The sequence below is a fragment of the [Clostridium] aminophilum genome, assembly GCF_900101295.1.
GTDB classification, from domain to species: domain Bacteria; phylum Bacillota; class Clostridia; order Lachnospirales; family Lachnospiraceae; genus Clostridium_R; species Clostridium_R aminophilum_A.
The window spans coordinates 1-57,671 of record NZ_FOIL01000012.1 but is presented as its reverse complement, the minus strand read 5'-3'; the positions used below and the strand labels follow the sequence as shown (position 1 = coordinate 57,671).

Annotated in this window: 45 protein-coding genes (1 of these 45 running past the window's edge); 4 read left to right on the top strand and 41 right to left on the bottom strand. The window is 52.5% G+C overall.

Features of this window, described 5'->3' with window-relative positions:
• From BMW41_RS04985 to BMW41_RS04950, 8 genes are all read right to left on the bottom strand, one after another.
• Positions 1-968, bottom strand: the 5' portion of a protein-coding gene (locus tag BMW41_RS04985) for a translation factor GTPase family protein (protein WP_074649121.1). It extends 1,843 nt beyond the left edge of the window; only the first 968 of its 2,811 coding nucleotides appear in the window; its start codon is at positions 966-968; the stop codon falls past the left edge of the window.
• The gene (locus BMW41_RS04980) at positions 965-1,603 is read right to left on the bottom strand and encodes a cytidylate kinase-like family protein (protein WP_031471169.1); all 639 of its coding nucleotides are present in this window, start codon (positions 1,601-1,603) and stop codon (positions 965-967) included. Before BMW41_RS04980 ends, BMW41_RS04985 begins: the two co-directional genes overlap by 4 nt.
• Positions 1,604-1,669: 66 nt before the next feature.
• Complete coding sequence (locus tag BMW41_RS04975) at positions 1,670-2,965, bottom strand: CapA family protein (RefSeq protein ID WP_074649120.1); 1,296 nt, start codon at positions 2,963-2,965, stop codon at positions 1,670-1,672.
• A gap of 90 nt (positions 2,966-3,055) precedes the next feature.
• Positions 3,056-3,478 (bottom strand): hypothetical protein, encoded by a 423-nt coding sequence (locus BMW41_RS04970; protein ID WP_074649119.1) that lies wholly within the window; start codon positions 3,476-3,478, stop codon positions 3,056-3,058.
• Between the two features lie 28 nt (positions 3,479-3,506).
• Positions 3,507-3,923 carry an ATP-binding protein gene (locus BMW41_RS04965; RefSeq protein ID WP_242870298.1) on the bottom strand — a complete coding sequence of 139 codons (417 nt, stop codon included), beginning with the start codon at positions 3,921-3,923 and terminating at the stop codon, positions 3,507-3,509.
• A 108-nt stretch (positions 3,924-4,031) separates the two neighbouring features.
• Entirely contained in the window at positions 4,032-4,331 is a 300-nt protein-coding gene (locus BMW41_RS04960; protein WP_074649117.1) for an STAS domain-containing protein, read from the bottom strand.
• 369 nt (positions 4,332-4,700) lie between these two features.
• Positions 4,701-5,540: a DegV family protein gene (locus BMW41_RS04955; RefSeq protein ID WP_074649116.1), complete on the bottom strand. Its 840-nt coding sequence runs from the start codon at positions 5,538-5,540 to the stop codon at positions 4,701-4,703.
• A gap of 102 nt (positions 5,541-5,642) precedes the next feature.
• Complete coding sequence (locus tag BMW41_RS04950; RefSeq protein ID WP_074649130.1) at positions 5,643-6,374, bottom strand: helix-turn-helix domain-containing protein; 732 nt, start codon at positions 6,372-6,374, stop codon at positions 5,643-5,645.
• 270 nt (positions 6,375-6,644) lie between these two features.
• On the opposite strand from BMW41_RS04950, the gene brnQ reads away from it, so the two are divergent.
• Positions 6,645-8,048, top strand: coding sequence for a branched-chain amino acid transport system II carrier protein (gene brnQ, locus BMW41_RS04945; RefSeq protein WP_074649115.1), 1,404 nt, complete (start codon positions 6,645-6,647; stop codon positions 8,046-8,048).
• Positions 8,049-8,088: 40 nt separating this feature from the next.
• On the opposite strand, the gene BMW41_RS04940 is transcribed toward brnQ, so the two are convergent.
• From BMW41_RS04940 to aroB, 4 genes are all read right to left on the bottom strand, one after another.
• Positions 8,089-8,877 (bottom strand): alpha/beta hydrolase family protein, encoded by a 789-nt coding sequence (locus BMW41_RS04940; protein WP_074649114.1) that lies wholly within the window; start codon positions 8,875-8,877, stop codon positions 8,089-8,091.
• A gap of 218 nt (positions 8,878-9,095) precedes the next feature.
• Positions 9,096-11,216 (bottom strand): glutamine synthetase III family protein, encoded by a 2,121-nt coding sequence (locus BMW41_RS04935; RefSeq protein WP_074649113.1) that lies wholly within the window; start codon positions 11,214-11,216, stop codon positions 9,096-9,098.
• Positions 11,217-11,540: 324 nt separating this feature from the next.
• A complete protein-coding gene (fba, locus tag BMW41_RS04930; RefSeq protein WP_074649112.1) occupies positions 11,541-12,398 on the bottom strand; it encodes a class II fructose-1,6-bisphosphate aldolase in 858 nt (285 codons plus the stop codon).
• A gap of 106 nt (positions 12,399-12,504) precedes the next feature.
• Positions 12,505-13,578 (bottom strand): 3-dehydroquinate synthase, encoded by a 1,074-nt coding sequence (gene aroB, locus BMW41_RS04925; RefSeq protein WP_074649111.1) that lies wholly within the window; start codon positions 13,576-13,578, stop codon positions 12,505-12,507.
• Between the two features lie 236 nt (positions 13,579-13,814).
• Between aroB and htpG the strand changes: the two genes are divergently transcribed.
• Positions 13,815-15,821 (top strand): molecular chaperone HtpG, encoded by a 2,007-nt coding sequence (gene htpG / locus BMW41_RS04920; RefSeq protein WP_074649110.1) that lies wholly within the window; start codon positions 13,815-13,817, stop codon positions 15,819-15,821.
• Positions 15,822-15,939: 118 nt separating this feature from the next.
• Here htpG and BMW41_RS04915 read toward each other — a convergent pair whose 3' ends face one another.
• The 14 genes from BMW41_RS04915 to BMW41_RS04850 form a co-directional block, all read right to left on the bottom strand.
• Positions 15,940-18,072 carry a GGDEF domain-containing protein gene (locus BMW41_RS04915; protein WP_074649109.1) on the bottom strand — a complete coding sequence of 711 codons (2,133 nt, stop codon included), beginning with the start codon at positions 18,070-18,072 and terminating at the stop codon, positions 15,940-15,942.
• A gap of 319 nt (positions 18,073-18,391) precedes the next feature.
• Positions 18,392-19,546: a hypothetical protein gene (locus BMW41_RS04910; protein WP_074649108.1), complete on the bottom strand. Its 1,155-nt coding sequence runs from the start codon at positions 19,544-19,546 to the stop codon at positions 18,392-18,394.
• Positions 19,547-19,901: 355 nt separating this feature from the next.
• A complete protein-coding gene (gene thrC / locus BMW41_RS04905) occupies positions 19,902-21,392 on the bottom strand; it encodes a threonine synthase (RefSeq protein WP_074649107.1) in 1,491 nt (496 codons plus the stop codon).
• A 212-nt stretch (positions 21,393-21,604) separates the two neighbouring features.
• Positions 21,605-23,542 carry an SEL1-like repeat protein gene (locus tag BMW41_RS04900; RefSeq protein ID WP_074649106.1) on the bottom strand — a complete coding sequence of 646 codons (1,938 nt, stop codon included), beginning with the start codon at positions 23,540-23,542 and terminating at the stop codon, positions 21,605-21,607.
• Positions 23,543-23,689: 147 nt separating this feature from the next.
• Entirely contained in the window at positions 23,690-24,568 is an 879-nt protein-coding gene (locus tag BMW41_RS04895) for an ABC transporter permease (RefSeq protein WP_074649105.1), read from the bottom strand.
• Positions 24,528-25,529 carry an ABC transporter ATP-binding protein gene (locus BMW41_RS04890; RefSeq protein ID WP_074649129.1) on the bottom strand — a complete coding sequence of 334 codons (1,002 nt, stop codon included), beginning with the start codon at positions 25,527-25,529 and terminating at the stop codon, positions 24,528-24,530. Before BMW41_RS04890 ends, BMW41_RS04895 begins: the two co-directional genes overlap by 41 nt.
• Positions 25,530-25,551: 22 nt before the next feature.
• Positions 25,552-28,293: a hypothetical protein gene (locus BMW41_RS04885; RefSeq protein WP_143050812.1), complete on the bottom strand. Its 2,742-nt coding sequence runs from the start codon at positions 28,291-28,293 to the stop codon at positions 25,552-25,554.
• 120 nt (positions 28,294-28,413) lie between these two features.
• On the bottom strand, positions 28,414-29,583 hold the full coding sequence (locus BMW41_RS04880) for a sensor histidine kinase (protein ID WP_074649103.1): 1,170 nt from the start codon (positions 29,581-29,583) through the stop codon (positions 28,414-28,416).
• 16 nt (positions 29,584-29,599) lie between these two features.
• Positions 29,600-30,301, bottom strand: a complete 702-nt coding sequence (locus tag BMW41_RS04875) for a response regulator transcription factor (protein WP_074649102.1) — start codon at positions 30,299-30,301, stop codon at positions 29,600-29,602.
• Positions 30,302-30,442: 141 nt separating this feature from the next.
• A complete protein-coding gene (gene ppk1, locus BMW41_RS04870; RefSeq protein ID WP_074649101.1) occupies positions 30,443-32,593 on the bottom strand; it encodes a polyphosphate kinase 1 in 2,151 nt (716 codons plus the stop codon).
• A 5-nt stretch (positions 32,594-32,598) separates the two neighbouring features.
• Entirely contained in the window at positions 32,599-34,155 is a 1,557-nt protein-coding gene (locus BMW41_RS04865; RefSeq protein WP_074649100.1) for a Ppx/GppA phosphatase family protein, read from the bottom strand.
• Positions 34,156-34,218: 63 nt separating this feature from the next.
• Positions 34,219-35,370 (bottom strand): bifunctional chorismate mutase/prephenate dehydratase, encoded by a 1,152-nt coding sequence (locus tag BMW41_RS04860; RefSeq protein ID WP_074649128.1) that lies wholly within the window; start codon positions 35,368-35,370, stop codon positions 34,219-34,221.
• Between the two features lie 215 nt (positions 35,371-35,585).
• Entirely contained in the window at positions 35,586-36,365 is a 780-nt protein-coding gene (locus BMW41_RS04855; RefSeq protein ID WP_074649099.1) for a lysophospholipid acyltransferase family protein, read from the bottom strand.
• 81 nt (positions 36,366-36,446) lie between these two features.
• Positions 36,447-36,680, bottom strand: a complete 234-nt coding sequence (locus tag BMW41_RS04850) for a hypothetical protein (RefSeq protein WP_031471195.1) — start codon at positions 36,678-36,680, stop codon at positions 36,447-36,449.
• A gap of 422 nt (positions 36,681-37,102) precedes the next feature.
• Here BMW41_RS04850 and BMW41_RS04845 point away from each other — a divergent pair, with 422 nt between their 5' ends.
• Complete coding sequence (locus tag BMW41_RS04845; RefSeq protein ID WP_074649098.1) at positions 37,103-38,044, top strand: D-2-hydroxyacid dehydrogenase; 942 nt, start codon at positions 37,103-37,105, stop codon at positions 38,042-38,044.
• Positions 38,045-38,295: 251 nt separating this feature from the next.
• On the opposite strand, the gene BMW41_RS04840 is transcribed toward BMW41_RS04845, so the two are convergent.
• The 15 genes from BMW41_RS04840 to BMW41_RS14125 all read right to left on the bottom strand — a co-directional run bounded on the left by BMW41_RS04840 (position 38,296) and on the right by BMW41_RS14125 (position 56,186).
• Positions 38,296-38,931, bottom strand: a complete 636-nt coding sequence (locus tag BMW41_RS04840; RefSeq protein ID WP_074649097.1) for an orotate phosphoribosyltransferase — start codon at positions 38,929-38,931, stop codon at positions 38,296-38,298.
• 67 nt (positions 38,932-38,998) lie between these two features.
• On the bottom strand, positions 38,999-40,192 hold the full coding sequence (tig, locus tag BMW41_RS04835; RefSeq protein ID WP_074649096.1) for a trigger factor: 1,194 nt from the start codon (positions 40,190-40,192) through the stop codon (positions 38,999-39,001).
• 66 nt (positions 40,193-40,258) lie between these two features.
• Positions 40,259-41,650 carry an aminopeptidase gene (locus tag BMW41_RS04830; protein ID WP_074649095.1) on the bottom strand — a complete coding sequence of 464 codons (1,392 nt, stop codon included), beginning with the start codon at positions 41,648-41,650 and terminating at the stop codon, positions 40,259-40,261.
• 50 nt (positions 41,651-41,700) lie between these two features.
• A complete protein-coding gene (gene dtd, locus BMW41_RS04825; protein ID WP_074649094.1) occupies positions 41,701-42,153 on the bottom strand; it encodes a D-aminoacyl-tRNA deacylase in 453 nt (150 codons plus the stop codon).
• Positions 42,150-43,082, bottom strand: a complete 933-nt coding sequence (locus tag BMW41_RS04820; RefSeq protein ID WP_074649093.1) for a S1 RNA-binding domain-containing protein — start codon at positions 43,080-43,082, stop codon at positions 42,150-42,152. Before BMW41_RS04820 ends, dtd begins: the two co-directional genes overlap by 4 nt.
• Before the next feature lie 514 nt (positions 43,083-43,596).
• Positions 43,597-44,115 (bottom strand): S-ribosylhomocysteine lyase, encoded by a 519-nt coding sequence (locus BMW41_RS04815; RefSeq protein WP_074649092.1) that lies wholly within the window; start codon positions 44,113-44,115, stop codon positions 43,597-43,599.
• A gap of 224 nt (positions 44,116-44,339) precedes the next feature.
• The gene (gdhA, locus tag BMW41_RS04810) at positions 44,340-45,695 is read right to left on the bottom strand and encodes an NADP-specific glutamate dehydrogenase (protein WP_074649091.1); all 1,356 of its coding nucleotides are present in this window, start codon (positions 45,693-45,695) and stop codon (positions 44,340-44,342) included.
• A gap of 499 nt (positions 45,696-46,194) precedes the next feature.
• The gene (gene gltS / locus BMW41_RS04805; protein WP_074649090.1) at positions 46,195-47,403 is read right to left on the bottom strand and encodes a sodium/glutamate symporter; all 1,209 of its coding nucleotides are present in this window, start codon (positions 47,401-47,403) and stop codon (positions 46,195-46,197) included.
• Between the two features lie 443 nt (positions 47,404-47,846).
• Positions 47,847-48,713, bottom strand: a complete 867-nt coding sequence (locus BMW41_RS04795; RefSeq protein ID WP_330386923.1) for a DNA-binding domain-containing protein — start codon at positions 48,711-48,713, stop codon at positions 47,847-47,849.
• Positions 48,714-48,739: 26 nt separating this feature from the next.
• Complete coding sequence (locus BMW41_RS04790; RefSeq protein ID WP_074649088.1) at positions 48,740-50,107, bottom strand: sensor histidine kinase; 1,368 nt, start codon at positions 50,105-50,107, stop codon at positions 48,740-48,742.
• 46 nt (positions 50,108-50,153) lie between these two features.
• Positions 50,154-50,318 carry a hypothetical protein gene (locus tag BMW41_RS14550; RefSeq protein WP_177171164.1) on the bottom strand — a complete coding sequence of 55 codons (165 nt, stop codon included), beginning with the start codon at positions 50,316-50,318 and terminating at the stop codon, positions 50,154-50,156.
• A gap of 214 nt (positions 50,319-50,532) precedes the next feature.
• On the bottom strand, positions 50,533-53,817 hold the full coding sequence (carB, locus tag BMW41_RS04785; RefSeq protein ID WP_074649087.1) for a carbamoyl-phosphate synthase large subunit: 3,285 nt from the start codon (positions 53,815-53,817) through the stop codon (positions 50,533-50,535).
• Between the two features lie 12 nt (positions 53,818-53,829).
• The gene (locus tag BMW41_RS04780) at positions 53,830-54,918 is read right to left on the bottom strand and encodes a carbamoyl phosphate synthase small subunit (RefSeq protein WP_074649086.1); all 1,089 of its coding nucleotides are present in this window, start codon (positions 54,916-54,918) and stop codon (positions 53,830-53,832) included.
• 555 nt (positions 54,919-55,473) lie between these two features.
• Positions 55,474-55,644, bottom strand: coding sequence for a FeoB-associated Cys-rich membrane protein (locus tag BMW41_RS04775; RefSeq protein ID WP_074649085.1), 171 nt, complete (start codon positions 55,642-55,644; stop codon positions 55,474-55,476).
• A 110-nt stretch (positions 55,645-55,754) separates the two neighbouring features.
• Positions 55,755-56,186, bottom strand: a complete 432-nt coding sequence (locus tag BMW41_RS14125) for a heavy-metal-associated domain-containing protein (RefSeq protein ID WP_083378788.1) — start codon at positions 56,184-56,186, stop codon at positions 55,755-55,757.
• A 359-nt stretch (positions 56,187-56,545) separates the two neighbouring features.
• Between BMW41_RS14125 and BMW41_RS04765 the strand changes: the two genes are divergently transcribed.
• Positions 56,546-57,313: a TraX family protein gene (locus tag BMW41_RS04765; RefSeq protein ID WP_074649084.1), complete on the top strand. Its 768-nt coding sequence runs from the start codon at positions 56,546-56,548 to the stop codon at positions 57,311-57,313.
• The last annotated feature ends 358 nt before the right edge of the window (positions 57,314-57,671 follow it).

Below are 57,671 nucleotides of genomic sequence, written 5' to 3'. Positions count from 1 at the left end.
ATAATCGGCTCAAGAACCGGAAGTTCGGAATCCTCTTCGCTTCCCAGTCCCATGCCGGCCCGCGTCGCCTGGATTCCGACGACCGCGGCAATCTGTCCGGCCCCCGCCGTTGTGACCGCCTCAAACCTTCCGCCGGAGTAGATCCGGATTCCGCTGACTTTCTCTTCTCCGATCTCATCGCGGACCGACAGTCTTCCGGCCGTAATCTTCATAAAGCTCAGCCTTTTGCCGTCGCTGTCGCGCTCGATCTTGTAGACCTTCGCGCCGAAGGGAGCCGTGCTGTCATATTCCGGTGCCGGCGCATACCGCTCCAACAGGGACAGGAATTCTTTTACGCCGTCATTTTTCAGTGCCGCTCCGAACATACACGGGAGAATCTCCCCGGACCGGATTCCGGACCGGATATGCTCCTCGGACACGCTCCCGGTCTCAAAGAATTCCTCCATCTCCTCCTCGCCGATGGTGGCGGCATTCTCATAAAATGCACTGCTCCCCTCATCCGAAAAGTCCATGAAATTCCCGCCCAGCTTTTCTTTCAGCCCGTCCAGAATCTCCTCTTTGGAATGCCTTGCAAGATCCATCTTGTTGACAAAAAGAAACACCGGAATCCCGTATCTTCTCAGGAGCCGCCAGAGCGTTTCCGTGTGCGCCTGAACGCCTTCCGATCCGCTGATAACAAGGATCGCGCAGTCCAGAACCTGCAGTGTGCGCTCCATCTCGGCTGAGAAATCCACGTGTCCCGGTGTGTCTAACAGCGTGATCTCCATGTTCTCCCCATGGATGACCGCCTGTTTGGAAAAAATCGTGATGCCCCTGGCCCTCTCCAGACTGTAATGATCAAGGAACGCATCGCCGTCGTCGACGCGCCCCATCTTCCGGATTGAACCGGATTCATACAGCATGGCTTCGGAGAGAGTTGTCTTTCCGGCATCTACGTGGGCAAGAATGCCCACTGCCGAATATCTCATTCGATGTACCCTTTCAGTCTGATGTAATTCTTGATCAGTTCCACCGTCTGATCCAGATCAAATCGGGTCGTGTTGACCGTCAGATCATAGTTTTTCATGTCATACCAGTCGCTGTCCGTGAAGTAGCGGTAATACTCTTTCCGCTCACGGCTGATCTGGCGGATGCGCTTCTTCGCACGCTCCTCGTCGACCATATCGACTTCCACCACTCGCTGCACGCTGGTCACGATGTCCGACAGAACAAAGACGCGGACCAAATGCTCGATCTCTTCAAACTGATCGAGAATAAATCCCGATGCGCGGCCGACAAAAACGCAGGGTCCCTGCTCGGCAAGTTCGCGCATCACCTGGGCCTGAAAACGGAACAGGTTCTCCGGGCTGGTAAGATTACTGTCCGGAGACGGCTCTGTGAGGTCAATCCGATGACCGCTGAAACGGGAGAAAATGTTCTTTCCGGCCTTTTCATCCGCCATGCGGAAATACTGTTCGCCGACCGCGCTCTTCTCCGAAGCGATCCGGATCAGATCATCGTCATAAAATCCGGCACCGAGCTGCTCTGCAAGCTTTTTTCCGACGATGCGGCCGCCGCTGCCGTATTCCCGCTCGATTGTGATAATCAGATTGCTGTTTGCCATAGTCGATCCCTCCTGAGCCTGATTCAAATATACGCATTTCCGCATAAACCGGTTTATGACGCCCGGTCACTGCGGCGACACGCTTCCGTCATCGCCGATCATGACGCCCGGTGACAGCGCCCGCAGCGATCCGTAAAAGTCCGCCGCATTCTCTTCCCTATGCGTAAATCCATGCGAAGAAGACGCCGGAATGACGCGGTATGAAACCGAACCGTCCGGCGAAAAAACTACCTGTCCCAGCATCGTAGAAGGAATGGAGCTTCCGAAGATAAAATTCCCCATACTGTAGAAAATCGGTTTTCCCTGATAGAATTCGATTCCCTGCAGAACATGCGGATGACTTCCGACCACGAGATCCGCGCCGGCGTCAATATAGGCATGGCCGTTATCTCTCTGGTACTTCTCCGGTTCCGTATGCCGTTCTAGTCCCCAATGGACACTGACGATCAGAAAATCGCACCGGCTCCTTGCCTCCCGGATGGCCTTTACAACCGGTGACGGATCATAGGCGGAAAATACCCCCGGATGCGATGCCCCGGCGGCCCATCCGCCTTCCGGATAAACCCGGGATGCGGCGATCACGCCGATTTTCTTTCCTCCGGTTTCCAGAATCAGAAGATTTTTCGCCTCTTCCAGATTCGCCCCCGCTCCGGTAAACGGAATACCCGCTTCCCGCAGTGTCTTCAGCGTATCCGAAAGTCCCTCTTCTCCGTAATCGAGAATGTGGTTGTTGGCCAGTGTCACCGCCGACAGACCGATCTCCTTCATGATATGGACATCCCCCGTCGGAAGACGGAACGTGAACTGCTTGTCCTGCGCCTGCGTCCCGCCGTCGCTGAACGGAAACTCTTCATTTGCAAGAAAAAGATCAGAAGCCGCGATGGCATTGCGCAGCCCTTCATCCAGAACTCCTCCGATGCCGCCCGCATTGCGGTACGCGTTCAGAACATGATCCGAGAGATAAATATCGCCGGCAAAGCTGAGAATCCGCTCCGGTTCGCCGTTGCTTCCGTCATTCTGCGTTTCCCGGTCCGAACCGGTCTCGCTGTTGATTACGATAGCATTCCTCTCCGCATCGTTTTCCGGTCCGGATGCTTCCGCTTCCGCACTCCCGGTGGGCTCGTCGACCTCGCTGGCCAGCCCGGTCTCTCCTCCGGGGCCGGTTCTCGCACTCCGGGCAGCCTCCCGCTGAAGATCCGCCACACGGGCAGCCGCCTCACGGTCCTCTCTGACCTGACGGTGAAGCCATCCCGCGGCTCCTGCCGCCAGAAGGACCGCTGCACCCACAGCCAGGATTCCGAAAACCATGCGCCGGCTTTTCCGCTTATCCTGTTTCCTGCTCTTTCCTCTGTTCTCTTCCATTCGACTTACTGATGCTTTATTTATTTCGTTCTGTACTCTGTGCTGCAATCGGCAATGTTCCGCCCTCTGCCGGCAGAATAAAGAGCCCCGTCACTCCTCCGGCGACCAGTTTTCCTGCAGTTTATCGATCTGCAAAATCCCGTCGGTTTTCGCCGCCACCTGGTACTGGTCCTCATAGACGATCTCGCCCGGATAATTCGTGTAGACGAGATAATACGGCTGAGAATACCGGTCAAGCAGCCACAATGCCGGTCGGATCATCTTCATCATTTCTTCGGAATTCTCCGTCTTAAACCAGCAGATAACCGCCTCCTGTTTTTTGCACTGCGGCGGAAAAGGCAGGTGCTCCGCAAACCAGCTGTCGATCTCCAGAAAGAGATCCGCATCCTCGCCGTCCATCACCTGATCCCGGATCATCTGCCAGCACATACTGAATATGCCCTTGGCAAACATTGTATTCTCCGCAAGCGCTTTTCCCTGTATTCTCACATATTTGTATTGATTTTTGCTCATGCCGTCCTGTCTTTCCGCAATATCGGACTCAGCAGCGCTTGATCAGCGTCAGCACATTCCAGCCGTCCTTAAACTCATAGAGCACATCATCCATGCTCTTTTTTACCATATAAACTCCGAGTCCGCCGATCTCCCTGTCCTCTGCTGCCAGAGTGACATCCGGATCCCCCTTCTCCAGCGGATTATACGGGATCCCGCAGTCTGCAAGAGCAATCCGGACCATTCCGGTTTCTTCGTCCGATTCTACTTTCAGAATTGCCTTTCCGGTTTCCGGCGAATATGCATAACTTGCTATGTTCACGAAAATTTCTTCCACTGCGATATCAATCTGCATACGGGCTTTCGCAGAACAATTCAATCTGTCCAGATGTTCGTCCACAAAATCCAACACTGCCTGCAGATTCTCGGTCGTCGCATCAATCTGCAGTTCATGTTTCTCTACCACCGTGATCGCCTCCTCCCTCACGTCGGAGCCGTCTGAAAGCGCTCCCTTGTCAAAGGTCCCCCGAACCGCTGCTGCGCGGTCCGGATTTTTCAGGATCGTTGCCGGTTATCACTCGATAGTCAGAATATCCGAGAATCCGGTCACATCAAAGATCTCCCGGATTTCTTCCGAAATATTGCGTACGACCATGCTTCCCTGCTTGTTCATGATCTTCTGGGATGCCAGCAGTACACGAAGACCTGCGGATGAAATATACTCCAGCTTGGAGCAGTCAAATTCCAGTTTTTCCACCCCGGCGGTGTTCTCTTTTACAACTGCTTCCAGTTCCGGTGCCGTTGTCGTATCCAGTCTTCCCGTCAGTGCCAGTGTCAGTGCCTTTTCTTCCGCATGCTTATCGATCTGAAGCATAATGTTCTCCTTTCGTGCAAGCCCTCTTTGAGAGGACTTCTCCCTGAATTTATTTTGGAGGTTCTCCTATTAAAAGATTACCACATTGTGCGTCAATTCGAAAGACAGATATGATTTTTTTCTGTCCCGAAATAATCCGGAGCGCTTTCCTGCGGCAGGAACAAAGTCCGCGGAGCGTTTTTATTTCATAGGGAATTTCGGAGAAATTTCCTATGAAAAAGCCGCGCCCCGCCCGGGATCCCGGACAGGAACGCAGCTCTTTTGCAGGAATGTTTTACATTTTTTCATTCCGTATATTCTATTCTCACCGTCTCCGTCGGACGCACCGCACTTTCCCCGCGCCGTACCGTCCCGCTCTTTTCCTCAGAATCAGAACGTCACGATGATTCCGCCGTCGCTGGCATATACCGTGGATACACCGGCGGCATCCACGATCACCGCATCGCGGAATTTTACCTGGGATGTCAGCATATCCCGCACTTTTTCCGCGCGCTCCCGGCAGTTCACATTTGTGATGCACAGACGCTTCTTCTCAAAGTCCGTACCCTCATTCACCGCAATCGAGACCATCTTCTTCAGAGCACGGTCAATTCCTCTCTCCTGACCGAGTTTATGGATCACTCCGCCGATTCCTGCCATGACAAGCTTGATATTCAGCACGGTGACGATCACGGAAGCAAGTCCGGTCAGCCGGCCGTTCTTCTTGAGCGCATCGAGACTCTCCAGAACAAACAGCGTCTTCATCCCGTCACGGTATTCGGTAATCGCCTCCACGATCTCCTCAAACGTTTTCCCCTCCTCGCAGAGTTCCTGCAGGCGAAGACAGATATTGGTCTGCCCGCAGCCGGCCGACAGCGCATCCACGATAAAGATCTTCTTGTCCTCTCCGTGGTGCTCCTCATACATCTGTTTTGCGATAACCGCCGACTGATAAGAACCGCTGAGTTTGCTGGATAAGGTAACCGCAAAGACCATATCCGCATCGCACTCGAATTCTCTCAGATACTGCTCCGGCGACGGGCAGGCGGTCTTCGGTCCTTCCGGACTCTCGGCAACCAGTTTTAAAAATGCCTTTTGGTCGAAACTCTCGTCATCCGTGACATGTGTGTCTCCGACGATCAGTGTCAGCGGGACAAAGCGGAAGTGCGGGTCCTGTTTCATTGCTTCTGTCGGATCGGAACAGCTGTCACCAACAATTCTGTAGCTCATTACGGCCTCCTGGTAAAATTACGCAACCGCGTAACATAGTTTTCGATACGATATATTATAGTAATGCCCTGTGCCGCTGTCAAGAATTGCCGTTTTTCGCCGTCACACATTCGTCACGAGCAGACGGTTCAGCTTCTTCATCCGCTTCAGCTCCGCATCGGTAAAGAGAAGCTTGCTCCGGAAATCCTCCGTCGGCTCCTTTGGCGTGAGTGTCAGAAGACATTTGAACGAGCAGGGAACCAGATCCGCCGTGGAAATGCTGCACAGAAGTCCCACCGTCTCATCCCGCAGCTCCAGCGGATTAAAGATGTAGAGCAGCGCCTCCTCCAGAGTGTTGCACGAATTGATGAAAGAAAAGCGGATCAGCATCTCGCCGTAGATCACTTTCCCGGTGTAGAACAGTTCACTGGTGCGTCCGCTGGGCGACACGATGCAGATCGACAGTGTACAGCTGTAATCCCCGGTTTTCGGATCCCGCTCACCGATGTTGATGATCCCGTCCTTCAGATGATTATACCGGCCGTCATAAAAGTAAAAATACATCCGTTTGGATTTAAAGAACGGGCTTTCGTCCGTATGTCCCGGAAGAATATCCTCCGGATCATCCTTTTCCGGAAGCGGCATGTCGATCAGTTCGTTCATCGGTACATTCAGCGCGCAGCAGATATCATAGAGCGAATTCACGTCGATGGAAATGTCTCCGTTCTCGTACTTGCACATCGTCGCCCGGCTCTTGTGAATCCGGTCCGCCAGCTGCTGAAGCGTGATATGTTTTGATTTCCGGAAGAACCGGATTCTGCTTCCGATCCGGCTCCCCGCATCCTGTTCTGTCATCGTGGTGCCTCCTGTCTTTCCTCTCCCCGACCGCTTTCGGAGTGAAAACCGTCTTATTCCTTCCGGAACAAAAAAGTTTCTTATAAATATCCATTTTGCTCCGAAACCGTATTTTTTTCTGCTGTTGTCCGGATTATAACGCAAAATTTCGCGTAGGGAAACAAAAATATTTTTTCTGTTTCTCTACGCGAAATCTCAATACACTTTTCTATTTTCCATTCCTCTGATACACTGTTACTATTCTACCAAATCATATCAGGAGGCTTTATCATGAAACAAAACCTGACGTTCGGAGAGACCCTCTCCCTGACCAGTATGCTGTTCGGCCTGTTCTTCGGTGCCGGCAACCTGATCTTCCCGGTTTACATGGGACAGATGGCGGGATCCGCCGTCCTTCCGGCCCTTGCGGGTTTTCTCGTCACGGGCGTCGGCATGCCTCTCCTCGGCGTCATCGCCATCGGAATCACCGGCTCCGAAGGTCTGCGCGACCTGTGCCGGAAACGGATCGGCGACCGCTTTGCGTACGCATTTACCTGCGCGCTCTATCTCGCCATCGGACCGTTCTTTGCCTGCCCGCGATGCGTGACCGTTCCGTATGAGGTCGGCATCCGCCAGATCCTTCCGGCGGGAATGAGCAGTCAGACAGGACTGTTTCTGTTCTCTCTCCTGTTCTACGTTCTGACTCTGGCGATCTCCTTAAAGCCGGGCAACATCCTGACCTGGATCGGCCGGATTCTGAACCCGATCTTTTTCGTGGTTCTCGGCATCCTTCTCATCACCGCGCTGACTCATCCGGCCGGAAGCATCGCTTCCTTCGAGGCGGTCGGCGCATACAGCGCAAATGCGGTCGCACAGGGAATCCTTGACGGATACAACACCATGGACGCGCTGGCCGGCCTTGCCTTCGGCATCGTTGTCATCAACGTTGTCCGCAGCCGCGGCGTAACCGATCCGTCAGCCGTAGCCAAAAACACGGTTCGGGCCGGAATTCTGAGCTGCCTGCTCATGGCATTCATCTATGTCCTTGTCGCTCTCGCCGGAGCCGGAAGCCGTGGCTTCGCCGCCCTTTCCGATAACGGCGGCGCGGTTCTCTCCGACATTGCATCCTACTATTTCCACGGATATGGCGCGCTTCTTCTGGCCGGCATCGTCTTCTTCGCCTGCCTGAAGACCGTCATCGGGCTGGTTACCAGCTGCTCGTCCTGCTTCGTGGAAATGTTCCCGGGCGTGCTTTCCTATAAGAAATGGGCGATCCTCTTCTCCACGATCACCTTTGTCATCGCGAACGCGGGACTGTCCTCCATCATCAAAATCTCTCTTCCGGTTCTGATGATGCTCTATCCGATCGCCATCACCCTGATCGTTCTTGCCGTGGCCGGACATATCGTTCCTTTCCCGGTGGAGATCCGTCTCGGAATGATGACCGCAGCCGTGATCAGTTCCGTCTTCGACTTCCTCCGCGCCCTTCCGGCCGACTGGATCGCAGCGGCAAACCTTGGCGGCATACTGGACTTCCTCGAGGCAAATCTTCCGTTCTTTGCGGACGGTTTCGGCTGGCTTCTTCCGACCATCGCCGGCTTTGTCATCGGCGGAATCTGCGCCCGTCTCCGTGCCGGACGTTCTGTACCGGACGCGGATAAGACAGACGATGAAATCAGCGCAGACCGTGCATAACGGTCCGAAACATCCTTTGCGGGTTCCTCCCGCTATCACGTCAGCCGCCGGAGCCTTGTGACCCCACAGGCCCCGGTGCGAAGAATTCGATGATCTTTCCGATCGCAAAATCCATATAATCCGGGTTGGAGAACGGATGGTCCGCATTCTCCACCGGGATCAGTTCCACCACATTGTTTTCGCAGAATTCCTCCGTGACGGAGATCGGCGCCATCTCATCCTTGGTTCCGTGAATCATCAGAATCTGATCCGCATAATCCATATAATCCTTCTGCATAACATCATTTTCTTTTAAACTGTCCAGAAATTCCTGCGTGATTTTGATCTTGCGGTCATACCCCCGCAGAATTTCCTTTCCCTTTCGAAGCTTATCCCAATCATCCTCCGTGATCCCGGCCGCAAATGAATCGTACATCCGCAGCGCCGGACAACGGAACGCCATGCGGTCATAATCGCCCTTTCCGTCCGCCGCCAGAAGAAGGAGCGTGAGGTAGGCTCCCAACGAAGAAGAATAATTATAGAGATGCTCCGCGCCGAGCTCTTTTCTGGCGTACCGGCCCACCAGACGGAGGTAGGTCAGACACTCGTCCAGAATCAGCTTATTGCGGGCGTCTTTGCCGTGGCACGGCCAGTCGAAGCAGATCACCGCATAATTCTTGTACTTGCTAATGATCCGGTCCGCAAATTTTTCGGATGCCTTGTTGTCTTTATTTCCGCCGAAGCCGTAGGTCGCAATGACAACATTTTTCACGGCCCGGATCTCTTTCTGAAAATAGATCTTGCACCGGATACTGAATCCGCCCTCGTTGATATCAAAATATTTCTGCATGATACTTCTCTTTTCTGTAACAAAGTCCGCGGAGCGTTTTTGTTTCATAGGGAATTTCGAAGAAATTTCCTATGAAATAAAAACCAGACCGGGAAGCGCCCGAAAGCACTCCGCCGGCCTGTTATATTCGGTTGGCACGAAGCGCGTTTCGCTCCGCTGCATTTTCCGACGGATTCCTCCGGTTAGGTAAGACTCCGTCAGAGACTGTCCCCGCCGTTTTATACTTCGAACAGCATATCACCGTAACTCGGGAACGGCCACAGATCCTTGTCGCACATCATTTCCAGCTTGTCGGCCGGCGTGCGGAGTGCCTGCATTGCCGGAACAACTTTCCGCAGGTACGCAAACGCTCTCTCCTTCGCATCCGTAACTCCGCTTGCCGCGGCCGTCTCATCTCGGAGCACATGGAGTGCCTTTCTCATCTCGCTGAGATGGCCGGACGTCTCCTTCAGAAGTTCAAGCTGCGCGCTGATATCGGCTTCCGGGCATGCCATGCGGACGCTGTTGATGGAATCCGCAAGGCGGGTCGTGTATTTTACAACCGCCGGAATGATCTCCTTGCCCGCGATGTTCAGCATCGCGGTAGCCTCGATGTTCACGGTCTTTGCGTAAATCTCGTATTCGATCTCCGCGCGGCTCATCAGCTCGACCTTCGAATAAACGCCGAAGGACTCAAACAGCTGAATCGCCTTGTCGGTGGTCAGTGCCTGAACAGACTCAATGCCGGCCTTATAGTTCGGAAGACCTCTTCTCTCCGCCTCTTTCAGCCACTCTTCCGAATATCCGTTGCCGTTGAATATAATGCGGCGGTGATCGAGGAAGAGTTTCTTGATCATGTCATGAAGTGCAAGCTGGAAGTCGTCTGCCTTTTCCAGCACATCCGCCGCCTCACGGAACGCCTCCGCAACGATGGTATTCAGCACAACGTTCGGGCCGGAGATCGACGCCGAAGAACCGACCATACGGAACTCGAACTTGTTTCCGGTAAATGCAAAGGGCGACGTACGGTTGCGGTCCGTCGCATCGGTGGTGAAGTCCGCCAGTGTGTTGACACCGGTCTTCATGATTCTTCCCTGCTTGGAGCCGGTGGCCTCACCGGTGCTGCAGAGCTGGTCAATGACGTCCTCGAGCTGCTCACCCAGGAAGACAGAGATTACCGCCGGCGGCGCCTCCGCGGCGCCCAGTCTCCAGTCGTTGCCCGGAACGGCAGCGGACTGACGCAGAAGATCGGCATGGCGGTCAACCGCTTTCAGGATACAGCCGAGAACCAGAAGAAACTGCATGTTTTCATGCGGCGTCTTTCCCGGATCAATGAGATTGATGCCGTCATCAGAGCAAAGGGACCAGTTGTTGTGCTTACCGGAACCGTTGATGCCGGCAAACGGCTTCTCTGCCAGAAGGCACATCAGGCCCTGATCCTCAGCGACACGCTTCATGGTCTCCATTACCAGCTGGTTGTGATCCTGTGCGAGGTTCGCCTCCTCATAGATCTGTGCCAGCTCATGCTGGGACGGTGCAACCTCATTGTGCTGTGTCTTCGCCGGAACACCGAGTTTCCAGAGGCGCTCATTGACCTCTTTCATGAACGCGCCGACTCTCGGACGGATCGCGCCGAAATAATGGTCATCCATCTCCTGGCCCTTTGCCGGGTTCGCGCCGAACAGCGTTCTACCGGTGTAGATCAGGTCTTTTCTCTTCAGATACTGCTTCTTATCGATCAGGAAATACTCCTGCTCCGGTCCCACCGACACATACACGCGATGGGATGTGGTGTTGCCGAACAGGCGGAGAATACGAAGTGACTGCGTATTGATCGCCTGCAGAGACCGCAGAAGCGGTGTCTTCTTATCCAGCGCTTCACCGGTATAAGAGCAGAATGCGGTCGGAATGTAGAGGGTCGGTCCCTGCGCGTCATAGCGAAGGAAGGCCGGGGACGTGCAGTCCCATGTAGTATATCCTCTCGCCTCGAAGGTGGAACGAAGTCCGCCGGACGGAAACGAGGAGGCATCCGGTTCACCGCGAATCAGCTCTTTCCCGGAAAACTCCATAATGACATGTCGTTTTTCATCCGGTACGGAGATGAAAGAATCGTGTTTTTCCGCGGTGACATCGGTCAGCGGCTGGAACCAGTGAGAGTAGTGGGTTGCTCCGTGAGAGATCGCCCAGTTCTTCATGGCCTCGGCAACGATGTCCGCGATGGACGGGTCCAGATCGGTGCCCTCATCGATGGTGCGGCGGAGTTTCTTGTATACAGCCTTCGGAAGGCTCTCTTTCATGACATCGTCATTAAATACATTCTCTCCGAATAATGCAGGAACATTGATGTTGTTTTCTTTCATATAACTGCTTCCTGACTGCCGGAATTGCAGCTCCGGCGGGGCGCGGTAATCGGGTTACTCTGTAAAATTCTTTATATTTATACCAAAAATGTCAAAAAAATTCAATTCGATGTTCGGAATCATTCATCTCATTCATGGCGGTTCCTGCAGGCGCGGCCGCCTCCGGCCTTTTGCCCCGGCGGGGCGAATCACACCTCCCGGATTTCCGGCATTCCGCGGCAGCTGCCAGTGACCCGTGCAGGCGCGGGCCTGAGTTCAATGTCTGCGCACAAAAACGGCATGCCGCAGGTTTCCCCGCCGCATGCCGAATCCATCGAACTTTTATTATGCTTTTCCGGAAATGCCGAACATATCCATCTTGATGCCGACAATCTCCTTGATTGCCTCTGCACCCGGAAGAAGAAGTTTTCTCGGATCATATCCCTTGCCCTCAAGGTCTTTTCCTTCCTCGATGTACTTGCGGGTAGCTTCCTGGAAGTACAGCTGACACTCCGTATTGACATTGATCTTTGCAACGCCGAGGCTGATTGCCTTCTGGATCTGCTCATCCGGAATTCCGGTACCGCCGTGAAGAACCAGCGGAAGACCCTTTACCGCCTTCTTGACCGCATCGAGAGTCTCAAAGCTGAGACCAGCCCAGTCTGCCGGATACTTTCCGTGAATATTGCCGATTCCCGCTGCAAGGAAGTCTACGCCGAGTTCCGCGATCTTTGCACACTCTTCCGGATCTGCGAACTCACCCTTGTTGGAAACTCCGTTCTCGCCAATTGCACCGACCTCTGCCTCGATGGACATTCCGAGGTGATGTGCAACATTGACAAGTTCTTTGGTCTTCTCAAGATTCTCCTCGAAAGAATACTTGGAACCATCAAACATGATCGATGTAAATCCAGCCTCAATGCACTTATAGCAGCCCTCATATGTTCCGTGGTCAAGATGAAGCGCAACCGGAACCGTGATGCCAAGCTCTCCAACCATGGCATGTACCATAGCGGATACGGTCTTGAAGCCGCCCATGTACTTACCGGCACCTTCCGAAACGCCGAGGATGATCGGAGCCTTCTTTGCTTCCGCTTCCAGAAGACAGGACTTTGTCCACTCCAGGTTGTTGATGTTGAAATGACCTACTGCGTAATGGCCTTCATTCGCTGCTTTGACCATCTCTGCTGCATTAACGAGCATGAATATTTCCTCCTTATCATTGGAAGTGCAGTCCATCGGTGCAACTGCAAAACACTGAGATAGAGTGATTATATAACAATTTCGAAGAAAATGCAAAAGAAGTCTGTCAATTATATAACGATCGGATCAGTTCCTCCGTCGGCATAAACCGGTCTTCTCCGTCTCCGAGTTCCTTCAGATAAATAAAGTGTATCTTTGCCCCGCGGTTCTTTTTGTCCTTGCCGATGGTGCGCCGCACCTCTTCCTCGGTCACGCGGATCTCACACGGAAGATCGTATTTTTTCAGCACCGCGCAGATCCGGTCCGCCGTTCCCGCCGGGGTAATTCCCATCTTCTCGCCGATCCGAGCCGCCGTCACCATGCCGGCTGCCACGCCCTCCCCGTGAGTGTAGGTCTCGAAACCGTAGGTCTGCTCATAAACGTGCCCGAAGGTGTGCCCGTAATTCAGAACGAGGCGTCCGCCGTGGGCACCCCCGTTGTCCAGTTCGTCCTCGACCACCGTCGCCCGCTTGATATCGCAGCACCGGAGAATGACGTCGCCGATATGGCTCATCACTCCTGCCCGTCCGCCGTCGCGGTCAAGCTGTGCGAACAGCTCCGGGTCCCGGATTGCCCCGTATTTGATCACTTCACCCATTCCGTCATTGAAGACGCGGTCACTCAGCGTGTCCAGACAATCCGGGTCAATGAAAACGGCCGCCGGCTGCCAGAATGCCCCGGCGAGATTTTTGCCGGCCGGAAGATCGATGGCGACTTTTCCGCCCACCGAGGAGTCGACCTGTGCAAGAAGCGAGGTTGGAATCTGAACAAAGCGGACTCCGCGCAGGATGGAAGCCGCCGCAAAACCGGCCAGATCGCCGACCACGCCGCCGCCGAGTGCAACGACCGTATCAGACCGCGTGATTCCCCTCTCTGTCAGCTCATTCCAGAGATTCAGGAGCATCTCCGGGTTCTTGCTTTTTTCCCCCGCCGGAACGGTAATCACTTCGGCGCGGAATCCTGCACTCTCAAGACTTTTCACCACACGTTCCGCATAGAGCGGACCGACATTGGAGTCAGTGACGATCGCGCAGAACTGCCCGGAGAGAAGCTCCCTGAGATGCTCTCCCACCCGGTCCAGAAGACCGCGTTCACAGAGGATTTCATATTCTTTTCCGGGTACATTGACCTGAAGCTTCATATCGGCTGTCCTTTCCAAATCGTTTTAACGCTTTTAAATGTTAAAGTATGTATACGTTGTACTATAGCACAGTTTTCCCGAAAAACAAGAGTGAATCTGCTCCTCCGGGCTATTAGCACTCACTTTAAACGAGTGCTATTGACTTTCCATCTCCCCCGTACTAAAATATGTGGTGTTGTATAAACAGAAACCGGGATTCCTCCCGGAAAAGCATAGAGAAAGAAGGATGTAAGAACATGGCAGAAAGATCCGGAAGCTTATCGATCAACAGCGAAAACATTTTCCCGATTATCAAGAAGTGGCTCTACTCCGACCACGATATCTTTTATCGTGAGCTCGTATCCAACGGATGCGACGCAATCACCAAGCTGAAAAAACTCGCTCTGATGGGCGAATACACCGAGCCGGCGGACCCGGATTACAAAGTAACGGTATCGGTCAGCCAGAAGAACAAGACCATCACCATCGAGGATAACGGTCTCGGCATGACCATGGACGAGGTGGAGCAGTACATCAATCAGATCGCCTTTTCCGGCGCAAAGGATTTCCTGGAGAAATACAAGGACAAAGCCAATGAAGATCAGATCATCGGTCACTTCGGTCTCGGCTTCTACTCCGCATTTATGGTAGCGGACACGGTTTCCATCGACACCCTCTCCTATCAGAACGGTGCTTCCGCGGTTCACTGGGAGTCCGACGGCGGCACGGAATACCACATGGCAGACGGTGACAAAGAGACCGTCGGCACAAAGATTGTTCTCCACATGAACGAGGACAGCGTGGAATTCTGCAACGAATACCGCGCAAAGGAAGTTCTGGACAAATACTGCAGCTTTATGCCGATCCGCGTGTTCCTGATCAATGAAGACGCCGAGCCGCAGTACGAGGAGATCGAGAAGGACGAACTCACCGATAAGGACACAGTGATCGAGACGGTCATTGAAGAGGCAAAGACCGAGGAGAAAGAGAAGGAAGACGGCACAAAAGAGACCGTGGAAGTTTCTCCGAAGAAAGAAAAATACAAGATCCTGAAGAGACCGGTTCCGGTAAACGATACCGATCCGCTGTGGAACAAAACCCCGAGCCAGTGCACCGACGAGGAGTACAGGGAATTCTACCGCAAGACATTCCGTGACTACCGTGAGCCGCTGTTCTGGATCCACCTGAACATGGATTATCCGTTCAACCTGAAGGGTATTCTCTACTTCCCGAAGGTTAATCTCGAGTACGAGAGAGCGGAGGGAACCATTAAGCTCTACAATAATCAGGTATTTATCGCCGACAACATTAAGGAAGTCATCCCGGAGTTCCTGCTTCTTCTGAAGGGCTGCATCGACTGCCCGGATCTGCCGCTGAATGTATCCAGAAGCGCACTGCAGAATGACGGCTTTGTCAAGAAGATCTCCGACTACATCACCAAGAAGGTCGCTGACAAGCTCTCCGGCATGTGCAAGACAGACCGTGAGTCCTACGAGAAATACTGGGACGACATCGCTCCGTTCATCAAGTACGGCTGCCTGCGCGATGAGAAGTTCGCCGAGAAGATGAATGACTACATCATTTTCAAGAATCTCGACAACAAGTACCTGACTCTGAAGGATCTGATGGAAGAGGCAAAGAAGGAGAACCACGAAAACAAGATCTTCTACGCCACCGACGTGAAGGAGCAGAGCCAGTACATCAATATGTTCCGTGAGGCGAAGCAGGATGCGGTCATCCTGCCGACTGCGATCGACAGCCCGTTCATCTCCAACCTGGAGCAGAAGAACGAGAACCTGAAGTTCATCCGCGTCGACGCCGACCTGAATGACACCATGAAGGGTGAAGTTTCCGAGGATGACAAGAAGGTCCTGGAGGAGAACGAGAAGACTCTGACCGATGTCTTCCGCAAGGCACTCTCCAACGACCGTCTGAAAGTGAAAGTCGAGAAGCTGAAGGACGAATCCCTGTCTTCCATGATCACGGTGGATGAGGAATCCAGACGTATGGATGACATGATGAAGATGTACAGCGCAAACGGCGGCATGGATACCTCTATGTTCGCCCAGCAGGCGGAAACCCTCATTCTGAACAGCGAAAACAAACTGGTAAAATATGTCCTGGAAAACAAGGACAGTGAAAATGTAAATCTCTTCTGCGAGCAGCTCTATGATCTGGCCGAGCTCAGTCACGGAACCCTGACTCCGGAGAGAATGACCAGCTTCATCAAGAGAAGTAACGAGATCCTCGGAAAGATGATGTAATCATCCCTTTCCCGTCCCCGGAAAACTCCTATACCAAAAGAAATCCCCTGCGGGATCGATACCGGCTCATCCGTCATCGGTCCCGCAGGGGATTTTTCGTTTTCATCTTATGACCATCTCATTGTTCTTCGGTTTTCTTCGGCTCATTTTCGCCGTTTTCCCTCGGTTCCTCACTCCCGGCTTCCCTGTTTTCACCGGAGGGCATCTGCATACCGGACTGCTGCTCTTTCAGAATCCGCTTATTCTCATACATGAGCTGATCCGCGCGCCCGTTGACCGCCGCTACACTGCTGTCATGATCAAACCGGGACATACCGCATGCAATCACAATTCCGCCGTTTTTCACCGCCTCTGCATTATGCACATTCATCACTTCCATCAGTGCATCGATGTTTCCATAATCATCGTTCTGGGCAATCACGGCGAATTCATCACCGCCGATGCGGTATACCGGACTTTTCTTGAAAACATTACAGATAATCCGGCACGCATCTCTGAGATACTGATCGCCTGCCTGATGTCCCTGCTCATCATTCACTTTCTTCAGATCATTGAGATCCAGAATCACCACGGCAAATGCCGGGCTGGAACCGTCGTCGATCCGGTGATTCAGACTCTTCTCCGCTTCCAGATAGGCATGCTTATTCTTCACGCCGGTGAGGGCATCCTGCATCGCCTCACTCTTCGCCTGCGCGAGATGTTCCGCGTACTGTGCCTCACGCCTTACCTGGGCATCGACATCGCCGATACCGACAATCAGCCGTTTTCCCTCCGGCTCATCCACCATTGCCGCCTTTGTCTGAACATATACGATACGGTCTTCAATCAGCATCCGATAGCTCAGAGTAAACATTCCATCCTTCTCGATCTCTGCCAGAATGTGTTCTTTGCTGAAAAGCGCCAGAAACCGGTTAAGATCTTCCGGATGAACAAACGAATATGCAAGATCATGCGTCGTGTCGAAGAAATTCATCCCGTATTTGGAGAGTTTCAGCGATTGAAAAGCTTCTGTCGTGCTGTATTCCCGGTAATAGCCATGCACCGGATCCACAATATAAATACAGAGATATCCTCCCATCAGCACCTTGAGCCGCGCATACGCCGTCTGCTCTTCTTTAATCCGCTCAATCATCCTCCTCTGCTGCATCTGTTCGTCGATATCCGTCACGCCGATGACGATTACATTATCCTGATCTTCCATGTGAGTCACTCTCACACCGACATACTGCGGTCCGACATTGTCCACCAGACGGCAGGTATGTACCATGGTCCCGTTCCGTCCCATGCGCTCAATCAGACGCTGCGGTTCCATAATTCTGAGAAATTCGGCGCGGTCTTCCGGATATACGAACTTATTGACTTTCTCCCGGAGTTCCTCATAAAAATTATGACCACGGTGGACTTCCATCATCCCGTTCCGTTCTTGCCCCTGACGATACTCCGTGTACTCTTCGGTATCCAGATTCACGTATACCAGGTCCATATATCCGTGGGCAAGCGCCTGCGAAATTCTGGAATAAACCGCATTGGAGCCTTTCACCTCCTCATATGCATTTTCCAGCCTGATTCGGAACTCCTCCTTCTCATCCGAGATAATGATGGCTCTCAGAAGACAGGTCCCAAGCATATATCCGACGGCGTAGAAGGGAAGATACGGAAAAAACAGCTGACCAAGCAGGCATCCTGCCATAATCATCCCAAACAGCCCCAGCGTCCGGTACCGTTTTCCTTTTCTGAAATTCATATCCGGACCACGGCGAAGAATCGTGGAAAATGCGTATACGGAAAGCGTAACCACCAGCCCGATCTGCAAAAATAAAAGCACATGCCGGAACGAAAGCGGATAATATACACCGTTCTCATCCACCCGGAAGAGTATGGGGTGGAACAGATTGACCAGGGTTATTACCGTGACCAGAACGGCAATCATTCTTCCCGCCTGAACAAAAAAGCCGACCAGCTTCGTCTTTTCATCCAGATATGCCACAATATACTGTGTCCACAGCAGCACTCCCGCCGCCATGGCAATGAAATATACGGAGGTGTCCGCGAACAAAAGGGGCGGAATCTTCCGTTCTTCGATAACCCCCCAGAAAACATCCGTGAGATAATACAGAAAAACCGCAATCAGAAAGCGCCGGTATATGTTCCATGGCCGCTTGGTATAGGCCTGACCGCGGCCAAACAGAATATCCTGATTTTCAATCAAGAGAATAATCGATGCTAAAACTCCGATAATCGAATAATACATTAATTACCCCCCCCCCCGAAAAAATCCGTCTTAAGTTTTTTCGGGTAAGTACACCCATTAGTGATAAAATCATTTTTATTATTATATCATCGTTTATTAACATTTATTCAACGTTTTTATGAAACATTCACTCTTTCCGGCGCGTCTGCCGCATCCGGATCCCAACAGAAGACAGCAAACAGCAGACGACAGGCAGCATATGGCAGACGACAAACAGCAGACGGCAGACGACAAACAGCAGACGGCAGGCTTGGCGAAAACCGCCATGCCTGCCGTCTGTTCTGATTGTATTTCGAATGATCGGAATCCGGTCTTATCCTTAATTCCAGTGCTGTACGCTGCCTGGAGCGCTCTGCGTCGTTCCGGAAGAGGAAGACGAGGAGGATGAAGATCCACCCGGGGCGCTCTCGGAAGATGAAGAGGTCGATCCCGGAGCATTCTGTGACACACCGGAAGAACTTCCGCCCGGACTGCTCTGAGAGGATGTCGTTCCCGCCGGTCCACCGGAAGAAGAATCCGAGGAACTTCCGCCCGGTGCTGTCTGGGAAACCGATGAGGACACGGTACCGCCGCCAGGTGTCGTCTGACTGCTCTGTCCGCTTCCCTTGCTCTGAGAGGTGTATTCACCGGATGCGTTGAAGTTATAGGTCACATTGTCGATCGTGACACTGGTATTGGCATACATCTTTCCGTTGTTGGTATCCAGATAGTAATACTTGTCCTCGATCTTGATCCATCCGGTCATCATATGTCCGTTGGTGTCAAAGTAGTACCAGGAATTATCGATCTGGCGCCAGCCGGTCGCCATTCCGCCGGAGGCTTTCATGTAATAGTACTTTCCGTTGGAATCCTGAAGCCAGCCGGTCAGCATCACGCCCTTGGAATCATCCAGATAGTAGTATACGCCATCGATCTTCTGCCAGCCGGTCTGCATCAGTCCGAGGGAATTCTCCTCTTTGCTGAAGTAATACCACTTGTCATCCATCTTGGTCCAGCCGGTCTTCATCTTACCGTCGTCGCCAAGGTTATACCATTTCTTCTCTCCCTGCTGTTTCCAGCCGGTCTGCATATTGCCCGCCGAGTGGAAATAGTACCAGGACTTGTCGATCTCGGTCCAGCCCGTCTGCATCTTGCCGTCGTCCGCAAGATGATACCAGGCATCGTTCAGGTGAAGCCAGCCGGTCCGCATGGTTCCGTCGGTATTCAGATAGTACCAGTTGTTATTGTAGCGAAGCCAGCCGGTCTGCATCGCACCGTCCTGATTCATGTAATAGTACTTCTTGCCAACCTGGATCCAGCCCTTATAGTAAAAACCGTCGGATTTACGGTAATACCAGTTTCCGTTCTCTTTTACCCAGCCTTCCTGCAATGTGGTGGGTGCCGCAATGCTGTGCATTGCCGGCCCTGCCGCAAAAACGCCGAAGCCGATTGCTGCGGCTGTACTCAGAACCACCAGTTGTTTCGGATAGCGCATATTACCCCTTCTTTCTCCCCCCGGAACCGTAACAGTCCCCTTGTTATAAACGAAGCGGTTCACTGATTCCCGCCTGATCTGCAAGCGAACATTCCGCACGGCAGCCGCTCGCCGGTCTTTTGCTCGAGTGCGGTGATTTCATCACCTTACTCGTCTTCGCAAGCGAACATTCCGCACACCGTGCTCCATGTTCTTGCGACCGGCTAATGTCTGCCCGTGCAAGCACGGCAGCCGCTCGCCGGTCTTTTGCTACAAAAAGCGGGGATACACGTCCCGCGTATATCTCCGCTTTTATTATATCATATTATTTCTGACGATATACTTACGCTTTCCCTACAGTATGACGAAGAAACCCTCACATACCAAGGATCTCCGCAACCGTCTCTTCCATGTTCTGCGGAGTGCACTTTCTGTTGTGACGGATCTCCGCATTGCGGATCTCCGCGATGGCCTGCGGCTCCTCCACTTTGCTGAAATTGTGAAGGTCATCGATGAGTTCAAAGTCATCCTTGTCCTTTTCTCCGTCGCCGAGAATCGCGCACATCACGGCTCTCGCGAACTTATACGGACTTGCGGTGGACGCGATCACGGTCTTGGTGCGGTCGCCGGTTCTCTTGCGGTACTGCTGATATACGCAGGACGCAACGCCGGTATGGGTATCGATCACATATCCGGTCTCGGCTACGCGGTGGATTTCTGCGGCATTTTCCTCCTGAGAAGCATATCCGCCGATGAAATCCGACATCTTCTCGCGCATGCTGTCCGTAACGGTATACTTTCCGGTCTCCGAAAGTTCTTTCATGAGCTCTGCGGTCTTAGCGCAGTCACAGTCGCAGGACAGATAGATGAGTCGCTCCAGATTGCTGGAGATCAGGATGTCCATGGACGGAGAGCTGGTCAGAATGAAATCACGATTGCGGTCATAGGTGCCGGTGGTGAAGAAATCATAGAGAACCTTGTTGTCGTTGGACGCACAGATCAGTTTTCCCACCGGAAGACCGATTTGCTTTGCGATATAAGCGGCAAGGATATTGCCGAAATTGCCGGTCGGAACGCAGATGTTGATCTTCTCGCCGCTCTTGATGCCCTCATCCGCCAGCATTTTCGCGTAAGCGTAAACGTAGTAGACAACCTGCGGAATCAGTCGGCCGATGTTGATGGAGTTCGCAGAGCTGAGCTGGAAGCCTGCCGCCGCCAGTTTCTCGCCGAACGCGCGGTCGTTGAAGATATTCTTTACGCCGCTCTGGGCATCGTCAAAATTGCCGTCAATGCCGACAACCGCGGTATTGTCGCCCTTCTGTGTGAGCATCTGAAGCTCCTGCACTCGGCTGACACCGCCGTTCGGGTAAAATACAATAATGCGGGTTCCCGGAACGTCGGCAAAACCTGCCATCGCCGCTTTTCCGGTGTCGCCGCTGGTCGCGGTCAGAATCACGATCTCCTTGTCCGCATGATTTTTCTTCGCGGCGGTCGTCATCAGATACGGAAGAATCGAGAGCGCCATGTCCTTGAACGCGATGGTCTTGCCGTGATACAGCTCCAGATAATACGCCTCGTCCACCAGATACGTCAGCTTCGCGATGTCCTCGGTGTCGAACTTGGAATCATAGGCACCGTTAATGCAGTGCTTCAGTTCCTCTTCGGTGAAATCGGTGAGGAAAAGCTTCATGACCTCATACGCGGTCTCCTGATAGGTCATTTTGGAGAGTTCTTCCGGTGTCTTGTCCAGTGTCGGAAATGAATCCGGCATGAAGAGTCCGCCGTCATCCGCAAGGCCCTTCAGAATAGCCTGGGATGCCGTAACACCTTTTTCTCCGCCTCTTGTACTGTTATACAGAATTCCCATATGAGTTCCTCCATAAACTTTCACTCAGCAACCATCCGGGCCGAATGCCCGGACACCACCTTTTTGCAATACCATGTATTATAGCGTATTGATTCACAACTTTCTACTGATGAAGTATAACTCTTTTTGCTTGCTCCGATAACCGGAAGTTCTCCGACCGGCCGGTGTTTTCTGCACCGCGTCCGGAACAGAAGTTCCGGATTTCCGCTCTCTCACCGGGTCACCTTCCAGTGTCCGAAGATCGTTTTGCGGAAATGGGACAGCCGCCTGGATGCTTCCGAATATCCCATATCAATCGCGGTGTCATACATCCGCACCGCATATTCCAGATCCTCCGGCGTGCCGTTTTGCTCCGCGATTTTTCCCAGCATATAAAAGGCATATCCGTCGTATTCGGTCCGTGAAGCTTTCTCGAACAGTTCTTTTGCCCGTTCTTCATTGGCTTCGCATCCCCAGCCTTCCAGGTAGAGTGTCGCAAGTTTGGAGCAGGACTGGAGTGTTCCGTTCAGTTCGCAGAGGTTCAGCCAGTAGAATGCCTTATCGTAATCCGGCTCGAGGCCGTCCTCTCCCTGATAGTACATCGTTGCGGCCAGCTCCATGCATTCCGGATTGCCGGTCTTTGCGCCGGTCTCGTAGAAATATACCGCACGGACCGGATCCTGAATTCCGGTGAGTCCGTCGCGGAAAATGTTGCCCAGCATCAGATTGGCCTCCGAGGAAACCGCCGGATCGACCGCCGCGCCTGCCTCTTCCAGAAGCCGGACGGCTTTCTCATTGTCCTGATACTCCGTCTCCCGAAGATAGAGATGCGCGAGTGCGAGTGCCGCCTCACCGTATCCGTCTCCGTACGCCTTGCTGTACCAGTAGAAGGCTTTTCCGTCATCTCGCTCCACCAGAATATCCTGATAGAACAGATTGCCGAGCGCCATAAAACTTCGATTATCGTTCATCTTTCCGGCCTTTTCCAGACAGGAAACCGCCTTATCGAGGTCCCTCTCCGTCACCTTGCCTTCCAGATAGTACATGCCGAGCGGATAGAATGCTCTCGGATCTCCCTGAATCTCCGCCGCCTCCAGATAGCGGAATGCAGCCTCATCGTCTCCCTTTTCGCGACTGTACAGTCCCATCTCGCAGAGCCCCCATGCGTTTCCGAGGGAAGCGCATTTTCTGGCCCACAGGAGAAAACCTTCGATATCAACCGGAATGAGACGTCCCTCCCGGCAGTGTTTTCCGATCTTCTCCATCGCAGCGACGATACCGGCTTCCGCCGCCTTGCTGTAATAGACCATGCTGATTCTCGGCTCCGGGATCATAAATCTCGGAAACGGCTTCGTGATCACACGGCGGATGCGAAGGCCGGTGTCCTTTTCCGCGGCCGCACTGTCAGCTGCGGTTTCGGCAGCTTTGCCGTCTGCGCCGTCAGCAGAGTTTTCCCCTGCACTTTCATCCAAATGGTCCGCGGTGTTTCCCTCTGCGCTTTCGTCCAAATGATCCGCGGTGTTTCCCTCTGCGCTTTCGTCCAGATGATCCTCGGCGTTTCCCTCAGCGCTTTCGTCCGCGGCCTTCCGGAACTCCGTACCGTCAGTATTCCCGGCCGCTTCCCCGCCGTCCGGTTCCGGATTGCCCTGTCCGGCGGATTCCGAACTTTCCCCGGTATCCCCGGCTTCCGCCTTACCGGTCTCTCCGCCGTCCTCCGGTTCCTCTTCTTTCGGAAGAAGAACGTTCAGTTCTTCCTCGGTCAGTCTGGACAGGTCGCCCCACTCCAGAGTCTCTGCCACCTGCCAGGCCGCATATTCGTCTCCCATATCCGCTTCGGAGCGGACCCGGTTCCAGCACTCCCGGACCGTGTAAAGCGACTCACGGCGCATTGTATCATCAAAGAGTCCTGCCCGGAGTGCCCCCAGAACCGCAAGCGCGCTTCCCCCGCGGGCTCCGCGCAGAAAACAGTCATATGCTTTTTCTTTGTTGAATCCGACACCGCCGTCGCCCCAACTGAAACAATGCCCCAGCACGTACCATGCATCCGCATCGCCTGCCCGGGCTGCCTCATCTATCCAGCCGATGGCCTCCTCATAGAGGGAGGAATCGCACTGTTTATAAAGGGAATCCATTCCTTTTTTCCGAAGTTCTGCCGTATTCTCCGATGACATTTCTTTTCACTCCTCGTTCCATATCTTTTCTGCACGGCTTTTTTGTTTTCCTGACCCGGATCGCTGAATATGGACAGCAGGCGCCTCGTTTTGCCGCATATGCGATAATCACGTCTGACGCGCTGCCGCTGCCATATTCATGTATCCTTAATCCTTACCGGTAAAGTATCCCGATCCCGGTGCGATAATCCGCACCGCTCCCGCAATAAAGCAGGCCGCCGCAATCAGCTGCAGAAGAAGGCTGACCGGAATCCAGTGCTCCGTTATCGGATTCTTCGGAACATATCCAATCAGACTGGTCAGTTCGTCTGTCATATCCCCCGCCTGTCTGTCAATCACACACATATACGTCACCGCCGGATTGAACAGCAGTCCGTAAAGCCATCCCCCGGCTGTTCCGACTGCCTCCCCGTCCGCGGCTCTCGCCGATATCCACCGCGCAAAATGCGCAATCAGCCACGTGCCGCCGGTCATAAATACCGTCAGGATATATGATACCACATTTGCCGCCACGGTTCTTCTGCAAATTGCGGAAGAGAAGATCCCCATTCCGCCGATAAAAAGGATCGCCACAAAGAAGGCAATCAGCGGCAGAAGCAGATCCAGCGCCGTGGCGCCGCCGAAGATAAAAACCAACGACTGCACCGGAAGCGCGGAGACCAGAAGCGCCATCATCTCGATGACGGCACTCTCCAGTTTTCCCGCGACAATCCGACCGTTCCCGAGGGAAGTGGTCTGAAGAAGATCCAGCATCTGCCCCTCCCTCTCGCTGCAGATCGCCGGTGCGGTGAGCGCCGGTGTGATGACCAGCAGCATCATAAACTCCATCGTGGAAATCAGGGAATACAGCTGGATGATCGACTCATACCGGATCGTGGCCGTCTCCCTGGCGTCCATCGTCAGATGCGCCAGATTGAAGATTCCCGCCGCCGACAGGATCAGATTAAAAAAGAAAATGATGACCGGAAGCCGCGAGCTTCGGCTGTCAATGATAATTCCCTTCCGCAATATCGGATTCCATCTCATAATCGATCAATACCTTTCCGTCTGCCTTTTTGCCCGCCAGCTGCAGGAATGCGGTCTCAAGATCTCCCTGCTGCCGCATAAAACCGGTCACGTGCACGCCGCCCCGCACCATCATGCGCAGCAGCATTTCCTCATCCGCTCTCGTACCGATGTACTCGATCTTCAGCATTTCCCCGTCCACCATGACGGATTCCACGTTCGGATCCTCGCGAAGAACGGCAAGCGCCCCCGTCGGATCTCCGATCACCTGAATCAGAATCGGCCGGGAAATATCGACGCTCTCAAAGATCTCTTCCATCGTCCCGCTGACAATCATCGTTCCGTTGTCGATCATGCCGGCCGAGGAACAGATCCCCGACAGCTCCGAGAGAATGTGACTGCTGATCAGAAGCGCCTTTCCCTGATTCTTCAGTTCCTTCAGGATCTCAAAATACTGGCTCCGGGTCAGCGGATCAAGTCCCGAGGCCGGCTCGTCCAGAATCAGGAGATCCGGATCGTGGATGAGCGCCCGTGCAAGGCACAGTCTCTGCTTCATTCCCCGGGAAAGGCTGCTCGCGTAATACTCCGCCTTGTCATAGAGCCCCGTCTGGTCCAGAAGCATTTCACACCGTCTTCTGGCCCGGAGTCCCGAAAGGCCATAGCAGGAAGCAAAGAATTCCATGTATTCGCTGACGCGGAAATTCTCATACACGCCGAAAAAATCCGGGACATATCCGATCTTTTTCATGATGGCCGCCGACGTCTTCGGCTTGGACCGCGCTTTCCAGAGATCTTCCCCTTCAACCAGAACGGTCCCCTCATCCGGCGCAAGCAGACCGGCCGCTATGCGGATTGTGGTCGTCTTGCCGGCGCCGTTCGCTCCCACAAATCCGTAGAGTTCTCCCTCCCGGATCGTGAGAGAAAGTCCGTTCAGAACCGTTTCCGTCCCGTAAGACTTTTTCAGATTTTTCAATTCCAGAATCGTCTTTGCCATGAATTCGGCCTCACTCCTGTTTCTCGGCCAGTTTTCCGACCGCACACGGGACCGGAAGATACTGCACACCTTCATTTCCGCCGGAATAGCGGACCATCAGCGTATTCGCCGGAGACAGATACGGGACAAGTTCCTCCGCCGTGTAACTGTCCTTCGTCTCCATCAGGTCATTCTTTCCGGTATCATAATTGTAAAAATAAATGTTTCCGTTAAACATCGAAACCCGGGAGAAATCCGTGCTCTTTCCGCTCTGCTCGGTGTACACCGGAGACAGCTTCTCAAATTCAATCTTTTCGATGACAAGTCTGCTGTTGAACGCGTATTCCAGAGTCAGCGGTCCGTTCTCCGTTCCGTTCATCTCATTGTAATCCGCGTAATATTCTCCGCTGATCACCCTCGGAAGCCGCCGGAGTGCGGGGCTGTAGATCCGGTCGTCCGGATCCCCCGTGTGATCCGGTTCGCCCAGTTCACAGGTCACAATCGTCTGCCCGGAAACGGTAATCCGCTGCCCGTCCGGATCTTTATCCTGAAGGGATTCTCTGAGAAATTCCGGCGTGCTGTTCTGCGGAAATCCGATAAAACGTCCATTTCCGGCATATTCCATCGTTTTGCGCTGCATATCGAACACCAGAAGCCTCGCCTTCTCCAGTCTCCGGATCCGGTCTTTCTGCGGATCGAGACTGCTGCGCAGCGAGTCAATGATGCCGTCCGCCGCCAGCGAATCATTTCCGACCGGAATGTTCAGCACCGGGCATTTCGACAAATCAACCGTTTCGCCCGGTTCCATGTCACCGATCAGAACCGCTTTTCCGCCGAAGAGCACCGCCGCGTCCCGAAGCGCCTCCGAGCTCCGGTTGGTCAGGGTTCCGGTTGCTTTCATCTCCATGATGGAAGCCTGTCCGTCGATGCGGTATTTCACTGCCGGCTGTTCCCCGGTCTGTCCTGCTCCGGCTGCCGTTTCGCCCACAGCTCCCGCCGTCCCGGATCCGCTGTCGGAAACCGCCTCTCCCGCACCGTTTCCGGCTTTCCCGTCCGGAAGACTGTTCTCATTTTTGGTCAGATAAAACATGGAGGATGCGAAGGACTCCCGTCCGCGAATCCGGATCTGCGTTCCGTCTTCATCCGACGAAACTCCGATATGATAGCTGTTCGGATCCGGCGAGAGCACTCCCTTGCCCATATCATAGGGATATGTAACCGGTATGACACGGTACCCCTCGGAGAGAACCGTCCGGAAGCTCCGGCCGTTGGGGCTTCGCAGATTCAGGCAGGTATTCTCCTGCTGCCCGCCGCCCGTCACGTCCAGAATGGTCGCGTAGGTGTAAAACGGCCCGGAAAAACGGGTCCGCACGCCGGCCACATACACCGCACAGGTAAAAAAGGCGCTGCACGCCGCCACTGCCACAAGATAATACCGCTGGAGGCGATGGGCGCGGAGGATCAGGTACACCCCCGGTCCGACCGCAATCACATAGAGAACGAGAATCAGCGCATACACCGCTGCGTTCGGAAGATTCTCCATGTCACCGGTGCCGGTCAGATCCAGAACGTCAAAATAGGTGTCCTCTGCGATGTGATCGGCCTGAACAATATTTTTCCACGTTCCGCCGTAGGCTTCCGCAAAGAAATTCTGTGTATAAGCCGGATTTTCCGCCGCAAACCCGCTGATATCCGAAAAAGAATACGCCGCCGCCTCGACATACCCCTTCTGGCAGGCCGCCATGCTGAGAAGCGGGAATCTTTCCCCGGAAATCAGGGTGTTGCCTCCACTCAGGTTCACATCCGCGCAGGAGAGTTCCACCAGCGAATCGTCCGGGCTGTTCCGCGCATATTCCGGTCCCATGTTCACCATGCGGTTCTCGGCTTCTTTCAGCGGTGTCTTCGAGAGGAACCGCTCCGCCAGCGGGCCGAAATTCGACCGGTAGGATGCGCCGCCGCCGAACAGAAGAATGCCGCCGTTTGCGGCAAAGCTGTAAATGCTGTCGATCTGTTCGGGATTCAAAAGAGACGTGTCGTAATCGGAGATCACGATCATATCCAGCTCATCGTATTCCAGCGGATCTTCCGGTGCCGTATTCTTGTCCAGAAGAATGGTTCTCGTGGAAAATGCTCCGCCGTCCACGTCCACGCCATTCATCCAATCCAGCTGATCCGACCGGTCGGAAAACACGCCGATGTAGCTCTGCGGTTCGGTTTTCGCCTTCGGAAGGTCCGACTGCGACTCTGCGAGTATCCGGCCGGTGGCATCTTTCAGAATGACCTGCATGGATTTCATGCGGCTTCCGAAGGGGACGCAGTAAGTGTAGGTTTCCGAATCGTCCTGTTCCTCCGCGCCCGGTCCGGTCAGTTCCGGCGCCGGTGTTCCGGCGGAACCTGTTTCGGCAGCATTGCCGTTCTCTCCGGCGAAAACAGTCGGTTCGGCCGCTGTCTCACCGTGTTTCCCGTCGTGAAGATTGTATTCATAGAGAATGGTCACGCCGCTGGGATCCGCCGTGCGGATCGACAGAGATTCTGCCTGCCGGTTCAGCTCCGGGCTGATCCGGATATGAACCGCCGTAAAACGGCCGGCCTGAACCGTGTTCTCAAACCCGTAGCTGATTGCGATCTCCTCTGTTCCTACGGCAGGCACATCCTCAGCAGGAGAATCCTCCTGCGTTCCGGCAGCAAACGCACACAGCGGCGTGGTTCCCATCACGGCGGTCAATGCCGCCGCTGCCGCAAGAATGATCCGCCCCTTTTTCCTCTCACTCATCATTTCCCTGTTCCCCAGACTCCATCGACAAGCCAGTCGGCCTGAGCTGCCAGCGAGACGAAACTCGCTTCGCGGCTCTCACAAATCAAAACCTGAAAGTTCTCTGTCCGGACACTCTGCTCAATTCCGGTTCATCCGCGCGGTTCTTGTGCGTCCGTTCCGCTTCTCCCCCGGAAGGGTGAAATTTTCCCGGTCCGCGCTGAGTCTTGTGTGCAGCCGCACCGTGAACACCGTTCCGTTCAGATCACTGGTCACCCCGATGGTTCCGCCGTGCATATCAACAATATTCTTCGCGATCGCCAGACCAAGGCCCGTTCCGCCCGTGCTGCTCGTCCGCGCGTGTTCCACGCGGTAGAACCGCTGGAAGATCTGCGGAAGCTCATCCGGCGGAATCACGTATCCGTAGTTCTTGACCGTGACCGTGACCACATCCTCTTCCGCACGGATGCCGATGATGACCTTTTTCCCGTCCGCGCCGTACTTGATGGCATTGTTGATCAGATTGTCAAACAGTCTTGCGAGGAGATTGCCGTCTGCGGAGATCACTTTCGCCGGAACATTGCTCTCCAGCTCATAGGAGAGATTTCTGGCGTGAAAGCTCGGATAGAATTCTTCCAGAAGCTGGCTTAACAGCCGCACAATATCGACATTGCCGATCTTCATCGCTATTTTCCCGCCGCCAAGCTTTGTGAAACCGAAGAGGTCCTCGATCAGCTGCTGCAGGCGTTTGGATTTTGCAAACGCAATGTCGGTATAACGTTTTCTTGTCTCTTCCGGAAGCTGCGTGTTGACAGAGAGAAGCTCCAGATAGCCAATGATGGAAGTCAGCGGTGTCCGAAGATCGTGCGCGACGTTGGTGATCAGCTCGTTTTTCGTCCGTTCCGCCTCCCGCTCCCGATCCATCAGCATGCGGAGTTCTTCCACCATCTTGTTCAGATTATCCGCCATGGCCGTGATCTCATCATCGCCCTTTACATCGACGGTCGTATTCAGATCTCCTTCGGAAATATTCTGCATCGCCGCAGAGATCCGACCCAGATAGCGGATCGAACCGCCGATCCGCTTAAAAAAGATAAAAGAGAAAATGCCGACAGCGCTGATGACGTACAGAAGCATCATCAGCGTATCCATCTCAAGCAGTCTTAAGACAACATTTTCCCTTCCCCGCGTACTCTGCAGGTAATCCCGGAGAGCGGCCGCCAGAAACACGATGATCAGCTCGATCGCACAGGCAACCACCGCGGATAACACCATACTCTCGACCAGCCTTGAATGGAACTGGCCGCTCATATCCCGGTTCTTTCTGTTACTTTTCAATCTTGTATCCCACGCCCCAGACAGTGGTGATGATCTTGTTCTGTCTGGAGTCCTCCTTCATCTTTCCGCGAAGTCTCCGAATGTGAACCATGACCGTGTTGTTGGCTTCGTAAACTTTTTCATGCCATACCTGCTCAAAGATCTCATCCGTGCTGAACACTTTGCCCGGGTTCGATGCCAGAAGATACAGGATATCGAACTCGATCGGCGTCAGCTTTACATCCTCACCGTACACGGTGACGCGGTGATTCTCCCGGCTGATGGTCAGTCCGTGGATGGAGATCTCACCGGCAGATGCATCGGATGAACTCTGAGGATTCAGCTGCGTATACCGGCGAAGCTGCGATTTGACTCTCGCCGTGAGTTCCAGTGGATTGAACGGTTTCGTGACATAATCGTCCGCACCGGTTCCGAGTCCCCGGATCTTGTCCAGATCCGTCGATTTCGCGCTGAGCATGATGATCGGAATATTATTGTTTTCCCGGATCTTTCGGCACATCGTCAGTCCATCCATGCCCGGAAGCATGATGTCGAGAAGGACCAGATGAACCTTTTCTCTCGCGAGGACGTCGAAGCCCTCCTGCGCGGTGTTCGCCTTGTAGACCTTGTATCCGTCGCTGACCAGATAGATCTCTACCAGATTGGCGATCTCCGGCTCATCGTCCACTACTAAAATTCCGATGTCTGACATATTATCCTCCTAAACACTGTATCTCAGTTTTTGATTTTTGGTTTTTACGGTTTCTTTCCGTTTTCTGTCTTTTTATTATTTTGGCATTGTACATGGCCTGTCCGGTTTCGCGGAAAGATCCGTTCTCCTGCCGTCATCCGTTTATGTCTTTTTCCGGTCCCGATTTTCCTGCGACGCCTGCCGCGGGACAAATGTCCTTGTCTTCACCGGATCATCCAGATCCCACACCGCTTTCGCGTTCCGCACAGCCTCTTTCCGGAAAATTTCCTGTGCCACAATCCGTTTGCCGCTGCGCTTCCGCTTCCCGTAAGAACCGTCCGGCCGCATCTCGTAGAGCTTCGTGTTGTCGCTGAGCTGTACCTCCAACATATGCTGAACCCGCGCCCTCAGCTCCGGAGAGCGGATCGGGAACATGATCTCCACACGCCGGTCAAGGTTTCTCGGCATCCAGTCGCTGCTCGCCATGTAATACTGCGGATCGCCGGCATTTTCAAACCGGAATACCCGGGCATGCTCAAGATAATCCCCGACAATTGAGATGACGGTGATGTTCTCGGAGAGTCCCGGAACCCCCGCCCGAAGGGAACAGATTCCGCGGACGATCAGCGTGATGGGAACCCCTGCTGCCCCCGCCGCGTAGAGATGCTCGATGATCTCGCGGTCGCACAGGGAATTCATCTTGGCAATGATGCCGCTCGTTCTCCCTCCGGCCGCATTTTTCGCCTCCCGGTCAATCAGAAAAAGAAAACGCTTCCGCAGCCAGAGCGGCGCAATCGAAAGGCAGTTCCAGAACAGCGGCTCCGAATATCCCGAGAGCATGTTGAAGAACGCCGACGCGTCCTCTCCGATCTCCGGATCGCATGTCAGAAGCCCGAAGTCGGTATAGAGTTTTGCCGTGGAATCATTATAATTTCCGGTGCCCAGATGGACATACCGCCGGATCCCGTCCTCGTCCCGGCGCACCACCAGAGTAATCTTGCCGTGTGTTTTCAGGCCGACCAGCCCATAGATCACGTGACACCCGGCCTTCTCCAGCATTTTCGCCCAGGCGATGTTATTCTCCTCATCGAATCTCGCCTTCAGTTCCAGAAGGACAGAGACCTGTTTTCCGTTGTCCGCCGCTTCCGCCAGCGCCGCGATGATCGGTGAACGGCCGCTGACGCGGTAGAGCGTCTGTTTGATGGCGAGAACATCCGGATCTTTTGCCGCCCGTCGGATGAAACGGATCACCGGATCAAAGGATTCATAGGGATGTGACAGAAGAATGTCCCCTTTCCGGATGTTGGCGAAAATGTCCTCGTCGTTCATCAGTTCCGGCACCGGCTGCGGCGTGAACGGATCCAGCATCAGTTCCGGCCTTCCGTAGCGGCCGTACAGTTCCTCCAGAACCGTCAGATCCAGCGGTCCCGGAATCCGGTAGATTTCTTCGTCGCCGACCGAAAGCTTTACGCGGAGCACTTCCAGCAGTCTGAAGTCCATGTGATCGTCAATGTCCAGGCGGATCACATCGCCCCACTGGCGCTCCCGGAGTTTTTGTTCGATCTCCTGAAGGAGATCCCCCGTGTCGTCCTCCTCAATGCTCATGTCCGCGCTCCGCATGATGCGGAACGGGCTGCAGGCAATGATATCGTAATTCAGGAACAGTTTTCCGATGTTCCGCTCAATGATTTCCTCGAGATAGATGATGCGCCCGCCCGGAAGCTCCACCGCGCGGCTCAGCACATCGGGAACCCGGACCATCGCAAACACCGGCAAATCGGCAGTCTCTCCCTTTTTCCGCATCAGAATCGCAAGATTCAGCGACCGGTTCCGGATGAGCGGAAACGGCCTTCCGGAATCCACCGCCATGGGTGTGAGAACCGGATAGACTTCCCGGGCAAAGAAACGGTCCGCATATTCGCGCTCTTCTTCCGTCATTTTCTCATGACCGCCGACAACCGGCACGCCGGCCTCCGCGAGGATCGGCCGGATTTCCTCATTGTACAGGCGGTACTGTTCTTCCACGATCTCATGGGTTTTCCCGCTGATGGCGGACAGCTGTTCTTTCGGCGTCATGCCGGCCGCGTCCCGCGAGACGTCCCCGACATGATCCAGCGCCTTCAGCGATGCGACGCGGACCATAAAGAATTCATCCAGATTCGAGGCCGTGATCGACAGAAACTTCATTCTCTCGAAAGGCCGGTTGGTCACGTCCTCCGCCTCGCCCAGAATCCGGCGGTCAAACAAAAGCCAGCTGAGTTCGCGGTTATAATAGTTTTCCGGATCTCTGTACCTGGATTTGATCTTTCCCATACCCCTTATCTTCTCTTTCTCTGCAGAACAGGCTGAATGCCGTAGATCTCCTCAAAGAATTCCTCTTTCTGTTCCATGGAATACTGTTCCAGCGTGAGATTTTCCCCGCACGCCGTCTCCATCACAAGGGTGCCGTCCTCCAGCCGGACATCCAGATCCTTCAGCTTCTGACGGTGACTCCGGTCGACGGAATTGGCCAGGCGCAGGATCGCCGCAAGTTTTGCGATCTCAAGCACAATCTCCGACTTTCCTTTGGCCAGTCCGTCGTACTGCGACAGATCCGATTCCAGATGGATCTCGTCATAGACAAACTCTCTCGTGTTGTAGCGGACCACATTGGCAACGATCTCCCGCTCCAGATGAGAGATTCCGATCAGTTCCGTCGACATGATGATCTGATACGAACTGCGGGTCTCACGGGTAATGGAGACATACTTTCCGCAGTCATGCAGAATGGCGGCAAGCCGGAGAAGAAGTCTGCTCCGGCTGTTCAGACCATATTTTTCCTGAAGGGTGTCAAAGACCGCCATCGCCGTCTTCTCCACTGCCTCAATGTGATTCCGGTCTCCCTTATAACGGGCCGACATATTTCTTGCGGCCGACAGCGCGTCATCCGCAAAATCATGCCGGAACCGGACAAGTTTCTGCTCTTCGGCGTAATCCGCCGCGATCCCGTCGCAGAGCGTCACGCCTCCGACCCATACCTCCCCGGCGCCGGTCAGCTCCAATACCTTTTCGTACAAAACCGCACTGGGGATCATGACCCGGGCATACGCCCCCGAAATGTCGCAGAACTCGGCGATTTCTTCCTCCGTCATATGGCTGATCCGCCGGCAGAATTCTCCGAACTCCGCCGCCGTATACATTTTTCCCGGTTTCTCCTTCATCCCGCGGAGCACCATATTGTTGATGCTCTCACCGGTGGCGATCAGCGTGTCAACCCGCATACCACCCAGATAAATGTCCCGGTATGTGGCGAGCTCCTTGTCCATCAGTTCTCCCTCGATGTCCGGGATCAGCCGGCTCTCGGTCTTCCAGTGGGAAGACATCTCGGCAATGCGGAGAACTCCGAGGGACAGATTCTGCGTCGACACCAGAACACCGTCCTCAAACAGGGACAGCTGGGAACTTCCGAACCCCACATCCAGAACGGCCATCCGGCCCCCCGCCCCCCGGTCAAACCGACTGCTGCGGAGCGCCAGCGCCTTGTGTGTCATAAATCGCAGTTCCGAGTTGTTGATCGTATGCACCTGCAGTCCCGTGGCATTTCGGATCTGATCGAGAATAATACGGCTGTTTGTGGCCTCACGGAGTGCGCTGGCCGCATACGCCCGGTAATCCTCGACATGATATCCGTCCATCCGCTCGCGGAAGTGTTCCAGCACCCGGATCAGCTCACGCATGACCGGAAGACTGATCCTTCCGTCATTGTACGTGTCCCGTCCGATGGTCAGCTGACGTCGCACATGATCGATCTTCCGGATCCCGTGTTCCTCCGAAATCTCATAGATCGCAATCTCCGTATCAAACGAACCCACGTCGATTGCCGCAAACATTTTCATAACGCTGTCCTTCCCCCCCGGATCAAAGCGGGAAAGTCCCCTTCTTCCGGTTCACCGTTACGCTTAATAATTCCCCAGGATCCGGACGTTCTGCGCCTCGCGGAAAATCGCCGCCAGCGCGCTCCGAACGGCGGAGCTGGATAAATTGCCCTCGATATCGACAAAGAAACGATACTCCCAGCTCATGTCCGGAATCGGACGTGACTGGATCATCGTCATATTGACATTATTGTAGATGAAATTGCCCAGGATACTGTACAGAGAACCGCTCCGGTGCGGCACCTCAAAGCAGAGACTGATCTTCTCCGCGCCGAGAAGATAGACCGGCCGGTTCGCAATGATCAAAAAACGGGTGGTGTTGTCCCGGCGGTCATTGATGCTCCGTTTCAGGACATTCAGACCGTAGATTCTTCCGGCTGTCTCGCTTGCGATGGCCGCGCACGACGGATCCCCGTCCTCCACAACTTTTTTCGCTGCGACGGCATTGTTCTCCATCGGTTGCTGCTCCCATCCGGCATGCTCCAGAAATCCGGTGCACTGCATCAGTGACTGCGGATGAGAATAGACCTTGCGGATGTCGGAAAGTTTTGCCCCCGGAACCGTGAGAAGACAATGGTTTACCGGGACAAAAATCTCGGCCACGATGTAATTGTCATACGCCTGCAAAAGTTCATAATTGCCGGACACCACGCCTGCCGTGGAATTCTCGATGGGCATCACGGCAAAATCCGCATCGCCGAACTGAAGTTCCCGCATCAGGTCCTCGAATTTTTTTACATGGTGAATGTCGGCATCTTCCCCGAAGAAGCGCTCCGCCGCAATCTGTCCGTACGCCCCCGGAAGCCCCTGATAGGCGATCCTGCTGTTTTCGTAATCCAGCTCCGAAATGCGTTCAAAACCAAAGGTGCCGTCATTCTCGTCAACGTCTCCGCTGAGCTGTTTGATCGTCTGGTACTGGTAGCGGCGACCGAGTGTCATGACGTGCATAAACAGTTCACGGACCGCGTTGCGGTTGAACTCGTCTTCCAGATCGCCGGAAACCGCCTGCAGCTTCCGGTTTTCTCTGGCCGGATCATATACTTCCCTGCCGTTCCGAAGCTTTGCTTCCCCGAGACGCCGGTTCAGTTCCATGCGCCGGAGAAACAGTTCTTTCAGCTGCGGGTCCAGTTCATCCAGTTCTCTCCGGACATCTGCAACCGTCTCACCTGCTGCCATTTCCGCATCTGCCCCGTGCTTTGCAGAATCCTCTTCCGGGTGATTGCTGTTCGCCATGATACTCCTTTCCTTTTGCGGCACCTCTCTGACGGCGGCCGCATTTTCATCATGTTCCCTTTAACAGGTCCTTCTTCCACTGTTCCGCTTTTCTGCCGCAGCCGCGGCTGTCATCGATCCTCTCCTTCGGCCCCGCTGCAGCAGCGGCTTCCCTCAGATCAGGATTCTTTCCCGTTCTCCCCGATCCCGGCCGCCGGCTGATACGGTATTCCAAGATCCTCACAGATCATCTCCCTGATCCGGTTTTGTACATAAGCCGCGCTGGTCTTTCGCTGGTCATCCGGAAGATCCGCGATGGAAAACGGCTCTCCGAAATGAAGCGTGATCTCTCCGGCGGTAATGCGCGGAAAATGCTTCTCAAATACTTCCGCGGTCCCGGTAAATGCGACCGGCACCACCGGGCATTTGGCTTTCTCCGCAATCTTCATGCTTCCCTCTCGGAAAGGCAGCATATCGAGCTCACTGCCGGTGCTTCTGGTGCCTTCCGGAAAAATCCACATACTGGTTCCGTTCCTGACATTGCCGATGGCTTCCAGAATCGCCTTGAGACCCTCCCGCGGATTGCTGCGGTTCAGGAATACGCAGCGGAGCAGCTTCATCCATTCGGCAAGAACCGGTACTTTCCGAATCTCTTCCTTGGCGACAAAACCGAGTCTTCCCGGCGCATAGGCATATCCCGAAATGACATCAAAATAACTGCGGTGATTTCCGACATAGAGCACTGCCGTATCCTTCGGTATATTCTCCAGTCCGGTGACATGAACCTGAACGCCGGCGGCCTTCAGGATTCCGGTCATAACCTGTTTCACAAAGATCTGGCTTTCCTCTTCCGCCTTCCTCGGATCCGTCTCCGCCGTCTTCATCAGCGTTTTCAGTTTTCCAAGTTTCAGCAAAAGATACCCCACCACATAGACACCTACGTGAATCAGTCGAAACATTCCTGCACCTCTTTCCCTGCCCTGATCTCTCATAATTATCTGAATTCAGTGCATATTTAGATTATTATATTAAAAGACGAATTACTCGTCAAATGTGACCGTAATGTAGTATCCCCGGTCATTCTGTTCGATCTTCTTTACCGTTCCGTGATCACTTTTCAGACGGTCATTCAGCCGGAACAGTCCCGACATCGCCACCGCCGGCTCAACGATATAATTCACATTATACGGTGTGACCGATTCCGTCACTTCCACGACCTGTCCCTCTTTCACGAGACCCGGCCGTTCCATCTTAAATACAACGTCTCTTTCCATGATTTCCGCTGATACCTCCTGCCACTTTTCATTCTATCACGTTCCCTGCTTTTTCGCATAACAAAGTCAGTTTTCCGATGATACGGTCCGATGACGCTGCCGCATCCCTTCCGGAGGCAGCATCACCATGAAAATTTCAAATCCTTCTATACCAGATACGCCAAAAATATGCCGCAGTTATAAGCATACGATTATGAAATTCCCTTCCGGCGTCTCCGGAATCCCCGTCGCCTCCGTTTCCGACAGAAAACTACAGTTTTCATCGTCATTGTGCACGAAACATAGCACACATTTATACCCCGTATTATAAAAAAGCAATAGGAAAACGGGCTTTTTCCGGCCTCCTCTTCCTTGACTGCCTATATGGGATGGTTTATACTTTAGAAAGTATGGTACAACATTTACTCATGGAGGGTATAACTATGAAATGTCTGATTATTGACCGCGTACACGCTCTTATCGGCGAAGAACTCAGCAAGTACATGCAGGTGGACACAAAGATCCTTCCGACACAGGAAGAACTCGCAGCAATCATTCCGGACTACGATGTCCTGATCATGCGTGTTGACCCGAAGATCGATAAAACTATCCTTGACGCAGCAAAGAACCTGAAGGTTATCGGTGTTTGCTCCGTTGGTCTGAATCATATCGATATGGATGCAGCAAAGGCAAACAACATCACTGTTTACAACGCACCGGGCATGAATGCCAATGCCGTTGCGGAGCTTACCATTTCCAAGCTCCTCGACATCTCCCGTCACGTTGTTGCCGCTCACATCGATGTTACCAAGAATCACGAGTGGGATAAGTACAAATTCGTTGGCTGCGAGCTGAGAGGAAAGACACTCGGAATCATGGGCTTTGGCCGTATCGGACGCCGTGTCGGTGAGCTGGCAAGAGCGTTCAAGATGGATGTTGTTGCTTACGATCCGTTTCTTAAGCCGGAGGATTTCGAGAAGGAGCACGCAAAGGGCGTTACCGTTGAGGAGATGCTCAAGGTTGCTGATTATGTAACCATCCACGTTCCGCTGACAAAGGACACAAAGGACCTCTTCAACAAGGATTCCATCGCAAAGATGAAAGACGGTGCGGTTGTTCTGAACATGAGCCGCGGCGGCATCTGCAACGAGGCTGACATGTACGAGGCTCTGAAGTCCGGCAAGCTTGGCGGCTACGGTGCTGACGTTATGGAAAATGAGCTCGCAGGCGGCGGTCTGACCGGAAACGATACCTTCGTATCCCCGCTGTTCGATTGCGATAACTTCCTTGTAACTCCGCATCTGGGCGCTCAGTCTGTTGACGCTTCCTACGACATCGGCGTAATGATCACCGGAAAGATCAAGGAATTCTTAAACCTGAAGTAATTCCGCCGTTTCGGTCATAATCGAATACGACATCGATCGGAGAAGGAGCCGCAGGCTCCTTCTCCTTTTTTATTTCATGGGATATTTCTTTCGAAATCTCCTATGAAACGCAAAAGGACCTGCCATCCGGCAGGTCCCTCATCATGAATATTCTGATTTCCTATCTCTCCTCCGGCTTTTCCGAAATTCCTTCCCTGCATTTGCAGGCCCTTTATTCGAACAAAGTCCGCAAGCGGACTTCGCCTCCGCCATCAGATCATGGAAAGTCCGTATGCATTTACCAGACCTTCGATCTTCTGTCCCGCTTTGCACATCGGGCAGTCGTGATAATCATAGTATGCATAATCCGGAAGGTCTTTCTTTCCGAATACGCTGGTGATCTTCATGCCGTTGAGTTCATCGATGGCGCTGAAGATCGCGGATACGCCCGTGAGTTTTCCGCCGTAATAGCTGATGGACTCCATCGCCCGGTTCAGCGAGCGGCCGGTTACAACCGATCCCATGAGAATCATCACATTCTTTCCGGCGATCATCGGCTTCAGGTTGTCGCGGAAGATAATCTGGCTGTTGCTGTTGAACTCCGGACGCACAATGTAAATGGTCTTATGCGCATTGGTGTTCAAAAATCCGCTTCTGGTCAGCTCCTCCGAGAGGAACGCGCCCATAGCCGAGGTTCCTTCCATGCAAACAATGGTGTCGACAACCGTGGCAAACAGGTAGTTGTTGACCAGTGCCTTCGCAAGACCCTGAGCCTCGCTTGCGCGGCATTTCGCGGTTGCCAGATCAAGGTGATAATTGATGTGTGCGTGATTTGTGGCAAAATGACCTTTTCGTACCTTTAACGCTACATTTGTTCCGGCAGTCTGAATCTTTGTGTACTCACTCATAAACAATCCTCCCTTCAGCCAAATGGCCATGTCAGCGTCCGGCGAAACCGTTGAAAGACAAGAATACTTACTGTGCTGCAGTTGTCTCCTCGGAGCTCTCGCCATCGGCCTTGCTCTCGTCAGCAGCAGAGCTCTCCTCCGCTGCCGCCTGTGTCGGTTCCACTTCAGTTACGTCTGCATTCTCCTCCAGGAAAGTCATAACTTTCATGTTGAGTGCATCTTTATCGATATCCTCGTCGGAGGCATCGGTGTTACTCTCCTTCAGAGCATCGATATTATCAAAGCCATACATGGATGCGAGTGCCTGACGGTCGGAATCTTCTGCCTTCAGATTCTCCTTCGCCGCAACCTCGCCGAGCACCAGACGGCTCTTGACCGTGTTTTCAGCCTGAGCACGCAGCCTCTTTCGGAGTCCGTCCGCATTGGTACCCATGTAGGATGCGTAGGTGTCAAAATCAATACCGTACTGCTGTGCCTGCTGTGTGGTGCGGATCAGATAGGAATTGAACGCCTTCTCCACCTCTTCTTTTCCGAGAACGATGGTCGAACTGTCCACGAGACTCTGAAGGATCTGCTGATCCATCTCGCTCTTCCTGGACTGAGCCGCCTGATCTTCCAGACTCTTGCGGATCTGAGCCTTATAGCCGTCTACCGTCTTCGCATCCGGAGCAACCTTCTGAACAAACTCGTCGTTCAGTTCCGCATCCTTCTTTTCCGTCACCTTCTGCAGGGTAACGTTAAACACGACATCCTTGCCGGCAAGATCCTTGTTGCCGTATCCGTCCGGGAATTTCAGGTTCAGATCCTTGTTCTCACCGGCCTTCATACCGACAACGCCATCCTCGAATCCGTCGATGAAGGAATGACTTCCGAGAACAAGAAGATATCCCTCTGCGCTTCCGCCGCTGAACTCCTCACCATTGATGGTTCCCTTGTAATCGATGGTTACCGTATCTCCGTCCTGTGCTTCGCGATCAACTTCCACATAATTTGGATTTGCAGTCAGCACCTGATTGATCTGGGCATCGACATCCGCGTCGGTTACGTCTCTCTTGGTAACCTGCACCGGAATCTTTTTGTACTCACCGAGTGTGATGGAACTTTCGTCCGCATAACTCTCAGTCTGTACATCTGCCGCCGCATCCGCTGCAGCCTCTGCCGCCGTCGTCTGATTGGTGTTGGACGAAAACTTTGAACAGCCGGATGCAACAACCATTGCCACTGCAGCGCAAAGTATGCTTGCTTTGATCATCTTCTTCATGTTGATTTAAAACCTCTCTAATTCCTTATGTTTTTTATGGCAAATATTTCCTTTCGGGAATATGTGTCAATCATAGAATGCCTTGTAGGCAAGATATGCGCTGTACACATCCATTTTGCTGGTCAGCTCAAACGGAGAATGCATACACAGAACCGGAACGCCGAGATCCACGACGTTGATGTCCTTGCCGGCCACAAATTTCGCAACCGTGCCGCCGCCGCCTTCATCCACTTTTCCGAGTTCACCGGCCTGCCACATGACATTGTGATCATCCAGAATGTTCATAATCCGGTTCATCAGTTCTGCCGATGCGTCATTGCTTCCGGACTTTCCGCGGGAACCGGTATACTTGATCAGCGAAACGCCCTTTCCGAGGAATGCGGAATTGTTTTTCTCAAATACCTGCGGGAATGTCGGATCAAACGCCGCGCCGACATCCGAGGACAGACAGATGGAATTGCGGAGAACCTCCCGCACATCCGCACGGTAAGCAGCCGCCAGATCTTCTATATAATGAAGCATATAATCTGAATTCAGCCCGGTATTGCCTTCGGATCCGATCTCCTCTTTATCCGTGAGAACCGTCACCGTGGTATACTCCGGATCTTTCGCCTCGATCTCGGCGATGAGAGCCGGATATGCGCAGACCTTATCATCCTGTCCGTAGCCGCCGATCATGCTGCGGTCAAATCCGATGTCCACCGGTTTTGCCGCCGGCACGAACTCAATCTCCGCCCGGAGGAAATCTCTCTCTGTCACGCCGTATTTTTCATGGAGAAGTTCCAGCGCCTTCAGTTTCACCGGTTCCTTGATCTTGTCATCGGAATCATCCACAAACGGGAGTGATCCGACCACGATGTTCAGATCCTCACCGGTGATTGCCTCCGTCAGTTTCTTTCCGTTCTGCTTCGCGCCGAGATGCGGAAGAAGATCGGTGATCAGGAACATCGGATCTCCCGGTTCCTCGCCCACATTTAATTTGATCACACTGCCGTCTTTCTTCACAAAAACGCCGTGCATCGCCAGCGGAACAGTCACCCACTGGTATTTGCGGATACCGCCGTAATAATGCGGTTTAAAATAAGCAATTCCGTCTTTTTCAAAGAGCGGCTGAGCCTTTAAATCCAGTCTCGGGGAATCAATGTGTGCCGCATTTAACCGGAGTCCCTCCTCCATCGGCTTTTTTCCGAAGGTGGTCATGATCAGAGATTTTCCGCGGTTTACATAATATACCTTGTCACCCGGCTGATAGGTCTTTCCCTTCTCAATCGGTCGGTATCCCGCCTCATCCAGAAGTTTCACGGATTCCTCGGTGAATTCTCTCTCGGTTTTTGCCTTGCCGAGAAAATCCTTATATCCCTCCGCAAAATCATATGCTTCTTTCACCTGGTCCGGTGCCGCTTTGGCGACATCCGGGAATTCCCAGGTCAGTTCTTTCTGAAGTTCCTTTGCTGTCATTTTCTGTTATTGTCCTTCCCGTCCGGCATTCCTTTGCCGGAGTCTCATTTTTATTTCAGAAGTGTTTCGGAGTCGAGCATCAGTGTAAACGGACCGTCATTCAGAAGAGAGACTTCCATATGCTCACCGAATTTTCCATGCGCAACCTTGTCCGAATACATCCTGCATCGCTCAATAGCGTGCTCATAGAGCCGCTCTGCAAGTTCCGGTTTTCCCGCGTGGGTGAATCCCGGCCGATGTCCCTTCCGGCAGTCCGCGTAGAGTGTAAACTGGCTGACGACGAGGATTTCTCCGCCGACATCCGCCAGCGAGAGATTCGTCTTATCATTTTCATCCGAAAGGATTCGAAGTTTGCATACTTTATCGATCATGCGGTCGGTCAGTTCCTCGGTATCCGTATCCTCTACGCCAAGGAGAATCAAAAATCCTCTTCCGATGGATCCGATCTCTTCCCCGTCCACTTTCACATCCGCATGTTTTACAACCTGAAGAACGATTCTCATAAGTTCAGTCCCTTGAAGAGATCGCCCAGCGTCGTGGTCAGCTCATCGCTGTTCTTGTACTCCGGAACCTCATCATCCGGCGCCTCTTCCTTTTCCACTTCCTTCATGCTGAGGCTGATCTTGCCGTCTTTCAGTGCAATGATCTTAACCGTCACTTCCTGTCCTTCCTGAAGAACAGACGCCGGATTCGCCACTCTCTTTTTGCTGATCTGTGACACATGAACCAGGCCTGTAAGGCCGTTGCTCAGCGCAACAAACGCGCCGTACGGCATGATGCTCTCCACCTTGCCTTCCATTACGGTTCCAACCTTGCACCTGGAAATTTTGGTTTTCTTCGCCTCGGCCGCTTTCGCTCTGGCTGCTTCCCTTCCGGAAAGAACCAGACTCTTTTTCTCTTCATTGACGTCGATCACAGTGACATCGACGGTCTTACCAACCCACTCATCCAGATTCTCCACAAAGGAATCCGTCAGACGGCTTGCCGGGATAAATGCACGGAATCCATCCACTTTGGTCAGAACACCGCTCTTGACCGCTTCGGTGATGGTCACCGGAAATACGGTTCGGTCTTCCTTCAACGCATTGAATTTTTCCCATGCCAGGGTATTGTTCGCTTCTTTTCTGGACAAAACCAGCTGGCCGTTTCTCTTATCAGTACGGATCACGGTAGCGGTAATCTCATCACCGTTGTGAACCTCCGTCAGAAGATTAAACGACGGATCATTGCTCAGATCCTGTTTGCTGATTCTTCCTTCCGTATAGGTGCCGAGATCCAGCAGCACTTCCGTCTCGCTCACGCCGACAACCGTTCCCGTGACAATGTCACCGGTATGGATCTTCTTAAACGACGCATCCAGTTCATCGGCAAAATCTGCCATGGTCTTCTCTGTGCCTTCCGGCATGGAGTTCTTAGCGCTTTCATCTGACATTTCAGAATACCTCCCCTATTCGATCTACGTTCTCCGCTGTCCGATAATTACAGCTATTCTATCTATATTTAACCACAGATTGACATCGACTACAAGGTTTTTCCCCCGGTCTCAAAACCGCAATATACCGCACAGGAACGCCATTTCTATGGAATATCGGCAGCTCAGTTTTCACAGAATATTCACAAAATGTTCCGAACAAAGTCCGCAAGCGGACTTCGGCTCCCCCATCCCCTCATTCCTGAAGGGAGCTTGACGGACTTTGCGCGCCGCCGCTGGTCACCGTAAGGTGACATTTTCCTTACAGCGGCGTGCGCATCCTCGCGGAGCGCTTTTGTTTCATAGGGAATTTCGGAGAAATTTCCTATGAAACGAAAAGATACCCCCGAAGACGAAACTTCCGTTTCTGTCTCCGGGGGTATTCTGTCATCATATTGTTCGTTCTGTTCTTCCGGTCACAGTGCGGCCGGAATGCGGGGTGCATGACGCATCCGTTTCCGGAGTCCGTCAGGCATCATGAATCAAAGAAGTTCTTTCCATCCTCGGTGACCAGTCGCTCGGTCATCGGGTATTCAAAGATTTCTTTCTCACCCGCATGTGCCTTCAGATATTCCACAAATTCCTTTGCGTACCATTTGGCCATTCCAAGATTGTGCATCAGTGCAGTACCGCAGTTCTTCAGAGTAGCTCCCGGTACTTCCTCTGTCGTCAGAACGTCCTCAAACGCTCTCAGAATCAGATCATAGATTTCTCTGGAAGGGCGGTCTCCTTTCAGAATCAGATAGAATCCGGTGAGACATCCCATCGGCCCCCAATAGATGATCTCATCCTTCCATTCCGGATCATTGCGGAGGAAAGTTGCGATAATGTGCTCCAGGGAATGCATCGCCGCCACATCAATCACCGGCTCCACATTCGGTTTTTTCACGCGAATATCGTATGTTGTAACCTTTTCCCTGCCCAACTGGTCTTCACGGCTTACAAAAATTCCCGGAACAATATATCGATGGTCTACAGAAAAACTCGGTATCATAGAATCGTCTCCTTTCAGTCTATCCCTACCGGTCCGCATCTCTGCCGCCGCAGAAGGCAAACCGTCCATTTTGTATATCTGTAATTTGTACTGATATTATATGGAAAGATCTTTTCGGTGTCAACGCACGAAAAAGACTGCGCGTGGAACAAAAGAAAGCCCTGAAGGCGCAAGGCCTTCAAGGCTTTCAAAACTTTCAAACTATCAGACGAAAGTCGTTTTAATTAGTATGCACGACCCTGCTTGATCATAGCATCAGCAACCTTCTCGAAGCCGACGATGTTAGCGCCTGCAACCAGGTTGTAGCCAAGGCCATATCTCTCAGCAGCAGCTGCGGAGTTGTCGTGAACACCCTTCATGATCTTGTGGAGCCACTTATCAACTTCCTCACCATCCCAGAACAGTCTCTCGGAGTTCTGGCTCATCTCGAGTGCGGATACGGATACACCACCGCAGTTAACAGCCTTAGACGGAGCAACGATCATGTTCTTCTGATCCATAAGGAACTTCAGAGCCTCGTTGGTTGTCGGCATGTTAGCTACCTCGATGTAGTACTTAACGCCGTTAGCAACGATCTTCTTAGCCTCGTCCATGTCTACATCGTTCTGAGTAGCGCACGGCATTACGATATCAACATCCTTCTGTCCCCACGGCTTCTGACCTGCGAAGAACTGGCAGTGGAACTTGTCAGCGTAATCCTGAACCTTGTTGCGGCCGGATGCTCTCATCTCAAGCATATAGTTGATCTTCTCTTCTGTAGCAACGCCTTCCGGATCGTAGATGTAACCATCCGGGCCAGAAAGTGTAACAGCCTTAGCGCCGAGCTCTGCAAGCTTCTTGCAAACGCCCCATGCTACGTTACCGAATCCAGCAACAGCAACTCTCTTGCCCTTGATGTCATCGTTCTCGTGTCCAAGAACAGCCTCAAGGTAGTAAACAGCACCGTAACCAGTTGCTTCCGGACGGAATGCAGAACCACCGAACAGCGGATCCTTACCGGACAGAGCGCCGTTTGCGTAAGAACCTGTCAGTCTTCTCCAAGCGCCGAACATGTAACCGATCTCACGGCCGCCTACACCAAGGTCACCAGCCGGGCAGTCAACATCCGGTCCGATGAATCTGAACATACCTTCCATGAAGGACTGGCAGAATCTCTGGATTTCCTTGTCGCTCTTGCCGTTCGGATCGAAGTCAGCACCACCCTTAGCGCCGCCGATCGGAAGAGTTGTAAGAGCATCTTTGAATACCTGCTCGAAACCAAGGAACTTGATTACAGAAGTATTTACGTTCGGAGCGAAACGAAGGCCGCCCTTGTACGGTCCGATAGCGGAGTTGAACTGGATTCTGTAACCACGGTTTACGTGAAGAACGCCGTTGTCATCCTCCCACGGAACACGGAAGCAGAAAGCTCTCTCCGGCTCAACCATTCTCTCAAGAATAGCATTCTCTTCGTACTCCGGGTGTGCATCGATCAGCGGGGAAAGGGAGCCAAGAACCTCTTCTACGGTCTGGCAGAACTCCGGCTGAGATGCGTTTTTCTTCTTTACATCGTCGATAACTCTCTGAATGTAAGCGTTCATTGTAATACCTCCTGCGTATTAAATGTTGATCAATGAATTCTATAGTTTAACATTCACATTTTCCGGTGTTTTCCCGGAAGGTTTTTGTGAACATTTCCTATCTGCATGCTCATTATATCGCTGTGCCATGCACGAATCAAATACATATCGTGTGATACAGGTTATTTACATTTGTTTATATTCTACAACTTCCTACACGATACGACGATATAATGCAAGTTTGCCGATTTAAAGTGTTTTAGCGGCTTTGCACATATTCTGTCTGCATCTTGTGTCGTTCTGAACTATAAGCAACAGAATATAGTATATTTCGTTTTTTCTTCGGTTGAAGGAGCTTCCGCCGGCGGATATTCCGTGCGCCCTGCTCCTTGCTTTTTTTCTGTGGCATGGGGAATTTCAGAGAAATTTCCCATGCCACAGAAAACGGCCGACCCCGTTAGGGATCGGCCGCAAGAATCACTGACTTATCCCAAATCTTTGAAATATCGGTTTTCAAGAATTACAGGAAGTTAGCAAATGCTGTGATGATTGCTGCGTTGAAGAAGTCGATGAACAGGGAACCTACCAGCGGCACTACCATGAATGCTACCGGAGCCGGTCCGTGCTGTTTAACAACCGCAGACATATTTGCCATTGCGTTCGGTGTAGCGCCCATTCCGAATCCGCAGAAGCCGGATGCCATGGTTGCTGCATCGTAATCTTTTCCCATTACCGGGAATACGACGTAAGAAGCATATACCCACATGATCACAGTCTGGATCAGAAGGAGTACGATCATCGGAAGAGCCAGGTCAACAAGCTGCCACAGCTTCAGGTTGCACATTGCAAGTCCGAGGAATACAGACAGGCAAACATTGCCGAGTGCATTGATCTCTGTTGTCGGTGTGGAATCGCCCCTTACGTTGCGGATGATTGCTGCGCAGATCATCGCGCCGATGTAAGCCGGCATTGTAAGAACCATACCGATCAGCTTGGAAACGATGGTTCCAAGACCGATTGCGATAATAATGTAAGCAGCAGCCGGAAGAAGGTTGTCGCCCTTGATTTCGCCATCGCCAAGATCCGGAGCATCAACATCAGTGGATGTGCCGGTTGCGCTTGTCTTCGGCTTAAGACCATACTTCTTGATCTTTGCAGATGCGATCGGTCCACCGATCAGGCATCCTGAGATCAGTCCGTATGTTGCGGAAGCTACCGCTACTACAGTTGCGTTTGCGACACCGCGTTCCTCAAGGAACTGTCCGAAGGAACCTGCTGTTCCGTGTCCGCCTACCAACGGGATGGAGCCCATTGCAAGTCCGAGTTTTCCGTCAAGTCCGAATGCCTTTGCACCGAATCCGCCGACCACATCCTGTATGCAGCACATCAGAACTGCAAGAATCAGGAAACGGATAACGTCGATTCCGCCCTTCTTCAGCATTCCGAAAGCTGCCATATAACCTACGGAGCAGAAGAAACCGGTCATGAATACGGACTGGAGCGTCGTATCCATATCGAACTCAATGACGCCTGCTGCTCTGAGAGCTGCATGTGCGATCGCGAAGATAAAGCCGCCGACAACCGGTGCCGGGATGCAGTATCTTCTGAGGAACTCAATGCGGTCTACCAGAAGCTGGCCGATAACCAGCATGAAAGTAGCAACCGCAGCCGCCTGATACATGTCAAGCTGAGCTACCCAAATGCGTGCGCTTTCATTCCAAATTACCATAATGTTACCCCCCATATGAAATTATGTAACTTTTGTAACTGCCCATATCCTAAACTTTCCTCATCAAAAAACTACAGGATACATCACAATGTTATGTCAGAAATAAATATTTGCCATGGTGATTTTGAATAATCATACCATCTATATTTCAGATTCATAGTGCGATATGCACATACTATGTTTTTTCCTTATACAATCTGCACTTTTCTGTAGTCATTTTTCACATCCTGTTTTTTTTCAGGAGAAGCGTCCGCCGGTCGCCGCCGGGTCACATTTTCTCCTTCCGCTGCGCTTGTATCCCCGCGGAGCGTTTTTGTGCCGCGTGAAAACCAGATATCTTTCCTGCGGCACAAAAAAATCGGGATCTCCGGAAACCGGAAATCCCGACAAAAATGCATTTTCAGTTGTTTCATTCTGCGGCCGAAGGGCTGTATCCGATGTGCTTATTTGCGGTCTGCTTCCAGCATCAGCGCATCGATAAATTTCTTGATGCTGACCTTTCCGCCGTATCTGCTCTTGCCGCGGATATGATCCATTTCACTGCGGATCTCCTCAAACGGGAAAAGGGAATTGGAGTACTCGGTAAACGTCTCATTCATAAAATCCTCCACACCGAGGTGGGCCAGATTGGACATTCCGACGGAGATCGCACGGCGGATTCTCTGCTCCATGTTTTTCGGCGCATCGGAAATAATCTCACACAGTCTGCCGATGCTGACCGTTGCGATCGGCTGACCGCTGCTCTTCAGATACTCGCAGATCTTCACGATATCCTCTGCACCCTTTTCTCCGGACATGCCGATGCGGTTCAGAATATAGCGGACTTTCTTCTCATAATCCACATTGTTTACTTCTTTTGCGTGGTCGGAGTTATCGGACATATCGGAAATTTCGTTCATGAACATCGTGCGGAGATTGGCGATGGTCTTTTCATTCTTCAGCTGGCTCTCCACATTCTGGATCACGCTTTTCACCTCGATCAGATTGATCGGCTTGCTGATGAAGAAGTCAACGCCGGCATCGTAGGCTTTTCCAACCATATCTTTGCTGGACACCTGAGAAATCATGACAAATTTTGCCCGGCAGCCCTTCTCTTTCAGTTCCCTGACAACCTGCATGCCGTCCTTTCCCGGCATCAGATAATCGATCAGAATCACATCCGGCTTCCGGATCAGAATCTCGTCGATATCCGCGCCGTTTTCTCCGCTGGATCCGCTGACGCTTCCGAGATCATTATCTTCTATGATATCCTCCAGAATACTGATAACCGAAAGATCATCCTCTACAATGTAGATTTCCATTTTGTCCATAGTGCTTTCCTGTCCTTACTTTCTTCTTATTCTTCTTTCACTTCGTCGGTACTGTTTCTTTGTTCCGCAGGCGCATAATTCCCCGGCTCAGCCAGAACCGCCTCGGTCATGCGATGACCGCTTTTTTCCAGATTTTCCTTTGGGATCATGACCGTAAATTCTGTGCCTTCCCCCACTGTAGATACGACGGTGATTACACCGCCAAACTGGTCCTCTACAATATTCTGCACACCGTTCAGCCCGACCCCGCGAAAAATGCTTCCGGTCTTTTCATCGAATTTTGTCGAATACCCCATCCGGAAAATGTTCTGCAGATGGCGTTCCGAGATGCCGGGGCCGTTATCTCTGACCCGGATCACAATGTCTTTTCCGATCTCCTTCTCGCTGATCCAGATCGTCCCTTTTTTCTTGTCTCCCTCAATGGCCTCGATGGCATTGTTGACCAGATTGTTCAGAATGGACATCATCGAGTAATGCTCCGTCAGACGGAACGGATATGAAATGTTCGTGACAATCTGAATATCAACATTTTTCTTGAGAATGGCATTGTGCATCGTATCTTCCAGAATGGCGATCAGATCCATAAAACTCATATCCGGGCTGGCCGGATCGATGGAGATCTCCTTCTCCAGTCCGGTTATGATGCGGAGATAATCCTTCTTGACCTCGTGCACTTCCCGGGCAATCTCAAGTCCCATCCTCTGCATATCGTCGGGAAGTCCCCGTTTCTGCAGTTTCTCATACAGGCGATAGGCATTGCCCATGACGCGCTCGATTTGTTCGCTGTTGCGGCGCATCAGATACACTTCGCTTTTCAGACCGGTGCTCAGCATAAACAGCCTGCGGTAGCGCCGTTCATGTTCCTCCGTTTTCAAAAGTGCCGTGTACCAGCGCGCACAGACCATCCCCAGGAACACAAGCAGCGAACGGAACAATGCCACAATCGCAAGTCTTGTAAACACGTTAAAATCCGAGTACGCATTGCCCTGCGTCGCCTCACGAAGCATGACTTCCGTAAAGTTGGAGAGCAGATCGGCGGCAAATGCCACCCACGCTATGTTGGCCGGAGAAGCCCCATACCGGTCCTGAACCAACGCGCGGAACACAAAGCCGTAACATACATAGAAGCATGCCGCCGGGATGTTCATTTCCCAGAGAGATGCTCCGTTGGTTCCGGTAACCGCCAGTATCAGAGTGCGGAAAATATAAATGCACAGCGAGGTAAACAGTGCAACCGGCATCACTCTCAGCTGTTTTCCGATTGTCATCAGAAGAATCGGAAACAGAATGACTGCCGGAGATATGCGGAAGGAGTTGACAAAAACATTAAAATACAGCTCCGACGACAGTGCTATCACACCTGCTATCGCCAAAGCCCGCTTCACATTTGTCATAATCTTAAAGGCAGTTCAACTGCCGCTCCTGTTTATTTCATTCTTTTCATGTATCATTGACTGCTGTGTAGTAATTTAGTATACTTCCTTTTTCGATGTCTGTAAAGATTATCGGGAGTTTTGCTGTATTTTCATGTTGTATTATAAATTTTTTACACACATCTTCATCCGGCAGCCGTTTTTCTGTTCCTTCATATTCTCCCTTACTCACTCACGTTCTCCCATTCCGTCGCAGAAAAATCCGCAGAGCGTTTTTGGTGCTATAGGAATTTCGGAGAAATTTCTGATCTCATAAGAAAAAAATCAGGCAGCGCCCGGCTGTTGTCGCCGGTGCACCGCCTGTTTTCTGTTTTACTGCTTTACTTTTTACTGTTCTCGCAGTTTTGGACTGTTTTGAGATCCGTTCTTTATCATAACGGTTCCGATCAGTCTTTTTCCTGAAGAACATATCCCGGAATCACGATATCCGGCTCTTCCATCCGCTTCATTTCCTCGCTGTTTGCATGACCATGGTCAATGTGCGCGATATCGACGAGTTCCGTGTTGTCTTCGTCATACTTTCCTTCCAGCGCAAGGGCGAGAACCGATGCGGTATCCAGTGCGGTAAGGCACGGAATTCCGAGTTCGACAGCCTTTCTTCTCATCTTTACGGAATCCAGCTGCGGAAGTCTTCCCTTCGCGGAGATGGAGATCACGTAGCTGACTTTTCCGGACTCCATCAGGGAAATGGTATCCGGCTCGCCTTCTTTCGCCTCGCTGATCTTTGCGATGACGCTGGAAGAGATACCTACGCTGTTCAGATACTTGGAAGTGCCCGATGTCGCGTAGATCGTGAATCCCATGGTGACAAACGCCTTGATCAGATTCTTCAGATCTTTCTTTTCCTCATCGCGAACACTGACCAGAATACCGCCGGAGTGTTTCATCTTAAAGCCCGCTGCCAGCATTCCCTTAAAGAGTGCCTCCTCAAGGGACTTGGAGATTCCCAGAACCTCACCGGTCGACTTCATTTCCGGGCCGAGCTGTGTGTCTACGTCCGGAAGTTTCGCGAAGGAGAATACCGGAACCTTAACCGCATAATACTTGGAGCACGGATACAGTCCGGTCTCGTATCCCATGTCTTCCAGCTTTTCGCCCATCATGACGCGGGTTGCCAGATCTACCATCGGAACGCCGGTCACCTTGCTGATGTACGGAACCGTTCTGGACGATCTCGGGTTTACCTCGATGATGTAAATGGTGTCTTCATGGAGAACATACTGGATGTTGATCAGTCCCTTGGTGTCCATTGCATGGGCAAGACGGATCGTGTAATCCACCAGACGGTCAATCTGGCTCTGCGTCAGCAAAAAGCTCGGATATACCGCGATCGAGTCGCCGGAGTGAACACCCGCGCGCTCGACATGTTCCATGATGCCCGGAATCAGGACGGTGTCGCCGTCGCAGATGGCGTCAACTTCCAGCTCTTTTCCCATCAGGTATTTATCGATCAGGATCGCATTCTCAATCTTATGAGAGAGAATGATCTTCATATATTCTTTGATGTCCGCGTCGCTGTAGGCGATGATCATGTTCTGACCGCCCAGAACGTAGGACGGGCGCATCAGTACCGGGTATCCGATCCGGTTTGCAGCCTCAAGCGCCTCTTCTTCGGTGAATACCGTTGTGCCCGGCGCCTGCTTCATGTTCAGCTTCTTCAGAAGATTTGCAAATCTTCCTCTGTCCTCTGCAAGGTCGATGGAGTCCGCATTGGTTCCCAGAACCGGAATGTTATTCTCCACCAGTGTCTTGGTCAGATTGATGGCCGTTCCGCCGCCGAAGGCAACCACACAGCCGATCGGTTTTTCCACACGGATGATGTCCATGACATCTTCCGGTGTCAGCGGCTCAAAGTAAAGTCTGTCCGCAACGTTGAAGTCGGTGGAAACCGTCTCCGGGTTATTGTTGACGATGACAACCTCATAGCCGGCTTTCTTCAGAGACCATACACAGTGAACCGAAGCGAAGTCGAACTCGATACCCTGTCCGATGCGGATCGGGCCGGAACCGAATACCATGACAACCTTCTTTCCGGAAGCATGCTCTTTAATGAAGTTTTCCGCTTCATCCGCCTCTCCGTAGGTGCTGTAGAAATACGGAGTGCTGGCCGCAAACTCTGCCGCGCAGGTATCAACCATGCGGTAGCTGAACGGCTTGTGCGGAAGATCCTCTTTTCCGGTCAGCTGACGGATCACGCTGTCCGGGAATCCGTAGATCTTTGCCTCATCGTATACTTCATCGGAGTATCCGCCGCGCAGATCCTTTTCAATGCGGATGATGTGCTGCAGTTTTTCGAGGAACCACTCGTCCACCATGGTCATGCGGTGGAGTTCGTCGACGGTCACGCCGCGCTTCAGTGCCTCGTAAATCGCGAAGATTCTCTCGTCATCCTGCGCAAGGATCTTTCCCTTCAGTTCATCATCGGACAGCGCGATGACAGTCTTCATGTTCAGATCATTCTGGGAGATCGCACATCCGCGGATCGCCTTGAGAAGAGCCTGCTCGAAGTTTCTTCCGATGGCCATAACCTCACCGGTTGCCTTCATCTGGGTTCCGAGACGTCTCTGACCGTATACAAACTTATCAAACGGCCACTTCGGGAACTTGACAACCACATAGTCCAGTGCCGGCTCGAAGCAGGCCATGGTCTTTCCGGTTACCTCGTTCGGAATCTCATCGAGGGTGTAACCGATGGCAATCTTGGATGCGACGCGGGCGATCGGATAACCCGTTGCCTTGGACGCCAGCGCGGAAGATCTGGATACTCGCGGGTTAACCTCGATAACCGCGTACTCTTTGCTCTCCGGATTCAGTGCAAACTGGCAGTTGCATCCGCCCTCAATTCCCATGGACTGAATAATGTTCAGAGATGCGCTTCGAAGCATCTGGTACTCTTTGTCCGCCAGAGTCACCGCCGGAGCGATAACAATGGAATCGCCGGTGTGAATGCCGACCGGGTCGAAGTTCTCCATGGAGCAGACGGTGATAACGTTGCCGTTGCTGTCACGGATACACTCGAACTCGATCTCCTTCCATCCGGAGATACATTTCTCAACCAGAATCTGAGTGATCGGGGAAAGACGAAGTCCCTCCTCCGCAATCACGCGGAGTTCTTTTTCATTATTAACAATACCGCCGCCGGTTCCGCCAAGGGTAAATGCCGGACGGATGATGACCGGATATCCGATCTCCTCTGCCACGCGGACGGAATCCTCAATCGTGGTGGTTACTTCCGACGGGATGCAGGGCTCGCCGATTGCTTCCATGGTATCCTTGAAGCACTGACGGTCCTCCGCCTTGTCGATCGTCTCCGGATTCGCGCCCAGAAGCTTCACGCCGTGCTCCTCAAGGAAGCCGCATTTTGCCAGCTCCATGGACAGGGTCAGACCGGTCTGGCCGCCCAGAGTCGACAGGATGCTGTCCGGTTTTTCCTTCAGGATGATTCTCTTCACGGTTTCCAGTGTCAGCGGCTCAATGTATACCTGATCCGCAATCGCCTTATCGGTCATGATCGTCGCCGGGTTGGAGTTAACCAGAACAACATCCAGTCCCTCCTCTTTCAGGGCACGGCATGCCTGTGTTCCCGCATAGTCAAACTCTGCGGCCTGGCCGATGACGATCGGACCGGAACCGATTACCATTACTTTTTTCAGATTCTTATTTAACGGCATTGTGCTTCCTCCTTATTTTGCGGCTTTCATATTCTCAATAAAACGATCAAACAGGAATCTCGTATCCAGCGGTCCGCTGCAGGCTTCCGGATGGAACTGTACGGTAAATGCCGGGCGGTCTGTGTAATCGATTCCCTCACAGGTTCCGTCGTTTACATTGATAAATGACAGCTTCGCGTTGGCCGGAAGGCTGTCTGCCTTTACTTCATATCCGTGGTTCTGGCTGCTGATGTAAATGCGGTTGGTCTCAAGGAATTTGACCGGCTGATTTGCGCCGCGGTGGCCGAACTTCATCTTTCCGGTCTTCGCGCCCATTGCCAGCGCCATCAGCTGATGACCGAGGCAGATGCCGAACATCGGAATCTTTTTGTCTGCCGCCTTGCGGATCTCCGCGATGACACCCACATTTTCGCTCGGGTCGCCCGGGCCGTTGGTCAGCATGATGCCGTCCGGTTCATATTTCATGAGTTCTTCTTCTGTGGTGGAAGCCGGAAGATCGATCACCTCGCAGCCGCGCTTCTGCAGTTCGCGGCGGATGTTATCCTTCGCGCCGAAATCCCAGAGAGCAACGCGGAATTCCTTCTCTCCCTCTGCCGGGAAAATCTCAGCCTTTTCCGGTGTAACCGTTTCAACCGCATGAGTTACGCTGAAGGAACGGATTTCTTCCAGAAGCGCATCCGAGTACGGCGGCTCCTTTGCGGTGATCATACCGTTCATCGCTCCGACTTCGCGGATGATCCGGGTAACGGCTCTGGTGTCGATGCCGCTGATTGCCGGAATGCCCTGCTCCTTCAGGAAGGTGTCCAGATCTCCTTCGCAGCGGTAGTTTGACGGAGTCGTACAGTCTTCTTTTACGATATATCCCGACAGCCAGACCTTTTTGCTCTCGAAGTCCTCCGGGATCACACCGTAATTTCCTACCAGCGGAAATGTCTGAATGACGATCTGTCCGTTGTAACTCGGGTCTGTCAGTGTCTCAAGATATCCGACCATTCCGGTCGTAAAAACGACTTCTCCCGTCACGTCATGAACCGGAGCGCCGAAATTCGTTCCTTCAAAGTATCTTCCATCTGCAAGCAGAAGATATACCTTCTGAGCCATCCGTCAACCATCCTTTCTGTCCTTAAAAACCCTGTATTTCTGCAAACAGGCTAAACACACTTCGCGAGTTCCGCTCATCACCGCGGCATTTGCCAGGGTCCCGTGCAGGCACGGACTCCGGCCCGTTATTCGCAAAAAAAACGCCCATGAAATAAAAATTTCATGAACGCTCCTTTCTCATGTCCTATGACATGTTTGCTCTCTCATACGGTCCCACAAAATGTGTTTCCTCTTTTCCAGTTATGCATTATTATTCAAAAAAGTGAAAAATTATGCATAGACGACGCACCATTTCTCTTTAGCACTTCGCCATATCGCGGTGATTATAACATACCCATATTGGCGGGTCAAGCCATTTTCAACGGTTTTTGTTTTGGAAAAACGCCAATTTTTCGATGCATTTCTGAATTTTCTGACATTTATATTATAAACAGACGAAACTGTTGGAAATGGTTCGTGCATAACGGTGCATGATAAATCATAAAGGCCGTTCCCCGCAAGGAACGGCCTCTTTCTTTTCCCGGAAAATTTTCATGACTATATTACTTCATGACATCATTTTTTCAGCCGAAAGCGTTCCGGGACATTCGCCGTGCTGCATCCGTGGGAACAGGACTCGCAGCTGTGTCCGCACGAGCCGATTCCCTTCTTCTTATCGGAAATCACCTTATATACCGCAGCTCCGATCAACAGGATCAGAATTGCCGCCACAATAATATCTGCCATATATTCTCCTTTCCAGAGAGCTGCCGACGCATTCTGCGTTTTCCGTTTCGTTCGGTGTGCACCGGCATGCACCGATGCTCATTATATATGATTATATATGAGTATCCGATTCACGATATTTTCTTCCGTCCCATTTCCAGAATCCGATAACCCAATGGATCGATTTCCCGATGGAGCTTTGATGAGACCTCACAGACGGATTCCGGATCCCGGAGGACAAACGAAACCTCTCCACTCACATGGGATGCCTCCACTCCGCTTACTCCGGGAATCGCCTTCCGGACCGCATCTTTCATATGAAGTTCGCACATCCCGCACATCATTCCGTCAATCGTGAGGATAATCCGCCCCTTGACCGGTTCCTCCGATTGGTCATCGAGAATCTCCGTCCCGTTTCCTTCATTTTCCGCCGGCAATTGTCTCTTTTTCGCCGGATCCCGGAAAAAGCTGACCAGCACCCGGACGCCCAGCAGAAACATTACGCCGAGCACCGTAAGCACCACGGCGTCTGTTTGATTTATCGGTATATTTAAACTTATCATAACTTTCTCCCGTGAAATCTGTTATCCTTTTATTTCATGCCGGCTTCCGACGTTTCATCGCCGTAGCCTCAGGCCTTTTCTCTTTTTAGTTAGCGCTAACTTCACGTGTTTTCAGCTTTTCTTCTATCTTTTAGTTACCTCTAACCATCTTTTCCCGCTGATCGGTTCGCAATTTTAGTCGTGTCTAATTTAGGTAACTCTAATCTAAATTAGGTTAGTCTATTTTGCGTTATTGTATTCTATCTTTCTGTTCCGATTCTGTCAACCCTTCCTGCTTTCCCAGGATCTGTGATATAGTATTTCGGAGACTTTGCTCTCTCGTTTCAAAAAAAGCCTAAATTCCGGAAAGGTCATCCGACATGAATTCTTTCAATGAAAAGGACGGCATCTTCAGCCGTCTTCCCGATATCCCGCTCTCCGGAGCGCAGATCAAAACAATCGCGATGCTCTGCATGACGATCGATCACATCGCAGCCATCATTTTGTCAAAGCTCACGCCGGAAATGAGCGGATTCCTGTTCCCGGCCCTCCCCTGGATTATCTTCTTTCTGCGCGCCGTCGGGCGAATCGCCATGCCGCTATACTGTTTTCTTCTCGTGGAGGGTTTCGCGCACACACAGCATCTTCGGCGCTATATCGCTTCCATGGCTGTGTTTGCCGTCCTCTCGGAAATTCCGTTCAATCTGGCTTCCACCGGAGAACTGTTTTCTCTCTATAAGAACAACACGCTCTTTACGCTGCTGATCGGTCTCATCTTCATGTACCTTGACCAGCGGATTCTGGAAAATTCCGCCTCACACCGTCAGGTATACATTCTCCGGATGGCGGTCTTTACCGCCGCCTGCCTTCTCGCGCAGTTCACGTTCTGCGATTACGGAGCCGTGGGCATCCTTCTGATCGGCGCATTGTATTTTCCGTATACCGCTCCGGCATCCCGCAATCAGCTGGCAGGCGTCGTCATGGCCCTTGAATCTGTCCAGTATCTCTGCTCTGCGGCGCTCGCCCTCATTCCGATCTCACGGTACGACGGAACCCGCGGAAATGTCCGCCATCCGTATTTCTTTTACGCATTCTATCCGGTGCATTTCCTGATCCTCGTGGGGATCGCGAAGATTCTGGGGCTGTAACACAGCAGTTCCTTCTCTCCCACAGATTTCAGGGTCCTGCGGATCGGATAGGGGAGATTTGACACTCCCCTTCCACACCACCGTACGTACCGTTCGGTATACGGCGGTTCAATAGTTTACACGAACTTTTAGATAGTGGGCTGATAAGGATGGATATCCGAGTCTGACCACTATTATCGTTTTGGTAAGCGCTGTGTTTAGCATCATCGCCGCTCTCCATGTGCCTTTTCTACAGTTAGCCAGTTCATGTACCTTCCATTCTGGCAAGTGTAGCGCCCTCAGCATCTTGTACCTCGTTCGCACCTTTTTCCATTGTTTCCAATACACTGCCCGGATTCTGTGGCGAAGCCACTCGTCC

Bases quoted from the DNA above. Each gene is read 5' to 3' on its own strand.
- BMW41_RS04980 (WP_031471169.1), bottom strand. From the start codon at position 1,603: ATGGCAAACAGCAATCTGATTATCACAATCGAGCGGGAATACGGCAGC.
- BMW41_RS04975 (WP_074649120.1), bottom strand. From the start codon at position 2,965: ATGGAAGAGAACAGAGGAAAGAGCAGGAAACAGGATAAGCGGAAAAGC.
- BMW41_RS04970 (WP_074649119.1), bottom strand. From the start codon at position 3,478: ATGAGCAAAAATCAATACAAATATGTGAGAATACAGGGAAAAGCGCTT.
- BMW41_RS04960 (WP_074649117.1), bottom strand. From the start codon at position 4,331: ATGCTTCAGATCGATAAGCATGCGGAAGAAAAGGCACTGACACTGGCA.
- BMW41_RS04955 (WP_074649116.1), bottom strand. From the start codon at position 5,540: ATGAGCTACAGAATTGTTGGTGACAGCTGTTCCGATCCGACAGAAGCA.
- BMW41_RS04950 (WP_074649130.1), bottom strand. From the start codon at position 6,374: ATGACAGAACAGGATGCGGGGAGCCGGATCGGAAGCAGAATCCGGTTC.
- brnQ (WP_074649115.1), top strand. From the start codon at position 6,645: ATGAAACAAAACCTGACGTTCGGAGAGACCCTCTCCCTGACCAGTATG.
- BMW41_RS04940 (WP_074649114.1), bottom strand. From the start codon at position 8,877: ATGCAGAAATATTTTGATATCAACGAGGGCGGATTCAGTATCCGGTGC.
- BMW41_RS04935 (WP_074649113.1), bottom strand. From the start codon at position 11,216: ATGAAAGAAAACAACATCAATGTTCCTGCATTATTCGGAGAGAATGTA.
- fba (WP_074649112.1), bottom strand. From the start codon at position 12,398: ATGCTCGTTAATGCAGCAGAGATGGTCAAAGCAGCGAATGAAGGCCAT.
- aroB (WP_074649111.1), bottom strand. From the start codon at position 13,578: ATGAAGCTTCAGGTCAATGTACCCGGAAAAGAATATGAAATCCTCTGT.
- htpG (WP_074649110.1), top strand. From the start codon at position 13,815: ATGGCAGAAAGATCCGGAAGCTTATCGATCAACAGCGAAAACATTTTC.
- BMW41_RS04915 (WP_074649109.1), bottom strand. From the start codon at position 18,072: ATGTATTATTCGATTATCGGAGTTTTAGCATCGATTATTCTCTTGATT.
- BMW41_RS04910 (WP_074649108.1), bottom strand. From the start codon at position 19,546: ATGCGCTATCCGAAACAACTGGTGGTTCTGAGTACAGCCGCAGCAATC.
- thrC (WP_074649107.1), bottom strand. From the start codon at position 21,392: ATGGGAATTCTGTATAACAGTACAAGAGGCGGAGAAAAAGGTGTTACG.
- BMW41_RS04900 (WP_074649106.1), bottom strand. From the start codon at position 23,542: ATGTCATCGGAGAATACGGCAGAACTTCGGAAAAAAGGAATGGATTCC.
- BMW41_RS04895 (WP_074649105.1), bottom strand. From the start codon at position 24,568: ATGAGATGGAATCCGATATTGCGGAAGGGAATTATCATTGACAGCCGA.
- BMW41_RS04885 (WP_143050812.1), bottom strand. From the start codon at position 28,293: ATGAGTGAGAGGAAAAAGGGGCGGATCATTCTTGCGGCAGCGGCGGCA.
- BMW41_RS04880 (WP_074649103.1), bottom strand. From the start codon at position 29,583: ATGAGCGGCCAGTTCCATTCAAGGCTGGTCGAGAGTATGGTGTTATCC.
- BMW41_RS04875 (WP_074649102.1), bottom strand. From the start codon at position 30,301: ATGTCAGACATCGGAATTTTAGTAGTGGACGATGAGCCGGAGATCGCC.
- ppk1 (WP_074649101.1), bottom strand. From the start codon at position 32,593: ATGGGAAAGATCAAATCCAGGTACAGAGATCCGGAAAACTATTATAAC.
- BMW41_RS04865 (WP_074649100.1), bottom strand. From the start codon at position 34,155: ATGAAAATGTTTGCGGCAATCGACGTGGGTTCGTTTGATACGGAGATT.
- BMW41_RS04860 (WP_074649128.1), bottom strand. From the start codon at position 35,370: ATGGCAGCAGGTGAGACGGTTGCAGATGTCCGGAGAGAACTGGATGAA.
- BMW41_RS04855 (WP_074649099.1), bottom strand. From the start codon at position 36,365: ATGTTTCGACTGATTCACGTAGGTGTCTATGTGGTGGGGTATCTTTTG.
- BMW41_RS04850 (WP_031471195.1), bottom strand. From the start codon at position 36,680: ATGGAAAGAGACGTTGTATTTAAGATGGAACGGCCGGGTCTCGTGAAA.
- BMW41_RS04845 (WP_074649098.1), top strand. From the start codon at position 37,103: ATGAAATGTCTGATTATTGACCGCGTACACGCTCTTATCGGCGAAGAA.
- BMW41_RS04840 (WP_074649097.1), bottom strand. From the start codon at position 38,931: ATGAGTGAGTACACAAAGATTCAGACTGCCGGAACAAATGTAGCGTTA.
- tig (WP_074649096.1), bottom strand. From the start codon at position 40,192: ATGAAGAAGATGATCAAAGCAAGCATACTTTGCGCTGCAGTGGCAATG.
- BMW41_RS04830 (WP_074649095.1), bottom strand. From the start codon at position 41,650: ATGACAGCAAAGGAACTTCAGAAAGAACTGACCTGGGAATTCCCGGAT.
- dtd (WP_074649094.1), bottom strand. From the start codon at position 42,153: ATGAGAATCGTTCTTCAGGTTGTAAAACATGCGGATGTGAAAGTGGAC.
- BMW41_RS04820 (WP_074649093.1), bottom strand. From the start codon at position 43,082: ATGTCAGATGAAAGCGCTAAGAACTCCATGCCGGAAGGCACAGAGAAG.
- BMW41_RS04815 (WP_074649092.1), bottom strand. From the start codon at position 44,115: ATGATACCGAGTTTTTCTGTAGACCATCGATATATTGTTCCGGGAATT.
- gdhA (WP_074649091.1), bottom strand. From the start codon at position 45,695: ATGAACGCTTACATTCAGAGAGTTATCGACGATGTAAAGAAGAAAAAC.
- gltS (WP_074649090.1), bottom strand. From the start codon at position 47,403: ATGGTAATTTGGAATGAAAGCGCACGCATTTGGGTAGCTCAGCTTGAC.
- BMW41_RS04795 (WP_330386923.1), bottom strand. From the start codon at position 48,713: ATGGACAAAATGGAAATCTACATTGTAGAGGATGATCTTTCGGTTATC.
- BMW41_RS04790 (WP_074649088.1), bottom strand. From the start codon at position 50,107: ATGACAAATGTGAAGCGGGCTTTGGCGATAGCAGGTGTGATAGCACTG.
- carB (WP_074649087.1), bottom strand. From the start codon at position 53,817: ATGCCGTTAAATAAGAATCTGAAAAAAGTAATGGTAATCGGTTCCGGT.
- BMW41_RS04780 (WP_074649086.1), bottom strand. From the start codon at position 54,918: ATGGCTCAGAAGGTATATCTTCTGCTTGCAGATGGAAGATACTTTGAA.
- BMW41_RS04775 (WP_074649085.1), bottom strand. From the start codon at position 55,644: ATGGCAGATATTATTGTGGCGGCAATTCTGATCCTGTTGATCGGAGCT.
- BMW41_RS14125 (WP_083378788.1), bottom strand. From the start codon at position 56,186: ATGATAAGTTTAAATATACCGATAAATCAAACAGACGCCGTGGTGCTT.
- BMW41_RS04765 (WP_074649084.1), top strand. From the start codon at position 56,546: ATGAATTCTTTCAATGAAAAGGACGGCATCTTCAGCCGTCTTCCCGAT.